The 55,787-nt window shown below is 68.6% G+C and carries 52 protein-coding genes and 1 pseudogene (2 of these 53 cut by a window edge); 38 read left to right on the forward strand and 15 right to left on the reverse strand.

The features are described from left to right. The 4 genes from LGM71_RS28460 to LGM71_RS28475 form a co-directional block, all read right to left on the reverse strand. On the reverse strand, window positions 1–373 hold the 5' end (the start) of the coding sequence (locus LGM71_RS28460; RefSeq protein ID WP_226117682.1) for a type III pantothenate kinase. 416 nt of this gene lie to the left of the window's left edge; 373 of the gene's 789 nt are visible here — the first part of the coding sequence; the start codon lies at window positions 371–373; the stop codon falls past the left edge of the window. After that, window positions 370–1,290, reverse strand: coding sequence for a biotin--[acetyl-CoA-carboxylase] ligase (locus tag LGM71_RS28465; RefSeq protein ID WP_175815870.1), 921 nt, complete (start codon window positions 1,288–1,290; stop codon window positions 370–372). Before LGM71_RS28465 ends, LGM71_RS28460 begins: the two co-directional genes overlap by 4 nt. A 103-nt stretch (window positions 1,291–1,393) precedes the next feature. Beyond that, on the reverse strand, window positions 1,394–2,239 hold the full coding sequence (locus LGM71_RS28470; RefSeq protein WP_226117684.1) for a tetratricopeptide repeat protein: 846 nt from the start codon (window positions 2,237–2,239) through the stop codon (window positions 1,394–1,396). A 14-nt stretch (window positions 2,240–2,253) separates the two neighbouring features. Continuing rightward, window positions 2,254–4,317, reverse strand: a complete 2,064-nt coding sequence (locus LGM71_RS28475; RefSeq protein ID WP_226117686.1) for a bifunctional 2',3'-cyclic-nucleotide 2'-phosphodiesterase/3'-nucleotidase — start codon at window positions 4,315–4,317, stop codon at window positions 2,254–2,256. Window positions 4,318–4,636: 319 nt separating this feature from the next. Between LGM71_RS28475 and LGM71_RS28480 the strand changes: the two genes are divergently transcribed. The 10 genes from LGM71_RS28480 to LGM71_RS28525 all read left to right on the forward strand — a co-directional run bounded on the left by LGM71_RS28480 (window position 4,637) and on the right by LGM71_RS28525 (window position 13,776). Beyond that, entirely contained in the window at window positions 4,637–5,761 is a 1,125-nt protein-coding gene (locus LGM71_RS28480; protein WP_124626397.1) for an MlaE family ABC transporter permease, read from the forward strand. Beyond that, window positions 5,758–6,702, forward strand: coding sequence for an ABC transporter ATP-binding protein (locus LGM71_RS28485; RefSeq protein ID WP_226117688.1), 945 nt, complete (start codon window positions 5,758–5,760; stop codon window positions 6,700–6,702). The genes LGM71_RS28480 and LGM71_RS28485 overlap by 4 nt, the downstream gene beginning before the upstream one ends. 27 nt (window positions 6,703–6,729) lie before the next feature. After that, on the forward strand, window positions 6,730–7,665 hold the full coding sequence (locus LGM71_RS28490) for an MlaD family protein (protein ID WP_124901999.1): 936 nt from the start codon (window positions 6,730–6,732) through the stop codon (window positions 7,663–7,665). A gap of 96 nt (window positions 7,666–7,761) precedes the next feature. Then, window positions 7,762–8,385, forward strand: coding sequence for an ABC-type transport auxiliary lipoprotein family protein (locus LGM71_RS28495; RefSeq protein ID WP_226117689.1), 624 nt, complete (start codon window positions 7,762–7,764; stop codon window positions 8,383–8,385). Between the two features lie 19 nt (window positions 8,386–8,404). Further along, window positions 8,405–9,556, forward strand: a complete 1,152-nt coding sequence (locus LGM71_RS28500) for a VanZ family protein (RefSeq protein WP_226117690.1) — start codon at window positions 8,405–8,407, stop codon at window positions 9,554–9,556. Window positions 9,557–9,715: 159 nt separating this feature from the next. Beyond that, window positions 9,716–10,033: a (2Fe-2S) ferredoxin domain-containing protein gene (locus tag LGM71_RS28505; RefSeq protein WP_006485233.1), complete on the forward strand. Its 318-nt coding sequence runs from the start codon at window positions 9,716–9,718 to the stop codon at window positions 10,031–10,033. Window positions 10,034–10,046: 13 nt separating this feature from the next. Further along, window positions 10,047–10,691, forward strand: coding sequence for an alpha/beta hydrolase (locus LGM71_RS28510; protein ID WP_226117691.1), 645 nt, complete (start codon window positions 10,047–10,049; stop codon window positions 10,689–10,691). Window positions 10,692–11,176: 485 nt separating this feature from the next. Next, entirely contained in the window at window positions 11,177–12,493 is a 1,317-nt protein-coding gene (locus LGM71_RS28515) for a D-alanyl-D-alanine carboxypeptidase family protein (RefSeq protein ID WP_124626390.1), read from the forward strand. A 48-nt stretch (window positions 12,494–12,541) separates the two neighbouring features. After that, complete coding sequence (locus LGM71_RS28520; protein WP_226117692.1) at window positions 12,542–13,468, forward strand: D-amino acid aminotransferase; 927 nt, start codon at window positions 12,542–12,544, stop codon at window positions 13,466–13,468. Beyond that, complete coding sequence (locus LGM71_RS28525) at window positions 13,468–13,776, forward strand: YbeD family protein (RefSeq protein ID WP_057928637.1); 309 nt, start codon at window positions 13,468–13,470, stop codon at window positions 13,774–13,776. Before LGM71_RS28520 ends, LGM71_RS28525 begins: the two co-directional genes overlap by 1 nt. On the opposite strand, the gene LGM71_RS28530 is transcribed toward LGM71_RS28525, so the two are convergent. Next, window positions 13,760–14,749 (reverse strand): transcriptional regulator GcvA, encoded by a 990-nt coding sequence (locus tag LGM71_RS28530; protein WP_059600038.1) that lies wholly within the window; start codon window positions 14,747–14,749, stop codon window positions 13,760–13,762. The two genes, LGM71_RS28525 and LGM71_RS28530, sit on opposite strands and share 17 nt — an antisense overlap. Before the next feature lie 102 nt (window positions 14,750–14,851). Here LGM71_RS28530 and LGM71_RS28535 point away from each other — a divergent pair, with 102 nt between their 5' ends. The 6 genes from LGM71_RS28535 to LGM71_RS28560 all read left to right on the forward strand — a co-directional run bounded on the left by LGM71_RS28535 (window position 14,852) and on the right by LGM71_RS28560 (window position 20,072). Further along, window positions 14,852–15,178 (forward strand): DUF2917 domain-containing protein, encoded by a 327-nt coding sequence (locus LGM71_RS28535; protein WP_124626386.1) that lies wholly within the window; start codon window positions 14,852–14,854, stop codon window positions 15,176–15,178. Between the two features lie 83 nt (window positions 15,179–15,261). Then, window positions 15,262–16,017 (forward strand): lipoyl(octanoyl) transferase LipB, encoded by a 756-nt coding sequence (lipB, locus tag LGM71_RS28540; RefSeq protein ID WP_059600039.1) that lies wholly within the window; start codon window positions 15,262–15,264, stop codon window positions 16,015–16,017. Next, window positions 16,010–17,002, forward strand: coding sequence for a lipoyl synthase (gene lipA / locus LGM71_RS28545; protein WP_059600040.1), 993 nt, complete (start codon window positions 16,010–16,012; stop codon window positions 17,000–17,002). The genes lipB and lipA overlap by 8 nt, the downstream gene beginning before the upstream one ends. A 254-nt stretch (window positions 17,003–17,256) precedes the next feature. Next, window positions 17,257–18,273 carry a taurine ABC transporter substrate-binding protein gene (gene tauA / locus LGM71_RS28550; protein ID WP_151051279.1) on the forward strand — a complete coding sequence of 339 codons (1,017 nt, stop codon included), beginning with the start codon at window positions 17,257–17,259 and terminating at the stop codon, window positions 18,271–18,273. A 48-nt stretch (window positions 18,274–18,321) separates the two neighbouring features. Next, on the forward strand, window positions 18,322–19,119 hold the full coding sequence (locus LGM71_RS28555; RefSeq protein ID WP_226117693.1) for a taurine ABC transporter ATP-binding protein: 798 nt from the start codon (window positions 18,322–18,324) through the stop codon (window positions 19,117–19,119). Further along, the gene (locus tag LGM71_RS28560; RefSeq protein WP_124902044.1) at window positions 19,119–20,072 is read left to right on the forward strand and encodes an ABC transporter permease subunit; all 954 of its coding nucleotides are present in this window, start codon (window positions 19,119–19,121) and stop codon (window positions 20,070–20,072) included. Before LGM71_RS28555 ends, LGM71_RS28560 begins: the two co-directional genes overlap by 1 nt. 43 nt (window positions 20,073–20,115) lie before the next feature. Here LGM71_RS28560 and ggt read toward each other — a convergent pair whose 3' ends face one another. Both ggt and LGM71_RS28570 read right to left on the reverse strand, forming a co-directional pair. Then, on the reverse strand, window positions 20,116–22,008 hold the full coding sequence (gene ggt, locus LGM71_RS28565) for a gamma-glutamyltransferase (protein WP_226117694.1): 1,893 nt from the start codon (window positions 22,006–22,008) through the stop codon (window positions 20,116–20,118). Between the two features lie 70 nt (window positions 22,009–22,078). Further along, the gene (locus LGM71_RS28570; protein WP_124626378.1) at window positions 22,079–23,041 is read right to left on the reverse strand and encodes a LysR family transcriptional regulator; all 963 of its coding nucleotides are present in this window, start codon (window positions 23,039–23,041) and stop codon (window positions 22,079–22,081) included. Window positions 23,042–23,281: 240 nt separating this feature from the next. Here LGM71_RS28570 and LGM71_RS28575 point away from each other — a divergent pair, with 240 nt between their 5' ends. The 9 genes from LGM71_RS28575 (at window position 23,282) to LGM71_RS28615 (ending at window position 36,259) form a co-directional block, all read left to right on the forward strand. Further along, window positions 23,282–25,417 carry a 3-hydroxyacyl-CoA dehydrogenase NAD-binding domain-containing protein gene (locus LGM71_RS28575; protein ID WP_226117695.1) on the forward strand — a complete coding sequence of 712 codons (2,136 nt, stop codon included), beginning with the start codon at window positions 23,282–23,284 and terminating at the stop codon, window positions 25,415–25,417. Between the two features lie 29 nt (window positions 25,418–25,446). Next, window positions 25,447–26,643, forward strand: coding sequence for an acyl-CoA dehydrogenase family protein (locus tag LGM71_RS28580; protein ID WP_124626374.1), 1,197 nt, complete (start codon window positions 25,447–25,449; stop codon window positions 26,641–26,643). 14 nt (window positions 26,644–26,657) lie between these two features. Then, window positions 26,658–27,803, forward strand: coding sequence for an acyl-CoA dehydrogenase family protein (locus LGM71_RS28585; protein ID WP_226117697.1), 1,146 nt, complete (start codon window positions 26,658–26,660; stop codon window positions 27,801–27,803). 30 nt (window positions 27,804–27,833) lie between these two features. Beyond that, window positions 27,834–29,039, forward strand: a complete 1,206-nt coding sequence (locus LGM71_RS28590) for a CaiB/BaiF CoA transferase family protein (protein WP_226117699.1) — start codon at window positions 27,834–27,836, stop codon at window positions 29,037–29,039. Window positions 29,040–29,141: 102 nt separating this feature from the next. Beyond that, on the forward strand, window positions 29,142–29,447 hold the full coding sequence (locus tag LGM71_RS28595; RefSeq protein ID WP_059599844.1) for a DUF485 domain-containing protein: 306 nt from the start codon (window positions 29,142–29,144) through the stop codon (window positions 29,445–29,447). Between the two features lie 11 nt (window positions 29,448–29,458). Then, window positions 29,459–31,156, forward strand: coding sequence for a cation acetate symporter (locus LGM71_RS28600; protein WP_226117701.1), 1,698 nt, complete (start codon window positions 29,459–29,461; stop codon window positions 31,154–31,156). Window positions 31,157–31,508: 352 nt separating this feature from the next. Next, the gene (locus tag LGM71_RS28605; protein ID WP_226117703.1) at window positions 31,509–32,798 is read left to right on the forward strand and encodes a dicarboxylate/amino acid:cation symporter; all 1,290 of its coding nucleotides are present in this window, start codon (window positions 31,509–31,511) and stop codon (window positions 32,796–32,798) included. Window positions 32,799–32,802: 4 nt separating this feature from the next. Next, window positions 32,803–34,812 carry a sensor histidine kinase gene (locus LGM71_RS28610; RefSeq protein ID WP_226117705.1) on the forward strand — a complete coding sequence of 670 codons (2,010 nt, stop codon included), beginning with the start codon at window positions 32,803–32,805 and terminating at the stop codon, window positions 34,810–34,812. Between the two features lie 91 nt (window positions 34,813–34,903). Beyond that, the gene (locus LGM71_RS28615; RefSeq protein ID WP_226117754.1) at window positions 34,904–36,259 is read left to right on the forward strand and encodes a sigma-54-dependent transcriptional regulator; all 1,356 of its coding nucleotides are present in this window, start codon (window positions 34,904–34,906) and stop codon (window positions 36,257–36,259) included. 97 nt (window positions 36,260–36,356) lie between these two features. Here the strand turns inward: LGM71_RS28615 and LGM71_RS28620 are convergent, their stop codons facing one another. Further along, entirely contained in the window at window positions 36,357–36,893 is a 537-nt protein-coding gene (locus tag LGM71_RS28620; RefSeq protein ID WP_226117706.1) for a peroxiredoxin family protein, read from the reverse strand. Window positions 36,894–37,055: 162 nt separating this feature from the next. Here LGM71_RS28620 and LGM71_RS28625 point away from each other — a divergent pair, with 162 nt between their 5' ends. Next, window positions 37,056–37,628 carry a hypothetical protein gene (locus LGM71_RS28625; RefSeq protein ID WP_059599850.1) on the forward strand — a complete coding sequence of 191 codons (573 nt, stop codon included), beginning with the start codon at window positions 37,056–37,058 and terminating at the stop codon, window positions 37,626–37,628. A 333-nt stretch (window positions 37,629–37,961) separates the two neighbouring features. Here the strand turns inward: LGM71_RS28625 and LGM71_RS28630 are convergent, their stop codons facing one another. After that, window positions 37,962–39,596, reverse strand: coding sequence for a YifB family Mg chelatase-like AAA ATPase (locus tag LGM71_RS28630; protein ID WP_226117707.1), 1,635 nt, complete (start codon window positions 39,594–39,596; stop codon window positions 37,962–37,964). A gap of 240 nt (window positions 39,597–39,836) precedes the next feature. Then, window positions 39,837–40,088 (reverse strand): accessory factor UbiK family protein, encoded by a 252-nt coding sequence (locus LGM71_RS28635; protein ID WP_059599852.1) that lies wholly within the window; start codon window positions 40,086–40,088, stop codon window positions 39,837–39,839. A 355-nt stretch (window positions 40,089–40,443) separates the two neighbouring features. Here LGM71_RS28635 and LGM71_RS28640 point away from each other — a divergent pair, with 355 nt between their 5' ends. The 7 genes and pseudogenes from LGM71_RS28640 to ptsP all read left to right on the forward strand — a co-directional run bounded on the left by LGM71_RS28640 (window position 40,444) and on the right by ptsP (window position 47,868). Further along, window positions 40,444–40,782, forward strand: coding sequence for a P-II family nitrogen regulator (locus tag LGM71_RS28640; RefSeq protein ID WP_006398175.1), 339 nt, complete (start codon window positions 40,444–40,446; stop codon window positions 40,780–40,782). Window positions 40,783–40,815: 33 nt separating this feature from the next. Next, window positions 40,816–42,327, forward strand: a complete 1,512-nt coding sequence (locus LGM71_RS28645; protein WP_124626356.1) for an ammonium transporter — start codon at window positions 40,816–40,818, stop codon at window positions 42,325–42,327. A 243-nt stretch (window positions 42,328–42,570) separates the two neighbouring features. Continuing rightward, a complete protein-coding gene (gene gshA / locus LGM71_RS28650) occupies window positions 42,571–43,860 on the forward strand; it encodes a glutamate--cysteine ligase (RefSeq protein WP_059599854.1) in 1,290 nt (429 codons plus the stop codon). Between the two features lie 25 nt (window positions 43,861–43,885). Beyond that, window positions 43,886–44,842, forward strand: a complete 957-nt coding sequence (gene gshB / locus LGM71_RS28655; protein ID WP_059599855.1) for a glutathione synthase — start codon at window positions 43,886–43,888, stop codon at window positions 44,840–44,842. A 232-nt stretch (window positions 44,843–45,074) separates the two neighbouring features. After that, the gene (locus tag LGM71_RS28660; protein ID WP_059599856.1) at window positions 45,075–45,545 is read left to right on the forward strand and encodes a PTS sugar transporter subunit IIA; all 471 of its coding nucleotides are present in this window, start codon (window positions 45,075–45,077) and stop codon (window positions 45,543–45,545) included. Window positions 45,546–45,619: 74 nt separating this feature from the next. Continuing rightward, complete coding sequence (locus LGM71_RS28665) at window positions 45,620–45,889, forward strand: HPr family phosphocarrier protein (protein ID WP_226117708.1); 270 nt, start codon at window positions 45,620–45,622, stop codon at window positions 45,887–45,889. Window positions 45,890–46,090: 201 nt separating this feature from the next. Next, a pseudogene (gene ptsP, locus LGM71_RS28670) lies at window positions 46,091–47,868 on the forward strand (phosphoenolpyruvate--protein phosphotransferase). Between the two features lie 83 nt (window positions 47,869–47,951). Here ptsP and LGM71_RS28675 read toward each other — a convergent pair. From LGM71_RS28675 to gpmA, 3 genes are all read right to left on the reverse strand, one after another. Continuing rightward, the gene (locus LGM71_RS28675) at window positions 47,952–48,704 is read right to left on the reverse strand and encodes a HesA/MoeB/ThiF family protein (protein WP_226117709.1); all 753 of its coding nucleotides are present in this window, start codon (window positions 48,702–48,704) and stop codon (window positions 47,952–47,954) included. A 112-nt stretch (window positions 48,705–48,816) separates the two neighbouring features. Further along, window positions 48,817–50,358, reverse strand: coding sequence for a S41 family peptidase (locus LGM71_RS28680; RefSeq protein ID WP_124626348.1), 1,542 nt, complete (start codon window positions 50,356–50,358; stop codon window positions 48,817–48,819). Between the two features lie 250 nt (window positions 50,359–50,608). Beyond that, a complete protein-coding gene (gpmA, locus tag LGM71_RS28685; protein ID WP_059599860.1) occupies window positions 50,609–51,355 on the reverse strand; it encodes a 2,3-diphosphoglycerate-dependent phosphoglycerate mutase in 747 nt (248 codons plus the stop codon). Between the two features lie 134 nt (window positions 51,356–51,489). Here gpmA and LGM71_RS28690 point away from each other — a divergent pair, with 134 nt between their 5' ends. The 5 genes from LGM71_RS28690 to LGM71_RS28710 all read left to right on the forward strand — a co-directional run bounded on the left by LGM71_RS28690 (window position 51,490) and on the right by LGM71_RS28710 (window position 54,414). Beyond that, window positions 51,490–51,912, forward strand: coding sequence for a rhodanese-like domain-containing protein (locus LGM71_RS28690; RefSeq protein ID WP_059599861.1), 423 nt, complete (start codon window positions 51,490–51,492; stop codon window positions 51,910–51,912). Next, entirely contained in the window at window positions 51,909–52,169 is a 261-nt protein-coding gene (grxC, locus tag LGM71_RS28695) for a glutaredoxin 3 (protein WP_012364773.1), read from the forward strand. Before LGM71_RS28690 ends, grxC begins: the two co-directional genes overlap by 4 nt. A gap of 107 nt (window positions 52,170–52,276) precedes the next feature. Then, the gene (secB, locus tag LGM71_RS28700) at window positions 52,277–52,759 is read left to right on the forward strand and encodes a protein-export chaperone SecB (protein WP_014895954.1); all 483 of its coding nucleotides are present in this window, start codon (window positions 52,277–52,279) and stop codon (window positions 52,757–52,759) included. 26 nt (window positions 52,760–52,785) lie between these two features. Continuing rightward, entirely contained in the window at window positions 52,786–53,784 is a 999-nt protein-coding gene (locus LGM71_RS28705; protein ID WP_059526231.1) for an NAD(P)H-dependent glycerol-3-phosphate dehydrogenase, read from the forward strand. A 105-nt stretch (window positions 53,785–53,889) separates the two neighbouring features. Beyond that, entirely contained in the window at window positions 53,890–54,414 is a 525-nt protein-coding gene (locus tag LGM71_RS28710; protein ID WP_151051243.1) for an O-acetyl-ADP-ribose deacetylase, read from the forward strand. Between the two features lie 40 nt (window positions 54,415–54,454). Here LGM71_RS28710 and trmL read toward each other — a convergent pair whose 3' ends face one another. Then, window positions 54,455–54,925 carry a tRNA (uridine(34)/cytosine(34)/5-carboxymethylaminomethyluridine(34)-2'-O)-methyltransferase TrmL gene (gene trmL, locus LGM71_RS28715; protein WP_059599864.1) on the reverse strand — a complete coding sequence of 157 codons (471 nt, stop codon included), beginning with the start codon at window positions 54,923–54,925 and terminating at the stop codon, window positions 54,455–54,457. Between the two features lie 107 nt (window positions 54,926–55,032). Continuing rightward, window positions 55,033–55,787 carry the 3' portion of a ComF family protein gene (locus LGM71_RS28720; protein ID WP_226117710.1) on the reverse strand. It continues 58 nt past the right edge of the window, so only the last 755 of its 813 coding nucleotides appear in the window; its start codon lies beyond the right edge, outside the window — the gene reads right to left on this strand; the stop codon is at window positions 55,033–55,035.

The raw sequence follows: 55,787 nt of genomic DNA on the forward strand, positions 1-55,787 counted from the left end.
CGATCAGCAGATGCTCGCCCGGAAACGCCGCCCGTGCACCGATCAGGCCGGCCCAGCGATCGCTGCCAAGCTGCTCGGGCGTCGTATAGCCGTTCGTCACGCCGCATTGCGCGGGCCGCGAGCGGATCGTCGTGCGCGCCAGGCCCGGCCAGCGGGCGTCGAGCAGCGCGTCGAGCCGCGCGGCCACGTCGGCGCCCGCGACGTTCGAGATCCATGCGCCATGCGGACGCGGCAGGGACGACCAGTCGGGATCGGCACCGCCGTCGCGCGTATGGCCGAATGCGCCGGTCTCGACGAGCGTGCGCTGCGCGTCGGCGAGCGCCCACTTGATCCGGCTGTTGCCGGCGTCGATCAGCAGATGCGGTTCGTTCATTGCGCTTCGCGCAGCGATATGTCGCCGGCCGCGATCGCCTTGATGCCGTCGGGCGTGTCGAGCAGCAGTTGGCCGGTCGCGTCGATGCCCGTCGCGATGCCGCGCACGCGTTCGACGCCCTGTTCGAGCAGCACGACTTCGCGTCCCGCGTACGCGTGCAGCGCGTGCCAGCGCGGCAAGAACGGCGCGAGCCCGTCGGTGCCGAACTGCGCGAGTGCGGGCGTGAGCGCGTTCAGCGCCGCGGCGAGCGTATCGGTGAGGTTCGCCGATGCGCATGCGGCCGACAACGCGGCCGGCGGCAGCCCGCTCGCGAGCGACGCTTCGCGCGCACGCAGCGCATCGACCTGCGCGGCGACGGCCTCCGCGCCGCGCACGTTGATACCGAAGCCGATCACGACGGCGGTCGCGTCGGCGGTGGTCCAGACGGTTTCGATCAGGATCCCGGCAAGCTTGCCGACGATGCGCGACGTGCCGTCGTCGGTGGTCGTCAGCAGCAGGTCGTTCGGCCACTTGAGCGCGACGCGCGAGTGGGCGTCGAGCGGCAGCGTGGCGAGCCCTTCCGCGAGCGCGACGCCGATCGCGATGCTGAGGCCGCCGAGCGCATCGACGGGGCGCGGCACGATGCAGCCGACCGAGCACAGCAGTGCGTTGCCAGGCTGCGCGAACCAGGGACGGCCTTGCCGGCCGCGGCCCGCCGTCTGCTCGAACGCGACGCGCACGAGCGGCGCGGGCAGCGCGTTCGCGGTGCGCGGCAGCGCCTTGAGGCGCGTCGCGACGTCGGCGTTGGTCGAGCCGGTGGCGGCGACGATGTCGAGCGGCCACGCGCGCGGCGCGGCGTCCAGGTGCGCCTCGAGCCGGTTGCGCGCGATGTGCGCGTCGCCGGAATCGGGCGTGTCGGAGGAGGTGGGGGCGTTCATGGCGCCTATTGTAGCGACAGGGGGCAGTGCGTGACGGGCGGCGCGCCAGGTCATGCCCGTCGCGCCGCCGCCGCGCGTTCGCGCCCGCGCCGCCGACGCACCGCTACGGCGCGACGACCGGATGCTTCAACGCATGCGCGGTCTCGATCCACTGCGCGTGGAACGCGTCCGCGTCGGGTCGCAGCCCCAGCTCGCCGTTGCGATAGGCCATCGCGAGCGTCTGCACGGCTTCCGGCAGCTCGTGCTCCGCCGCACGGCGATACAGCGCGAGCGCGCGCGCTTCGTCGCGCGGCACGCCGCTGCCTTCGCGGTACGCGTTCGCAAGCATGAAATCCGCGGCCGGGATGTCCGCGCGCGACGCGATCTCGAACCAGTGCGCGGCCTGCACCGGATCGGCTGCGACGCCATAGCCGCTGCGATAGATCAGCCCGAGGTAATACGCGGCGGCGGGATCGCCCTGGCCGGCCGCTTCGCCGAGCAGCGTGCGGGCGCGTGCGTAGTCCTTCGGGATGTCGCCGCTGCCGAGCAGCAGCGCCTTGCCGAGTGCCAGCTGCGCACGCCGCGCGGCCGGCGTGTCGGCTTTCGTGTCCGCCTGCGCGGCGGTTTCGAGCCAGCCGCGTCCCTCGTCGCGCAGCCCCGGCTCGCGCGCATCGACGAGCGCGATGCCTAGCGCCGCCTGCGCGTCGCCCGAGCCGCGCCGCGCGAGGGTGCGCAACTGCGCGAGCGCGTGCGGCTCGACGGCCTGCGCGACCATCGCCTGCCATTCGTCGAGCTGCGCGGCGCTCGGCGCGGGGCCGGCGGCGCGCCAGCCGGTCGCAGCGACCACGGCCGCAACGGTGATGGCCGCCGCCGCGAGCAACGCGGCCGGCGGGAGTTTCGCGCGCAGCAGGCGCCGCGCGGCGGTGGTGAAGCCGGCCTCGGTAGGCCGCATCGTCCGGATCGGTTGCATCGCGGGTCTCGTGGTCATTGCGTGAGGTCGATCTCGTAGATGGCGAGGTTCTTGCCCGAGCCGTCGTCGGCCGCGACCTGCGTGAGGCCGGTCAGGCCGGCTGCCGCCGCGTCGCCGAGCCGGTTCGGCGCGGACGTGAACTGCACGTGCGCGACCGAGCTCGCCAGCTTCGTGAAGCGCCAGCTGCGCTGCGCGCCGTCCGCCGCGCGCGTGATCGCGCCGCGCTTCTTGATGAACGCGATCAGCACGTCGCGGTTCGCGTCGGGCGATGCGAAGATCGTCTTGCTGCCGTCGAGGCCCGGGAAGTTGCCGCCACCGCTCGCGCGGTAGTTGTTGGTCGCGACGATGAACTGCGCGTTCGGGTCGATCGGCGCGCCCTTGTACGTCAGGTTCCTGATCCGGCTGCCGACCGGCTGCGTGACGTCGATCTCGTAAGCGAGATCCGCGGACGTGAACATGTCGAAGTTGTAGCCGGGGAAGCTGCTGACGAGCGGTTGCACCGTCGCCTTGGTCGGATCGATCGTGTTGAAGCGCTTCGCGGCCGTCTCGAGCCAGTTCTTCACGTCGCTGCCGCTCACCTTTACCGCGTACACGGTGTTCGGATACAGATACAGGTCGGCCGCGTTGTTGATCGCAAGTGCGCCGGGCGCGACGTCGGTGTAGTCGCTGCCGCCGCCGAAGCCGCTCTTGAACGGCGCGCTGACCGACAGCACCGGCAGCGATGCGTATTGCGGCAGGTTCGCCTGCACGTAGGTCTTCACGTAATCGGCCTGCGCCTCGTTGACGATCTGGATCGCGCCCGGATCGCCGACGTCCGCGAAGTACGAGTTCATCCGGTAGTCGGTCGAGCCGATCGGCGTCTTCACGTAGTCGATCGTCGCCTGGTGTTCGGCGGCGATCGCGGCGGACACCGACGGATCGGCGGCGACGTAGCTCTTGTCCGCGTTCTGGATCGGCCGCGCCTCGACGGTCGTCTGCGACTTGTCGACGCTCCACGTCTTGCCGTCGAACGTCAGGCCGAGCTTGATCACGCCGAGATGCTTGCCCCAGTAGTTGGCCATCACGGTCGGCACGCCGTTGACGGTGCCCTTCGCCTTGTCGACGCCCGGCAGGTTGAACTGCGCCACGGTGCTGTTCGCGTCCGGGAACACCTGGTGCGAGTGGCCGATCAGCATCGCGTCGATGCCGGGCACCTTCGACAGCCACCAGCTGCCGTTCTCCATGGTCGGCGAATACGCGGTGTTGTCGAGGCCGCCGTGCGAGATCGCGACGACGAGATCGGCGCCCTTCGCGCGCATCTCCGGGATGTACTTCTCGGCCGCTTCCTTCAGGCCGGTCGTGTAGACCTTGCCGTCGAGCCAGCGCTTGTCCCAGCTCATGATCGCGGGCGGCGTGAAGCCGATGATGCCGATCTTCACCGGCGCGCTGATGGTCTTGCCGTCGGGCGCGACGGCCGTCACCGTGCGGGTCAGGATCGTGTACGGCGTGAACAGCGGCGCGTTTGTCTTCGCGCTGATCACGTTCGCGAGCACCTGCGGGAAGTTCGGACCCGCACACTTCTTCTGCTGCGCGGGGGCCGGCAGCCCGTCGACGTCGAACGTGTTGCCGGTCACCTGCGACAGGTACGGCAGCCCGTAGTTGAACTCGTGGTTGCCGATCCCGCCGCCGTCGAACTTCGCCGCGTTCATCACCTTGTAGATCGCGAGCGTCTGGTCGCAGCCGATTGGGTTCACGAGCGCCTGGTAGTCCGACAGCGCGGTGCCCTGGATCGTGTCGCCGTTGTCGAGCAGCAGCGTGTTCGGGTACTGCGCGCGCGCCTGCGCGATCAGCGTCGACACGCGCTCGAAGCCGAGCGACTTGTCGGCGGCGAGCTTGAAATAGTCGTACGACAGCACGTTGGTGTGCAGGTCGGTCGTTTCGAGCAGCGCGAGCGTGGCCGTCGTGCCGGCGGGCGCCTGCGTCTGCGACGACGGCGGGGCGGTGACGTCGTCGCCGCCGCAACCGGCGAGGGCGAAGGCGAGGCTGGCGAGCGCGGCGGCGGCGGTCACGCGGCGGCGGGAAAGCGGGGGGAGACGCATCGATTGTCCTGTTCTGTGTTCTGTTCTATGAATCGCGAGGAGCGCAGCGAAATGGCGGCGCGGGCGCCGACGGCCTGACGTGCGGCGCGTGAGAGTATCGAAAGGAAACGTGACGGAAGAATGAAAGGTCGCGTGCCCGGCACGCCGTTCCGGCGGCGAACCCCGTGCCGTGGCGGGGCGGGCATCCGCAAAGAGGCGCCTCTCGCCCGGCATCTCCGCCGGACGCCGCCGGCTGCGTGCCCCGACGGAAATCCTCACGTCGCGGCGCCGGACGGTTCGCTACAATGGCCGCTGTCATCCTTTTGCAAACAACCCGCCCTTGGACTTCGAGACACCTCCCGGCCTGTTGGTCGACGCCGGCGGCCAGGGCCAGACGGTGCGCCTGACCGGCCAGTGGACCGCGCTCGCGCTCGCACGCAATCGCGGCGAGGTCGCGCGCCGCATCGCGGGCATCGCGTCCGGACGCGTGAACGAATGGGACCTGTCCGGCATCGAGCGGCTCGACCACGTCGGCGGCCAGGCGCTGTGGCGCGTATGGGGCCGCAAGCTGCCGGCGGGCGTCGAGCTGACCGACACGCAGCGCACGATCTTCGAGCGGATCGAACGTCTCGACAGCCAGCGCGAGGCACCCGAGCGCGTCGTGCGCTTCGATCCCGTCACGCGCCTCGGCCAGGCGATCTTCGCGTTCGGCGAACACCTGCAGGGCGGTATCGCGATGTTCGGCCTCGTGATCCTCGACGCGCTGTCGGTGCTGCGCCGTCCGCAGACGATGCCGTGGAAGGAGACCTCGGCGAACATCTATAGCGCCGGCGCGCAGGCGCTGCCGATCACCGCGCTGGTCGCATTCCTGATCGGCATCGTGCTCAGCTATCTGTCCGCGCAGCAGCTGCAGATGTTCGGCGCGAACCGCTACATCGTGAACATCCTCGGGCTGTCGGTGATTCGCGAACTCGGGCCCGTGCTTTCGGCGATCCTCGTCGCGGGCCGCTCGGGCTCGGCGATCACCGCGCAGATCGGCGTGATGCGCGTGACCGAGGAGCTCGACGCGATGCGCGTGATGGGCATTCCGCACGGGCTGCGGCTGATCCTGCCGCGCGTGCTCGCGCTCGGCGTCGCGATGCCGCTGCTCGTGATGTGGACCAACATCGTCGCGCTGACGGGCGGCGCGCTTGCCGCGAAGTTCGTGCTCGGGATCGACGTCAACTATTTCGTGCGCTCGCTGCCGGGCGTCGTGCCGATCGCGAACCTGTACATCGGCCTCGGCAAGGGCGTCGTGTTCGGCATGCTGATCGCGCTGGTCGCATGTCATTTCGGTTTCCGGATCAAGGCGAACTCGCAAAGCCTCGGCGAAGGCACGACGACGTCGGTCGTGTCATCGATCACGGTCGTGATCCTCGCCGACGCGGTGTTCGCGATCCTGTTCCAGAACGTGGGGCTCGGATGAACGCGTCGAATGAATCGCCGGCCGGTGCCGCGCCGGCCGATGGCGCCAGCGCACATGCCACGGCAGTCGGCGCGGGCACGGCCGGCATGCCGCCGGCGGCGGCCGCGCATGGCGGCGACCTCGTGATCGAGGTGCGCAACCTGACCAAGCGCTACGGGCGCAACATCATTCACCAGAAGCTCGATTTCGACGTGCGGCGCGGCGAGATCGTCGCGATCGTCGGCGGCTCGGGATCGGGCAAGACGACGCTCGTGCGGCAGATCCTCGGCCTCGAGCGGCCGACGTCGGGCACGATCAAGGTGTTCGGCGAAGACACGTCGAAGATCGACGACGCGACCGCGCGGCTGATGCGCACGCGTTCGGGGATGCTGTTCCAGCAGGGCGCGCTGTTTTCGTCGATGACGGTGTTCGACAACGTCGCGCAGCCGCTGCGCGAGCTCGGCCGCGTGCCGTCGGACCTGCTGCACGACATCGTGATGCTGAAGCTCGAGATGGTCGGGCTGCCGTGCAAGCACGCGTCGAAGATGCCGGCCGCGCTGTCGGGCGGGATGGTGAAGCGGGTCGGCATCGCGCGCGCGATCGCGCTCGAGCCCGAGCTGCTGTTCCTCGACGAGCCGACCGCAGGCCTCGACCCGCAGGCGTCCGACGAATTCGTCGAGCTGATCGCGACGCTGCACCGCACGCTCGGGCTGACCGTCGTGATGGTGACGCACGATCTCGACACGATGGTCGCGCTGTCGACGCGCGTCGCGGTACTGGCCGATCGCAAGGTGCTGGTCGCGGCGCCGGTCGAGGAGGCCGCGAACGTCGACCATCCGTTCATCCACGAATATTTCCTGGGGCTGCGCGGGCGCCGCGCACTGCAGGCGCTGCCGCCCGAGCGGCGCGCGAAGCTGCCGAAGGCGGCCCTCGAGCCGGCGCTGTCGAGCGTCGAATTGTAGGAAAGGCAAGAAGCAAGGAACCCGCGAATGGAAAACAAATCACATGCGTTCTGGGCCGGCCTGTTCACGATCGCGCTGACGCTGGCGATCGCGGGCACCGTGTTCTGGTTCAACGTCGACCGGACCGTGCGCGTGCCGTACGACCTGCTCGCGCGCACCAACGTGACGGGCCTGTTCCCGGACGCGGCCGTGCGCTTTCGCGGCCTCGACGTCGGCAAGGTGCAGTCGATCGGCTTCGACCGCACGCACCCGGGCCAGATCCGGATCCGGATTCTCGTCGACCACGATGCGCCGATCACGCAGTCGACCTACGGCAGCCTCGGCTTCCAGGGCGTGACGGGCATCGCGTTCGTGCAGCTCGAGGATACGGGCCGCGACCTGGCGCCGCTGCCGTCGTCGCCGAAGGCGATCGCGCAGATCCCGATGCGGCCGAGCCTGTTCGACCAGATCCAGGAGCGCGGCGACGTGCTGCTGCGGCAGCTCGAACTGGCCGCGAAAAGCGCGAACGCGCTGATGTCGCCCGAGATGCGCGAGCAGTTGCGCGCGACGGCCGAAAGCCTGCAGCACGCGGCCGATGGCGCGACGACGCTGTCGAAGCAGCTCGCGCCGGCGGTGGCCGCGCTGCCGGAAACGATGCACCAGGTCGATCGCGCGATGGCGTCGGCGAACACGCTGCTGCAGCCGAACGGGCCGCTCGTGTCGAACCTGAACAAGGCCGGCTCGGCTGCCGAGCAGGTCGGCGTCGCGCTGAACGACCTGAACGCGCGGGTCCAGTACGACACGCTGCCGCGCTTCAACGCGCTGGCCGGCAGCGTCGGCGATGCGTCGCGGCAATTGAAGGACGTCGCCGGTGAACTCGGCCGCAATCCGAGCAGTCTGTTGTTCGGTTCGCCCGGCTCCGCGCCCGGCCCCGGCGAGGCGGGCTTCGTCTGGCCGGGGGCAGGGGCCGCGGCCGGGAAATGAAGCAGATCGACTGCCCATCGACGTTGATCGGCCGGCCCGGCGCGAGACCGGGCCACGACGCCATCGAAACCGGAAACATCATGCAGGAACATTGCCATGCCACGAATCCCTGATCGCGGGCTGCGTCCCGCCGCGTCCGCGCTCGCGATGCTGACGCTCGTGTTCGCCGCCGGCTGCGCCGGCAACAGTGCGGCGCTGTCGAACGTCCGCTACGACCTCGGGCCGGCCGCATCGGCCGTCACGGCCGGCACGGGCCCCGCGCTGAAGGTGCTCGACGTCGCCGCGCCCGACGCGCTCGACACGGACAAGTTCGTCTACCGGCTCGCGTATGCGGATGCGCAGCGCATGGCCGTCTATCGCGACAGCCGCTGGATCGCGCCGCCCGCGCAACTGCTCACGCAGCGGCTGCGCGGCGCGTTGTCGTCGCGCGGCGCGGTGCTCGAGGGTTCCGACGGCGTGCGCGCGCCGACGCTCAAGGTCGACCTGAACGAATTCGAGCAGGTGTTCGACGGGGAGTCGAAGAGCCACGGCGCGGTCACCGCGCGCGCGACGCTGGTGCAGGGCGGCAAGGTGCTCGGCCAGCGCACGTTCGTCGCGCGCGCGCCGTCGAGCACGCCCGATGCGGCTGGCGGCGCGCGGGCGCTCGCGGCCGCGAGCGACGAGCTCGTGTCGCAGATCGCCGCGTGGGTCGGCGTGCAGGCGTACGCGGGCAACCCGTGACGCCGCACGCGCAGTCGCGATGAGCGCGCCGGGCACGTCGCGCGCGTCGTCGCTGGCGCGGCAGGCGTTCGCCGCGTATGCGGCGCTCATCGTCTATGCATCGCTGTATCCGTTCGGCGGCTGGGTATCGCTCGGCATCGGGCCGTTCGATTATTTGTTCGCTCCGATGCAGCGTTATGTGACCGCGTTCGACGTGGTCACCAACGTGCTCGGCTACATGCCGTTCGGCGCACTCGGCGTTCTCGCGCTGCATCCGCGCTGGCGCGGCGTGGCCGCGACGCTGATCGTGGGCGGCCTCGGCGTGCTGCTGTCGGGATCGATGGAGGCGCTGCAGACCTACCTGCCGACGCGCGTCGCGTCGAATCTCGACCTCGCGGCCAACGCGCTCGGCGCGCTGCTCGGCGCGGCGCTCGCGGCACCGGCCACTGGCGCGCTGCTCGACCGCGGCGCATTGCGCCGGCTGCGCTTCGCGTGGTTCGAGACCGACGGCGCGACGCCGCTGCTGCTCGCCGCGCTGTGGCCGATCGCGATCCTGTTTCCGTCGCCGTTCCTGTTCGGCATCGGCGACTGGCCGGCCGCGCTGTGGGAGCGCGCCGACGGCTCGATGCAGGACGCGCTGCTCGCATGGCTGCCGGCCGCGTGGCGCGTGAGCGAATGGCCCGAGCGCGTCGACGGCTGGCTGTCCGACTCCGCGTGGGAAGCCGCGCTCGGCGGGTTGATGCTGTTCGCTGCGCTGGCGATCGCGTCGCTGGCGATGCGTGCCGGCGCGCCGCGCGTGCGGCTCCTGATCGCGTTCGTCGGCGCGACGCTCGCGCTGAAGGCGGCCGCGACCTTCATGCAGTCGAGCACCGGCCTCGTCGTCGTGTGGGCGACGCCCGGCGCGCGGCTCGGCATCGAGCTCGGCTTCGCGGCGGCGCTGCTCGCGTTGCGCGTGCCGGCCGCGTGGCGCGCGCTGCTCGCGGCGCTCGCGCTGCTGGCCGGTGTGGTGCTCGTCAACCTGCTGCCCGTCAACCCGTTCTTCGATTTCACGCTGTCGGGCTGGCGGCAGGGCCGCTACGTGCACTTCAACAGCATCGCGCGCTGGCTTGCGTGGATCTGGCCCTACGCGGCGCTGATCTGGCTCGGTCAGCGGGTCGAGCACGCGTGGCTGCCGGCCGCGCGGCGGCGCTGACGCCGCAGGAGCGGCAACGGGGCCGCGCGGCCGCGCCGCGCGGCGATCGCGGGCAGCCGTGCGCGCCGGTCGCTATAATCGACCGCACATCCGTTGCCGCGCGCAACGGCAATCGCCCTTCTTTCCGCCCGGCACCGCACCGGGCCGCTCGTCACCATCATGGATTCCTACTACCAGCACCACGTCTTTTTCTGCCTGAATCAGCGCGATCCGGGCGCCGAGCGTCCGAGCTGCGCGCAATGCGATGCGCAGACCATGCAGGAGTACGCGAAAAAGCGCGTGAAGGAACTTGGCCTCGCGGGGCCCGGCAAGGTGCGCATCAACAAGGCCGGCTGCCTCGACCGCTGCGAGGAAGGGCCGGTGATGGTCGTGTATCCGGAAGGCACGTGGTACACGTACGTCGATCAGGCCGACATCGACGAGATCGTCGAATCGCACCTGCGCGACGGCAAGGTCGTCGACCGCCTGAAGATCTGAGCGGGCCGGCCGAATGAACGTTCATACGCAGAAGTCGCTGATCCCCGGCCCGGTCGGGCAGATCGAAATCGCGGTCGACCTGCCCGACGCCGTGCGCGAAGGCGGCGCCGCGCCGCGCGGCATCGCGCTCGTCGCGCATCCGCATCCGCTGTTCGGCGGCACGATGGACAACAAGGTCGCGCAAACGCTCGCGCGCACGCTGGTCCAGCTCGACTACGTGGTGTACCGGTCGAACTTCCGCGGCGTCGGCGCGACCGAGGGCGTGCACGACAACGGCATCGGCGAGGCCGACGACCTGCTCGCCGTGCTCGCGCACATGCGCGCGCAGCCCGCCTATGCGGACCTGCCGCTCGTGCTCGCGGGCTTCTCGTTCGGCACTTTCGTGCTGTCGCACGTCGCGAAGCGGTTGCGCGACGCGGGCGAGACGGTCGAGCGGATGGTGTTCGTCGGCACGGCCGCGAGCCGCTGGCAGGTCGCCGACGTGCCGGAGAACACGCTCGTGATCCATGGCGAAACCGATGACACGGTGCCGATCGGATCGGTCTACGACTGGGCGCGGCCGCAGGAACTGCCGGTCGTCGTGATCCCCGGCGCCGAGCATTTCCTGCATCGCAAGCTGCACGTGCTGAAGCGCATCATCGTCGACGCGTGGCGTTGATCCGCTGAACCCGGCGTGCGGCGCCGCCGCCGCACGACCGCGATGCCGCCGCGCGCGCGACATCGCGCCGCGCCGTGTCACGACACGATCGCACATGCCCGCTCCAGCGCGGCGCAACCCGGCTTGCACGGCGCCTGCGCACGCCTTTCGCGCGGCTTCGCGCACGATTCTCCGCAGCGAAGCCGCGCTATCCTCCCGAAGCCTGGGTGTGGCCACCTGAGCCATGGTTCGCGAAAACGCCGTTCGCGGCCACGTATAATGGCCGCATTTCGCGTCGCCCGCGGCCCGGCCGGGCCCATGCGGCGCTCGTTTCGCCGCCTGTCCGCCCGCTCGCGACGGCCGCGAACCGAACGCGTCCGCACGAGTCCAACCGGCGCGTTTCGCGCCGTCCGACGCAGTCGGACGAACGCCGGAACGCTCGCCGCCTTGCCGTTCAACCCCTGCGCGTTTCGCGCCGCACTTTCTGCCACCAGCCTGAATCGATCATGCGTCTGTCTCCCCAAGGCCTCAAGTCCCTCGCTTCTTCCATCGCCTTCGGCACCGCCGCGCGCAACGTCGCGCTGGGCGTGATGCTGCCCGTCGCACTCGCGTCGACGATCGTCGTCGCCGAGGCGAAGCCGGCCGCCAAGGCAAAGGCCGCGCATGCCGCGCCGGCCGCCGCCACCGAGCAGTTCACCGGCGCGCCCGCGACGTTCATGCCGGGCGCGGTGCCGCCGCCGGGCGTGAACGCGCGCTCGTGGGTGCTCGTCGATGCGACGAGCAACACCGTGCTCGCATCGGGCAACGCCGACGAACGCGTCGAGCCCGCGTCGCTGACGAAGCTGATGACGGCCTACCTGGTGTTCGAGGCGCTCGACAAGAAGAAGATCTCGATGGAGCAGATCGTCACGCCGAGCGAAGCGGTGCGCCGCGTCGGCCGCGACGAGTCGCGCATGTTCATCGAGGCGAACAAGCCGGTGTCGGTGCACGATCTCGTGTACGGGATGATCATCCAGTCGGGCAACGACGCCGCGATCGCGCTGGCCGAGCTTGTCGGCGGCAGCGAAGGGCAGTTCGTCACGATGATGAACGACGAGGCGGCGCGCCTCGGCATGAAGGGCACGCACTTCGCCGACGTGAACGGCATGCCCGACCCGAACCACTACACGACGGCCGGCGACCTCGCGAAGCTGTCCGCGCACCTGATCCGCGATTTTCCGCAGTACTACAGCATCTTCTCGGAGAAGGAATTCAAGTACAACAACATCCGCCAGGGCAACCGCAACCGCCTGCTGTGGCTGGATCCGACGGTCGACGGCCTGAAGACGGGCCATACGCAAGCGGCCGGCTATTGCCTGATCGCGTCGGCCAAGCGCGCGATCCCGGGTGTCGACAGCCAGCGCCGTCTCGTGTCGGTGATGATGGGCGAGCAGAAGGAAGGCGAGCGCACGCAGGACAGCATGAAGATGCTGAACTACGGCTATAGCGCGTTCGACGCGGTGCGCCTGTTCAAGGGCGGCCAGGCGATGTCGACGCCGCGCATCTACAAGGGCAAGGAAAACACCGTGCAGGTCGGCGTGAAGGGCGACCAGTGGGTGACCGTGCCGCGCGGCCTGGGTGACAAGGTCAAGCCGGAAGTCGAGGTCAACGCGCCGCTGATCGCGCCGCTCGCGGAAGGCCAGCAGGTCGGTACCGTGAAGATCGTCGCCGACGGCAAGACGCTGTCGGAGTTCCCGGTCGTCGCGCTGCAGGCGGTGCCGGAAGCGGGTATCTTCGGTCGTATCTGGGACTCGATCCTGCTGATGTTCAGCAAGAAGAAGTAAGCACGACGGGCCTTTGTTTTCACGACTTCATCCCCATCTGTCATAGCCATGAGCCAAGCCGAATTCGAACCGATCGTCTACCTCAGCGTGTCGTCGCAGGAGGAGCTGGTGCCGCTGTCGCAAGCCCGGGTGCCGGTGCTCGACCGCGGGTTCATCTTCGGCGATGGCGTGTATGAAGTCGTCCCCGTTTATGCGCACGACGGCGCGCACGTGCCGTTCCGGATCGAACAGCATCTGGAGCGGCTCGCGCGCAGCCTGAAGAAGATCGGCATCGACGATCCGCATGACGCGGCCGGCTGGCGCGCGTTGATCGAGCGCGTGGTCGCCGCGAACGCGGAAGGCCTCGGCGACGGCCATGCGCTCGTCTACCTGCAGGTGACGCGCGGCGTCGCGAAGCGCGGCCATGCGTTCCCGGCGAATGTGGTGCCGACGGTGTTCGTCATGACGAACCCGCTGCGGCTGCCGTCGGAAGAGGAACGCGCGCGGGGCGTGCGCTGCGTGACGGCGGAGGATCGCCGTTGGCTGCATTGCGACATCAAGTCGATTTCGCTGCTCGGCAACGTGCTGATGGCGCAGCATGCGGCCGAACGCGACGCGTTCGAGACGATCCAGCTGCGCGACGACAACGTGACCGAAGGTTCGTCGTCGAACGTATGGATCGTGAAGAACGGCGAGCTGATGGCGCCGCCGCGCAGCAACAGAATCCTTGAAGGGATCCGCTACGCGCTCGTCGAGCAGTTGGCCGAGGAGTGCGGCATTCGGTTCGTCGCGCGCGAGATCAGCGAGGTCGAGTTGCGTTCGGCGGACGAGATCATGATCACGTCGGCCACGAAGGAAATTTTGCCCGTCACGTCGCTCGACGATCTGCCCGTGCAGGGCGGCAAACCGGGCCCCGTGTTCGCGGCGTTGTACGACGCATACCAGCGTGCGAAGGCACGCGAGTTTGAACAGTTTGACCTAACCCGGAGAAAATGATGAGCGAACCGACCAAAACCATCGAGGTCACCGGCGCGATCGATACCCGGAAGGAGTCGCTGCTGGAGTTTCCGTGCGATTTCCCGATCAAGATCATGGGCAAGGCGCACCCGGAATTCAAGGACACGATCTTCAAGGTCGTGGCCGTCCACGACAACGAGATCGACGTCGAGAAAATCGAGGAGCGTGCATCGAGCGGCGGCAACTACACCGGCCTCACGATCACCGTGCGCGCGACCAGCCAGCAACAGCTCGACGACATCTACCGCGCACTGACCGGCCATCCGATGGTCAAGGTCGTGCTCTGAGCGCCGCTTTCCACCCGCCTTCCTGCGCGCACTCGGCGGGGGTCTTCCCCGCCGCGCGCCGCGCGTCCAGCTCGTCGCACAGCAGCTTGTATTCGGCGACTTCCTGAAGCAGCCAGGTCCTGAACGCCTGCACGCGCGGCGTGTTCAGGAGCGGCGGCGGACACACGAAAAAATAGTGCCACGGGCTCTGCCCGTCGATGTCGAACAGGCGCACGAGGCGCCCGTCCAGCAGGTCGTGCACCGCGAGCGAGCGGCGCACCAGCGCGATGCCCTGGCCGTCGATCGCGGCCAGCAACAGATTCGACGAATCCTGGTACAGAATCCCCCGTTTCGGCTCGGTCAGCGTATCGAGCCCGGCCGCGTCGAACCACGGCCGCCACAGCTCGTCGTCCGAGCGCAGCAGCTTGTAGTGCACGAGATCGGCGGGCGTCTGCGGCAGCTTGCCGCCGTTCAGCGTCGGCGAGCACGCCGGAAAGAACACCTCCTCGAACAGCGGCTCGACATGCAGCCCCGGATAGCTGCCCGAGCCGAACCGGATCGCGAGGTCGACGTCGTCGCGCGCGAAATCGGTGAGCGAGTTGGTCGACTGCAGCTCGACGTCGATTTCCGGATGCCGCTCGATGAACGTGCCGATGCGCGGCGTGATGAAGCGTGCGGCGAACGACGACAGCATCGACACCACCAGCCGTCGGCTGCGGTCGCTTGCGCGCACCTCGCGCGTCGCATCGGCGATCACCATCAGCGCGCTACGGACCTGCTGCGCGTAGCGCATGCCGGCGTCGGTCAGGCACAGCCGCTTGCCGTTGCGCGTGAACAGCTGCACGCCGAGCTCCTCCTCGAGCGCGCGAACCTGGTGACTGACCGCGCCGTGCGTGACATACAGCTCGTCGGCGGCGCGGGAGAAATTCTCGTGGCGGGCGGCGGCTTCGAACGCGCGAATCGCGTTCAGCGCAGGCAGCTGGCGGAGGTCCATTTGCTAATTTTCCTCACATCGACGTGAAAATTGGTCGTTTGGTCGAGTGCCTTCAAATGACTACGATTGTAGCCATCGAAGCATTTATTGGCGGAGTCGATCATGCAAGAAATTTCTTCAAGCATCACCTTCGAAATTCCCGCGGGCGAAACCGTGCCGATGAAGGTGCAGCGCAGCACCCGCCTGACGGTGCAGTGCGGGCCGGTATGGGCGACGCGCAGCAATGACGTCGAAGACTACTTCCTGGTCGACGGCGAGACGCTCCGGCTGCATCGCGGCGAGCGGCTGTGGCTCAGTGCGGAAGGCCGGCAGGGCGCGCATGTCGCGTTCTCGGTGTCGCGGCCGGCAGGGGAAGTCGCGCGCGGCGCGCTCGCGCGGCTGCGCAATCGCGTGAATGCGCTGCTCCACGACGGCTGGCGCACCGTCTGACGGGACTTTCCTCCGACGGATACTCGCGATCCGTCCCCTTCCAGAGCCGGCGAGACGCATGGGTTTTCGGTAAACTACCGGCCATGTCCGTCTCGCCGGTTGCCATCGTGTCCACGCCTGTCGCTGTTTCCGAATCGCCCGCCGGGTCTCCGGTTCAGCCCGTCGCGCCGGTCACCGTGCGCTGGCGGGGCAGCGAGGCCTACGAGACGAGCTTCGACGCGATGCGCGCGTTCACCGACACGCGCACGGCCGACACCGGCGACGAAATCTGGGTCGTCGAGCATCCGCCCGTCTACACGCTCGGCCAGGCCGGCGACCCGGCCCACCTGCTGGTGGCCGACAGCGGCGTGCCGCTCGTGAAGGTCGACCGCGGCGGGCAAATCACCTACCACGGCCCCGGCCAGATCGTCGTCTACCTGCTGCTGGACCTGCGCCGGCGCAAGCTGATGGTGCGCACGCTCGTGACGAAGATCGAGGAGGCCGTGATCGAAACCCTCGCGGCGTATAATCTCGCTTCGGTCCGCAAGGCGGGCGCGCCGGGAATCTACGTGGCATCCGGCGTGCACGAGGGCGCGAAGATCGCGGCCCTCGGCCTGAAGATCCGCAACGGCTGCAGCTATCACGGGCTGAGCCTGAACGTGAAGATGGATCTGCGCCCGTTTCTCGCGATCAACCCGTGCGGCTATGCCGGACTGGAAACCGTCGACATGGCGAGCCTCGAGGTTGCCGCCGACTGGAACGACGTCGCCCACACGCTGGTGGGGCGTCTGATCGCCAACCTCGACGGCGAATCCGCGGCCGCCGACAAGCCGCAGGCACTGGAACAATCGAATGACTGACGTTACCGCTTCCCCCGCACCGGCCGATTCGGCCGCGACCCCTGCCTACGATCCGACCGCCAAGCAGAAGGCGCAGGCGAAGACGGCGCGCATCCCGATCAAGGTCATTCCGATCGAGAAGCTGAAGAAGCCGGAATGGATCCGCGTGAAGGCGGCCACCGGCAGTTCGCGCTTCAACGAGATCAAGACGATCCTGCGCGAGCACAACCTGCACACCGTGTGCGAGGAAGCGAGCTGCCCGAACATCGGCGAATGCTTCGGCAAGGGCACCGCGACGTTCATGATCATGGGCGACAAGTGCACGCGCCGCTGCCCGTTCTGCGACGTCGGCCACGGCCGTCCCGATCCGCTCGACGCGGATGAACCGAAGAACCTGGCCCGCACGATCGCCGCGCTGAAGCTCAAGTACGTGGTGATCACGAGCGTCGACCGCGACGACCTGCGCGACGGCGGCGCCGCCCACTTCGTCGAGTGCATCCGCGAAACGCGCGCGCAGTCGCCGGAAACGCGCATCGAGATCCTGACGCCGGACTTCCGCGGCCGTCTCGACCGCGCGATCTCGATCCTGAACGCAGCACCGCCCGACGTGATGAACCACAACCTCGAGACGGTGCCGCGCCTGTACAAGGAAGCGCGCCCGGGTTCGGACTACGCGCACTCGCTGAAGCTCCTGAAGGACTTCAAGGCACAGCATCCGGACGTCGCGACGAAGTCGGGCCTGATGGTCGGCCTCGGCGAGACCGAAGAGGAAATCCTGCAGGTGATGCGCGACCTGCGCGCGCACGACGTCGACATGCTGACGATCGGCCAGTACCTGCAGCCGTCCGAGCACCACCTGCCGGTGCGTGCATACGTGCATCCCGACACGTTCAAGATGTACGAGGAAGAGGCGTACAAGATGGGCTTCACGCACGCGGCCGTCGGCGCGATGGTGCGGTCGAGCTATCACGCCGATCTGCAGGCGCACGGGGCCGGGGTGGTCTGAGCGCCATTGGCCTGTTCCGCAGAAGTCATGCAGTCGAAAAAAGCCCGCAGCGATGCGGGCTTTTTCGTTGGTGCGGCTGCCGCCCGCGCGTTCGCACGACAATCGCCACCCGACCGGATGCCCGATCCGGTCGAACGTGGAAAGCAAAGCTGAAACGGCATCGATAGCTTCGCAGGATAAGTTCGCTCCCGCCGCGCGCAAAGCTCGTAAAGTCGGCTCTCCCGCAGCAATGCCCGCATTCGAAGGAGAGCCGCATGTCCCGTTTCAGCTTCATCCGCCGCGCCGCCGTCGCGCTGACCGCCTTTGCCGCGCTGGGCGCGGCGCACGCCGAATCGCGCGAAGTCGTGATCGCGTACCAGGACATGGTCGTGCCGTGGCGCTACGCGCAGGCAAGCGGTGAAGTCGAAAAGGCGACCGGCTACAAGGTCACGTTCCGCAAGCTCGACAGCGGCGCCGACGTGATCCGCGCGCTCGCGTCGGGCTCCGTGCAGCTCGGCGAGGCCGGGTCGAGCCCGATCGCGGCCGGCCTGTCGCAGGGGCTCGATATCTCGCTGTTCTGGGTGCTCGACAACATCAACGACGCCGAGGCGCTCGTCGCGCGCAACGGCTCGGGCGTCACGAGCATCGCGGCGCTGAAGGGCAAGAAGATCGGCGTGCCGTTCGTGTCGACGTCGCATTTCCATACGCTCGTCGCGCTGCAGGCCGCCGGCGTGAATCCGAACGACGTGAAGATCGTCAACCTGCGTCCGCCCGAAGTCGCGGCCGCGTGGGCGCGCGGCGACATCGACGCGACCTATATCTGGGATCCCGTGCTCGCGAAGGTCAAGCAGTCGGGCACCGTGCTGACGACGTCCGGTCAGGTTGCGAAAGAAAGTGGCAAGGCGACGTTCGACGGCTTCGTCGTGAGCCGCAAGTTCGCGCGCGAGAACCCCGAGTTCGTCACGCGCTTCGTGAAGGTGCTCGCGTCCGCCGACGCCGATTACCGCGCGCACGCGGCCGCGTGGAAGGCCGGTTCGCCGCAGGTCGCGGCGGTCGCGAAGGTGTCGGGCGCGAACGTGCAGGACGTGCCCGCGAGCCTCGCGCTCTACGCGTTCCCGACGCCGGCCGAGCAGGCGTCGCCGACCTGGCTCGGCGGCGGTGCGCAGTCGGGCGCCGCGAAGTCGCTCGCGGCCACCGCCACCTTCCTCAAATCGCAAGGCACGATCCAGACGGTGCTCGCCGACTACTCGGTCGGCGTCGATCCGCAGTTCGTGCAGAAGGCCGCGCGCTGAGCGCGGCGCATCAGGCGACTCAGGCCACTCATCGCGGAGCCCTCGATCATGAGCACGCTGGAAGTCCGTCAGGTATCGGTCGCCTATCCGGGCGCACGCGGTCGGACGACGACGCAGGCGCTCGCGCGCGTCGACCTGCGCATCGATTCCGGTGAATTCGTCGTCGCGCTCGGCGCGTCAGGGTGCGGGAAGACGACGCTGCTGAACTGCATGGCCGGCTTCGTCGCGCCGACGACGGGCGACGTGCGCGTCGACGGCGTACCGGTCGCGGGCCCCGGCGCCGATCGCGGTGTCGTATTCCAGAAATACGCGTTGCTGCCATGGCTCGACGTGCTCGACAACGTCGCGCTCGGGCTGCGCTTCGCACGCGTGTCGAAGGCCGAACGCCAAGCGCGTGCGACGGAGATGCTCGCGCTCGTCGGCCTCGAGCGCCATGCGCATGCGCGCGTGTACGAACTGTCCGGCGGGATGCAGCAGCGCGTCGGCATCGCGCGTGCGCTCGCGAGCGATCCGCGCGTGCTGCTGATGGACGAGCCGATGGGCGCGCTCGACGCGATGACGCGCGGCACGATGCAGGCGCTCGTCCTCGACGTATGGGCGCGCACGGGCAAGACGGTGTTCTTCATCACGCACGACGTCGAGGAGGCGCTGTTCCTCGCGACGCGTCTCGTCGTGATGACGCCCGGCCCCGGCCGCATCGCGGAAACCTTCGAGCTGCCGTTCGCGCGGCGCTACGTCGAATCGCGCGATGCGCGCGCGGTGAAGTCGTCGCCGGAATTCATCGCATGGCGCGAGCGGCTGATCGCGTATCTGCATCGCGACGAGGCGGTCGGGGAGACCGCGTGATGCACGAGTTCGCGCGGCAGGGCGCGTCCGTCGGGCGCGGCCGGATCAGTACTTTGCACAGGCAGGACGACATGAGCACGCAGGATTCCTGGGTGGCCGATCGAGCGGCCGGGAGGTTCGAGCAGGACGAGCGCACGACGCGGCGCAAGGCGGCGCGGCCGTCGCGCCGCTACCGGTTGCCGGGCCAGGGAAAAACCGCAGGGCTCAGCGCGGCGACGGTCGCGGCGCTGGCCGTGCTGTGGTGGGTCGCGACGCATCGGCAGTGGTTGCCGCCGCTGTTCCTGCCCGCGCCGGAAGCGGTGTGGGCGGCATTCGTCGACGCGTGGCACGGCCGCATCCAGGGTGGCCTGCCGCTGTCCGAGCATCTGCTGTGGAGTGCCGCGCGCGTGTTCGGGGCGTTCCTGCTCGCCACCGTGGCCGGCGTGCCGGCCGGCGTCCTGATGGGCGTGAGCCGTGTTGCGCGCGGCGTGCTCGATCCGCTGCTGGAGTTCTACCGGCCGCTGCCGCCGCTCGCGTACCTGCCGCTCGTCGTGATCTGGTTCGGCATCGACGAGACGGCGAAGCTGGTCGTGATCTTCCTCGCGTGCTTCGCGCCGATCGCGATGGCCGCCCGTGCGGGCGTGCGTGCGGCGACGGTCGAGCAGATCAACGCCGCATATTCGCTCGGCGGCAGCTTCGCGCAGGTCGTGCGCCACGTCGTGCTGCCGGCCGCGCTGCCGGAAATCCTCACCGGCCTGCGGATCGCGATCGGGTTCGGCTGGACGACGCTCGTCGCAGCCGAGATGGTCGCCGCGACGGCCGGGCTCGGGCAGATGGTGCTCAATGCGTCGAGCTTCCTGCGCACGGATATCGTCGTGATGGGCATCCTGATCATCGGCGCGATCGCGTGGCTGTTCGATCTCGCGATGCGATGGGTCGAGCGGCGGATCGTGCCGTGGAAAGGGCGCGGATGACACGCAGCAGGCGGCGCATGCGCGCCGCCTCGGCCGGCTGCCCTCAATCCCCCATCGCGATCCCTTCGCGCCGCGGGTCAGCGCCGCCGAACCACACCGTCTGCCCCTGCACGTTCAGCCGCTGGATCCCCTGCAGTCCCGAATTCATCTCGACGACCTGCACGTCGTGCCCGCGCCCCTTCAGCCCGTCGACGAGCGCGTCCGACACGCGGCCGCGCTCGAGTTGTGTCGGCCCGTTCATCGACCCGACGTTCGGCAGCGCAATCGCCTGCTGCATCGTCATCCCCCAGTCCATCACGCCGATCAGCGTCTTCGCGACGTGGTTGATGATCGCGGGGCCGCCGGCCGAACCGACGATCATCGTCACCTGCTTCGTCTTCTTGTCGAACACGAGTTCCGGCGACATCGACGAGCGCGGTCGCTTGCCCGGCTGCACGCGGTTCGCGACGGGCCGGCCGTTCTCGCTCGCCACGAACGAGAAATCGGTGAGCTGGTTGTTCAGCATGAAACCGCGCACCATCAGCCGCGAGCCGAATGCGTCCTCGACGCTGGTCGTCATCGACAGCGCCTGGCCGTAGCGGTCGACGATGGCGATGTCGGACGTCGACGGCATGTCGGGGCTGCGGTCGTCGGCCAGTGCGAGTGTCGCGCCCTGCGGCGTGCCGGCCTGCGCGACGCCCATGCTCGTGTCGCCGATCAGGCGCGCGCGCTGCGCGAGATAGGTCTTGTCGGTGAGGCTTGCCCAGTTGCCGCCCGGCAGCGGCGCGAAATCGGGATCGGCGACATAGCGCGCGCGGTCCGCATACGCGAGGCGTCCGGCCTCGCTGAACAGGTGCGCGGCGAACGGCGTCGGCTCGTAGCCCAGCTCGGTCCGCACCGGCTTCTGCGCGCCGATCTGCTGCCAGTCGGGCATCGCCTCGAGGATGCCGAGCATCTGCGCGACCGCGAGGCCGCCCGACGACGGCGGCGGCATCCCGCACACCACCGAGCGCCGGTAGTCGGCGCACAGCGGCGCGCGCACCTTCGCCTTGTAGTGCGCGAGATCCTGCAGCGACAGCAGGCCCGGGTTGGTCGGGTGCTTGCGCACCTTCGCGACGATGTCGCGCGCGATCGCGCCGGTGTAGAACGCGTTCGCGCCGCGGTCGGCGATCTGGCGCAGCACGGTCGCGAGCGCGGGGTTCTTCAGCACCGTGCCGGCCGTCTTCGGCGTGCCGTCCTTGTTGTAGAAGTACGCACGCGCGGCCGGGTCGTTCTTCAGGTACCGGTCGTTCGCGATCAGCATCGCCAGGCGCGGGCTGATCGTGAAGCCGTGCTCGGCGAGCCGGATCGCGGGCTGGAACAGCCGGCGCCACGGCAGCTTGCCGTGCGCGCGGTGCGCGGCGTCGAGCATGCGCAGCACGCCCGGGGTGCCGACCGAGCGACCGCCGACGACGCCTTCGTAGAAGCCCATCGGCTGGCCGGTCGGCCCGTAGAACAGGCGGTCGGTCGCGGCGGCCGGCGCGGTTTCGCGGCCGTCGTACGCCTGCGTCGCACGGCCGTCGAAGTACAGCATGAACGCGCCGCCGCCGATTCCCGACGATTGCGGCTCGACGAGCGCGAGCACCATCTGCGTCGCGATCGCGGCGTCGATCGCGGTGCCGCCGGCCTTCAGCATCTCGTAGCCGGCCTGCGTCGCGAGCGGGTTCGCGGCCGCGATCATGAAGTGCTGCGAGGTCCAGCCCGGCTTGTCGGTCCAGCCGGACGACTGTTCCGGCGCGTGCACGCCGGGCAGCGGCACCGCGGCGCCCGACGCGGCGGCGACCGGGACGACGGCGCCCGACGGCGCGGACGGGGACGTGCAGCCGGCGCTGAACGTGACGAGCGCGGCGAGCGTGACGTGCGCGAGCGCGGCAACGGGCGTCCAGGGACGCGAATGCGGACGAATCCGGTCGAACATTGAACCCTCGGCAACAGTGAATTCGAAGGAGGCAGCGTGTGCGCGGCACGCGCTCCGCACGGGCGGCGCGCTATTGTCGCCGCGCGGCCGGCGGGTTGTCACCCGACAGGAAACCCTGACGCATCCCGTCCGGCCCGCCCCGGCCGGTCTTTCCGGCCTGTTCGAGGATGAACTCTATGAACGTCGCGGTCGCGCGCGTGTGGTGCCGGTTCGGCATGTAGAGCATGTACATGTGCGTGCCGAAGATGCTGAGCCGGTACGCGTCGAGCGACGTGACGACGATGCCGCGCCGCATGTCGTCCTGCATCACGTAGTCGGGCACGATGCCGACGCCGATCCCGGCGAGGATCGCCTGGCGCAGGAACAGGAAGTTCTCCGAAATCAGCGTGGGTTCGAGCAGCACCTCGTGGCGCTCGTCGCCGAGATACGCGGCGATCCGCAGCTGCCGCCCCAGCACCGTCGCGGTGACGACCGGCGCGGCGGCCAGCGCCTCGAGGCTCGCGGGCATCCCGTGCGCGGCCGCGAACGCGGGCGACGCGCACGCGACGTAGCGCACCGCGCCCATGTCGCGCGCGACGAGGTTCTGAGGCGGCTCGGACATCACGCGGATCGCGATGTCGACTTCGTCGCGCATCAGGTCCTCCACGCGATTCTCGAACACCACGTCGAGCACGATGCCCGGATGCAGGCGCTTGAACGCGAGCAGCCACTCCGACATCACCATCTGCCCGTAGCCGCTCGGCACCGACAGCCGCACGCGGCCCTGCAGGTCCTGGCCGAGCGTCGTCACCGATTCCTGCGCGGCGAGCAGTTCGTTGCGGATGCGCCGGCCGTGCTCGTACAGCTTCAGCCCGATCTCGGTCGGCTCGATGCGGCGCGTCGTGCGACGCACGAGCTGCTGGCCGATCGAGCGTTCGAGCTGGTTCAGCCGGTAGCTGACGTTCGCGCGGCTCATCTTGAGCCGCTGCGCGGCCTTGCTCAGATTGCCCGCGTCGAGGATCTCGACGAGCAGCGTCAGCGCGTTCAGGTCCATGCGCGGTGTCTCCCGATCCGGCCCGTTTAACGGTCCGAAAACATTCAATGTCAAGTCAGACTTGACAGCTTGTAAAGGCGCGCGGGAATTGTCAATAAATCTCGATCAATCGAGAATCGAGTCATGCCCGGCAAACACGCCGGATCGTTTCCCGCCGCGCGGCACCCGGCTCGGGAGCCGGCACCGCTCGCCGGCCCGACGACCGGTTCCGCCCGCGCGGCGCACCGCACTGGAGACACGATGAATTCACCCGCTTCCACCGAACCATCCCGAGCCGGCACCGTCACGCGCGAACGGCGCGACAAGGTGCTCGTCGTCACGATCGACCATCCGCCCGTCAACGCGCTGTCCGCCGACGTGCGGCGCGGTCTCGCCGACGCGCTCGACGCCGCGCAGGCCGACGACGCGATCCGTGCGGTGCTGATCGTCGGCGCCGGCCGCAACTTCATCGCGGGCGCCGACATCCGCGAGTTCGGCAAGCCGCCGGTGCCGCCGTCGCTGCCAGACGTGTGCGAGCGGATCGAGTCGAGCGCGAAGCCGGTCGTGGTGGCGCTGCACGGCGCGACGCTCGGCGGCGGCCTCGAGGTCGCGCTCGCCGCGCATTACCGGCTGGCGGTGCCCGGCGCGAAGCTCGGCCTTCCCGAAGTCACGCTCGGCCTGCTGCCCGGCGCGGGCGGCACGCAGCGCACGCCGCGCCTGATCGGCGCGAAGGCCGCGCTCGACCTGATGCTGACGGGGCGTCACGCAAGCGCCGACGAAGCGCTCGCGCTCGGCCTCGTCGATCGCGTCGCGCACAGCGACGACACGCTCGCCGAAGGTCTCGCCTATGCGCAGGAACTCGTGTCGCTCGGCGCGCCGGCGCGGCGCACGCGCGATGCGCAGGGGCTTGCCGATCGCGCGGCCGCGCAGGCCGCGATCGACGCGGCGCGCGCCGACCTGCCGAAGAAGTCGCGCGGCCTGTTCTCGCCGGCGAAGATCGTCGATGCGGTCGAGGCCGCGCTCACGCTGTCGTTCGACGCGGGGATGAAGCTCGAACGCGGCCTGTTCCTGCAATGCGTCGACAGCCCGCAGCGCGCGGGCCTCGTGCATGCATTCTTCGCGGAACGCGAGGCGGCCAAGGCACCCGAGGCGCGCCGCGCGAGCGCGCGTCCGGTCGAGCGGATCGGCGTGGTCGGTGGCGGCACGATGGGCGCGGGCATCGCGGTCGCGGCGCTCGATGCCGGGCTGCCCGTGACGATGATCGAGCGCGACGAAGCGTCGCTCGCGCGCGGCCGCGCGCATGTCGAGAAGGTGTACGACGGCCTCGTCGCGAAGGGGCGGATGACGCCGGCCGCGCACGCGGCGCGGCTCGCGCGCTTCAAGGGCAGCACGTCGTATGACGCGCTCGCGCAGGCCGACGTGGTCATCGAAGCCGTGTTCGAGGACATGGGCGTGAAGAAGGCGGTGTTCGCGGAACTTTCGCGCGTGTGCAAGCCGGGCGCGGTGCTCGCGACCAACACGTCGTATCTCGACATCGACGAGCTGGCCGCCAGCGTCGACCGCCCGTCCGACGTGATCGGCCTGCATTTCTTCTCGCCGGCCAACGTGATGAAGCTGCTCGAGATCGTCGTGCCGGCGCGCGTGAGTGCGGATGTCGTCGCGACCGTGTTCGCGCTGGCCAAACAGCTCAAGAAGACGCCGGTGCGCGCCGGCGTGTGCGACGGCTTCATCGGCAACCGGATCCTCGCGGTCTACCGCACCGCCGCCGACTACCTGATGGAAGATGGCGCGTCGCCGTATCAGATCGATCGCGCGGTGCGTGAATTCGGCTTCCCGATGGGGCCGTTCCAGGTCGTCGACCTCGCGGGCGGCGACATCGGCTGGGCGACCCGCAAGCGCCGCGCGGCGACGCGCGACCCGCGCGCGCGCTACGTGGAGATTTCCGACCGGCTGTGCGAGCGCGGCTGGTTCGGGCAGAAGACCGCGCGCGGCTACTACCTGTATGCGGACGGCGCGCGCGTCGGCACGCCGGACCCGGAAGTCGAGGCGATCGTCGCCGACGAGCGCGCGAAGAGGGGCATCGCGCCGCGCACGTTCACCGACGACGAGATCATGCGCCGCTACCTCGCCGCGATGATCAACGAAGGCGCGAACGTCGTGCACGAGAAGATCGCGCTGCGCCCGCTCGACGTCGACGCGGTGTTCCTGTACGGCTACGGCTTCCCGCGCTATCGCGGCGGCCCGATGCACTACGCGGACACGGTCGGCCTCGCGAACGTGCTCGCCGACATCCGCGCGTTCGCGAAGGAGGATCCGCTGTTCTGGAAGCCTTCGCCGCTGATCGTCGAGCTGGTCGAGCGCGGCGCGGATTTCGCGAGCCTGAACCATATCGACTGAACGCCCACCGCATTCGCAACGGACTCACGATGGACCTCAATTTCACTCCCGAAGAGGAAGCGTTCCGCACCGAAGTGCAGCGCTTTCTCGCCGCCGAACTGCCCGCGCGCACCGCGCGCAAGGTGAAGGGCGGCCTGCATCTGACGCGCGACGACATGCGCGAATGGCACGCAATCCTGAATGCCCGCGGCTGGCTCGCGAGCCACTGGCCGCGCGAGTATGGCGGCCCCGGCTGGAGCGTCGCGCAGAAATTTCTGTTCGACAACGAATGCGCGCTCGCCGGCGCGCCGCGCATCGTCCCGTTCGGCGTCAACATGCTCGGGCCCGTGCTGATCAAGTACGGCGACGAAGCGCAGAAGCGCCACTGGCTGCCGCGCATTCTCGACGGCACCGACTGGTGGTGCCAGGGCTATTCGGAGCCGGGCGCCGGTTCCGATCTCGCGTCGGTGAAGACGAGCGCGGTGCGCGACGGCAACCACTACGTCGTGAACGGCCAGAAGACGTGGACCACGCTCGGCCACTACGCGAACATGATCTTCTGCCTCGTGCGCACCGCGACCGACGTGCGCAAGCAGGAAGGCATCAGCTTCCTGCTGATCGACATGAACACGCCGGGCGTCGAAGTGCGTCCGATCATCACGCTCGACGGCGAGCATGAAGTGAACGAGGTGTTCTTCACCGACGTGCGCGTGCCTGTGGAGAACCTCGTCGGCGAAGAGAACCGCGGCTGGACCTACGCGAAATACCTGCTCACGTACGAGCGCACCAACATCGCCGGAATCGGCTTCTCGACGGCCGCGCTCGACCGCCTGCGCGCGGTGGCCGCGAAGGTGACGAAGAATGGCCGGCCGCTCGCGGACGATCCGTTCTTCGCGGCGCGCGTCGCGCGCGTCGAGATCGAGCTCGAGAACATGCGCACGACCAACCTGCGCGTGCTGGCCGCGGTCGCGGGCGGCGGCGTGCCGGGCGCGGAAAGCTCGATGCTGAAGATCCGCGGCACGCAGATCCGCCAGGAGATCACGTCGCTGATGCGCCGCGCGATGGGGCCATACGCGCAGCCGTTCGTCGAGGAGGCGCTCGACGCCGATCACGACGGCGAGCCGGTCGGCCCGGACGGCGCCGCGAGCGCCGCGCAGCAGTACTTCAACAACCGCAAGCTGTCGATCTTCGGCGGCTCGAACGAGATCCAGAAGAACATCATCGCGAAGATGATGCTCGGGCTGTAACGAGGAACGCGACGATGGATTTCCAGCACACAGCAGACCGCCGGATGCTGGCGGACACGTTGAACCGCTTCATCGCCGAACAGTATGCGTTCCCGGTGCGCGACCGCATCGCGCAGTTGGCCGACGGCTTCGATCGCGCGATGTGGCAGCGCTTCGCCGAACTCGGCGCGGTCGGCGCGCTGTTTCCCGAAGCCGACGGCGGCTTTGGCGGCGCGGGCTTCGACATCGCCGTGGTGTTCGAATGCCTCGGGCGCGGGCTCGTCGTCGAGCCGTTCCTCGGCGCGCTGCTCGCGGGCCGCGCGTTGTCGCTCGCCGGCGGCCACGCGCATCGTGAACGGCTTGCCGCGCTGATCGACGGCCGCGCGAGCGCCGCGTTCGCGCACGACGAGCCGGGCTCGCACTACGAACTGACGACCGTGCGCACGCGCGCCGATCGTGCCGGCGACGGCTGGGTGCTGACGGGCGCGAAGGGCGTCGTCGACCAGGCCGCGCAGGCGGCGTTCTTCGTCGTCAGCGCGCGCGTGTCGGGACGCGACGACGACGCGGCGGGCATCGGCCTGTTCGTCGTGCCGGCCGACGCGCCGGGCGTGTCGCTGCGCGACTACCGGAAGATCGACGGCGGCCGCGCGGCCGAAGTGCGCTTCGAGCGTGTCGCGCTGCCGGCCGATGCCGCGCTCGGCGCGCCGGATGCGCTCGACGGCGAAACGGGCGCGGCACTACTCGAACGCGTGCTCGGCTACGGGCTGCTCGCGCTGTCGGCGGAGGCGCTCGGCGCGATGGACGTCGCGAAGGACGCGACGCTCGACTACCTGCGCACGCGCAAGCAGTTCGGGCTGCCGATCGGCAGCTTCCAGGCGCTGCAGCACCGGATGGCCGATCTGCTGCTCGAAGTCGAGCAGGCGCGCTCGGCGGTGATCAATGCGGCCGCGCAGCTCGATGCGCCGCGTGTGGTGCGCGAGCGCGCGCTCGCAGCGGCGAAATACAGCATCGGCCGGATCGGCACGCTGGTCGCCGAGGAAAGCATTCAGCTGCACGGCGGGATCGGGATGACGTGGGAGCTGCCGCTGTCGCATTACGCGAAGCGGCTCGTGATGATCGATCACCAGCTCGGCGACGAGGATCACCATCTCGCGCGCTACATCGCGCTGTCGAAACAGTAAAGGCATACGACGCGAATGGAGGAGACAAGGATGACGAACGACCCACGCGCATTGCCGCTGGCCGGCGTGAAGGTGCTCGATTTCTCGCGCGTGCTCGCGGGCCCGTGGAGCGCGATGGTGCTCGCCGATTTCGGCGCGGACGTGATCAAGGTCGAGCATCCGGTGCGCGGCGACGACACGCGCGACTGGGGGCTGCGGATCGGCGAGACCGAGACGACCTACTTCAACAGCGTGAACCGGAGCAAGCGGTCGATCTGCGTCGACCTGCAGACCGAAGAAGGGCAGCGCATCGCGCGCGAGCTGGCCGCGCAGGCCGACGTGCTGATCCACAACTTCAAGTTCGGCGGCGCGGAGAAGCTCGGCCTCGGCTACGACGCGCTGGCCGAATTGAATCCGCGGCTCGTGCATTGCGCGATTTCCGGCTACGACCGCTCGGGCCCGGAGGCCGCGCGGCCCGGCTACGACCTCGTCGTGCAGGGCGAGGCGGGGCTGATGGCGCTGAACGGCGAGGCCGGCCAGCCGCCGCTGAAATTCGGCGTCGCGGCGGTCGACCTGTTCACCGGCATGTATTCGGCGCAGGCGATCCTCGCCGCGCTGTACGAGCGCCACGCGACGGGGCGCGGGCGGCGCATCGAGATGGCGCTGTTCGACTGCGGGCTGATGATCACCGCGTACTACGGACTCGACGCGCTGCTGATGGGCGAGGATCCGCCGCGCTACGGCAACGCGCATCCGTCGATCGTGCCGTACGGCGTGTTCGACGCGGCCGACGGTCCGCTCGTGATCACGGTCGGCAACAACACGCAGTTCGCGCGTTTTTGCGACGCGATCGAGCGGCCCGACCTCGCCGCGGACGACCGCTACAGGACCAACCTCGGCCGCTCGGAGAACCGCGCCGCGCTGCTGCCGGAGATTCGCGGCGAGCTCGCGCGGCGGCCGCGCGCGATGCTGCTCGCGGCACTCGCCGATGCGGGCATTCCGTGCGGCGAGGTGCTCGGGCTGCACGACGCGCTGACGTCGGAGCGCGCGACCCGCGCGGGGCTCGTCACGCGGCAGCCGCATCCGGTCGCGGGCGGCGTCGACGTGCTCGCGCCGCCGTATCGCTTCGACGGCGCGCGCCTGCCGGTGCGCGGTGCGCCGCCCGTGCTCGGCGCCGATACGGACGACGTGCTCGGCAGCTGGCTCGGGCTGTCGCCGGACGACCTGGCGCGGCTGCATGCGGATCGCGTCGTGTAGCGCGTTTCATGTATTGCCGCCGCGGCGCGGGCGGAGCAGTCGACGCGCGCCGACCATCCATAAGACACGCCTCGCGAACGACGAGGGGACATTGGAGACACCATGCAGCATTCCTTCATCGAATCGGTCACGGCGCGCCGTGACTACCAGCAGCTCGTGCGTGCGCGACGCCGCTTCAGCTTCACGCTGACGGCGCTGATGATCGCCACCTACTACGGCTTCATCCTGCTCGTCGCGCTCGCGCCGCACGTGCTGGCCGCGCCGCTGTACCGCGGCGCGACGACCACGGTCGGGATCGTCGCGGGCGTCGCGATCATCCTGGTCGCGATCGGACTGACCGCGTGCTACGTGCTGCGCGCGAACCGTGCGTTCGACCGCCGCGTCGACGCGATCCTGCAACGTTCGTGACGGAGGCCGACATGCGACGCATCTCGAGCGCGCTCGGCGCGCTGGCCGTTCTCGTTTTCTCCACCTCCACCTCCACCGCGCACGCGAGCGCCGTCGCGGGGCCGATGCCCGACAAGGTCGAGCTGAACCCGGTCGCGATCGCGATGTTCTTCGCGTTCGTGTTCGCAACGCTCGCGCTCACGCGCTGGGCCGCGCGCCGCACGCGCTCGACGCGCGACTTCTACACGGCCGGCGGCGGCATCACCGGGCTGCAGAACGGCCTCGCGATCGCGGGCGACTACATGTCGGCCGCGTCGTTCCTCGGACTGTCGGGGATGGTGTTCATGTTCGGCTTCGACGGACTGATCTACTCGATCGGCTTCCTGGTCGGCTGGCCGTTCGTGATGTTCCTGATCGCCGAGCCGCTGCGCAACCTCGGCAAGTTCACGTTCGTCGACGTCGTCGCGTACCGCTTCGCGCAGCGGCCGATCCGGCTGCTGACATCCGCGAACGCGCTGACGATCGTCGTGCTGTACCTGGTCGTGCAGATGGTCGGCGCGGGCAAGCTGATCCAGTTGCTGTTCGGGCTGTCGTACGGCACGGCCGAGCTGATCGTCGGCGTGCTGATGGTGGTCTATGTGTTCTTCGGCGGGATGACCGCGACCACCTGGGTGCAGGTGATCAAGGCCGTGCTGCTGCTGTGCGGTGCGACGCTGCTCGTATTGCTCGCGCTCGCCGAATTCGGCTTCAGCATCGACGAGATGTTCCGCCGTGCGGTGGCCGTACATCCGGGCGCGCTCGGCATCATGGGGCCCGGCAAGCTGATCCGCGATCCGGCCAATGCGCTGTCGCTCGGCATCGCGCTGATGTTCGGCACGGCCGGCTTCCCGCACATCCTGATGCGCTTCTTCACGGTGCCGAACGCGAAGGAGGCGCGCAAGTCGGTGCTCTACGCGACCGGCTTCATCGGCTACTTCTACCTGCTCACGTTCGTGATCGGCTTCTCGGCGATCGTGCTGCTCGCGCAGCATCCCGAGTTCTTCAAGCTCGGAGCGAACGGCACCTTCAACCTGACGCACGACCTGCTCGGCGGCTCCAACATGGTCGCGGTGAAGCTCGCGCAGGCGGTCGGCGGCAACTGGTTCTACGGCTTCATCGCGGCCGTCACGTTCGCGACGATCCTCGCGGTGGTCGCCGGGCTGACGCTCGCCGGCGCGACCACGATCTCGCATGACCTGTACGCGCAGATGTGGGCGCGCGGCAAGCCCGACGAGCGGCTGGAAATGCGCATCTCGCGCGCGGCGACGATCGGGCTGTCCGCGGTCGCGATCGCGCTGTCGATCCTGTTCGAGCACGTGAACGTCGCGTTCATGGTCGGCCTCGTCGCCGCGGTGGCCGCCAGCGCCAATTTCCCGGTGCTCGCGATGTCGATCTTCTGGCGCGGGATGACGACGCGCGGCGCGGTGCTCGGCGGCAGCCTCGGCCTCGCGTCGGCGGTGGCGCTCACGGTGCTGTCGAAGTCGGTGTGGGTCGACGTGCTGCACCACGCGCATGCGCCGGTGTTCCTCGACAACCCGGCGCTCGTGTCGGTGCCGCTCGCGTTCGTCGGGATCATCGTCGGCTCGCTCGCGGACCGCGGCGAGCGCGCGCGGCGCGAGCGCGAGGCCTTCGCGCGGCAGGAGTTCTACGCGCAGACGGGCGTGCTGGCCGGTGAAGCCGTGCAGCACTGATTCGTCCGATGAAACGCCCCATCCGTCCGGATCGCCGGACGGATGTTTTCCGGAAATCCGGAATCCCGGATTTCCTTGCCTGCCGCATTATGAGAAATACAATGAAAACAACGGCTTGAGGGGTTCCGGACACCTGGCATCGACCTTGCGATATGAAAAGCACGGCCATCCCCCCGGCCGACTATTAAACCAAGGAGACAATCGATGACCACTGCCTTCCACTCCCTCCGGACGTCCTGAGGCATCGCTTGTTGCGGCACGGCAGCCGCGCGGGCGAATGGCTCTTCCCCAGACATTCGTCCGCGCGCGTGACGCCGTTTCCACCGGCTCATCTACTTCAGCAGGAACCATCGTGAAGAAGAAACCCTTCTACAAAGTGCTCTACGTGCAGGTGATCTTCGCCATCATCGTCGGCGTGATCCTCGGCCACTTCTACCCGGCGCTCGCCACCGACATGAAACCGCTCGGCGACGGCTTCATCAAGCTGATCAAGATGGTGATCGGACCGATCATCTTCTGTACGGTCGTCACCGGCATCGCCGGCATGGAGGACATGAAGAAGGTCGGCCGCGTCGGCGGCAAGGCGCTGCTGTACTTCGAGATCGTGTCGACTTTCGCGCTGCTGCTCGGCCTCGCGGCCACGCACATCCTGCGTCCGGGCGTCGGCTTCAACATCGATCCGGCGACGCTCGACGGCAAGGCCGTTGCGTCGTACGCGGCGAAGGCGCACGGGCAGTCGACGGTCGACTTCCTGATGCACATCATCCCGAACACGATGGTCGATGCGTTCGCGCAGGGCGAAATCCTGCAGATCCTGCTGATCGCGCTGCTGTTCGGCAGCGTGCTCGCGCACCTCGGCGAGCGCGGCAAGGTCGTGACCGACTTCATCGACGGCCTCACGCGCGTGCTGTTCGGCATCGTGCACATCGTCACGAAGCTGGCGCCGATCGGTGCGTTCGGTGCGATGGCGTTCACGATCGGCAAGTACGGCGTCGGCTCGCTGGTGCCGCTGCTCAAGCTGATCGGCACGTTCTACCTGACCTCGGTCGTGTTCGTGCTGGTCGTGCTCGGCGCGATCGCACGCGCCACGGGCTTCTCGATCATCCGCTTCGTGTCGTACATCAAGGAAGAGCTGCTGATCGTGCTCGGCACGAGCTCGTCGGAAGCCGCGCTGCCGCAGCTGATGGAAAAGCTGGAGAAGGCCGGCTGCTCGCGCTCGGTGGTTGGCCTCGTCGTGCCGACCGGCTACTCGTTCAACCTCGACGGCACCAACATCTACATGACGATGGCCGTGCTGTTCATCGCGCAGGCGACCAACATCGAGCTGACGTGGATGCAGCAGCTCACGCTGCTCGCGGTCGCGATGCTGACGTCGAAGGGCGCGAGCGGTGTCACGGGCGCGGGCTTCATCACGCTCGCCGCGACGCTCGCCGTCGTGCCGACGATCCCGCTGTCGGGCATGGTGCTGATCCTCGGCATCGATCGCTTCATGAGCGAATGCCGCGCGCTGACCAACATCGTCGGCAACGGCGTGGCGACGGTCGTCGTGTCGGCCTGGGAAAAGGAGCTCGACCGCAACAAGCTGCGCCAGGCGCTGAAGGGCGGCGGCGAGGTCACGGCGACCGAGACGGCCGGCGTCTGACGTCATGAATGAGCAGGCGGCGGCACCGCCCGCGGGCGGAGCGCCGCGCGGCGGCCCGGGCGGCGATATGGAGCCCTATGACACAATAGGCGATCCGCATCGCCAGGAAGTCACGTCCGTGAAGCGCCGCCTGCTCATCCTCGTCATGCTTGCCGCCGCGCTCGCGGCGGCGTGCGCGCTGACGTGGACCATCACGTGGCGGCGCGGCGTCGCCGAGCTGCAGCGCAACGCCGCGGTGCGGGTCGACCGCACCACCAACGCGCTCAAGAGCACGCTCGACCGTTACGAGTCGCTGCCTTATCTGCTCGGCAGCCACCCGTACGTCCTGGACCTGCTCGCCGAGCCGAAGCGCGCCGATTTCACCGCGCGCGCGAACCGCTATCTCGAAGACCTCAACGAACACGCGCACGCGACCGTCACCTACGTGATCGGCGCGGACGGCCTGTGCGTCGCCGCCAGCAACTGGCGCGCGCCCGACAGCTTCGTCGGGACCGGATACCAGTTTCGTCCGTATTTCATCGATGCGATGGGCGGCCAGGTCGGCCGCTTCTTCGGGATCGGCACGATCTCGCGCGATCCCGGCTACTACATCTCGCAGCCGGTGTGGCGCGACGGCAGGATCGCGGGCGTCGTCGTCGTGAAGCTCAATCTCGAATGGTTCCAGGGCGCCGACGCGTCCGAGCCGCTCGTCGTCGCGGACGATCACGGCGTCGTGTTCCTGTCGTCCGTGCCCGCGTGGAAATACCACACGCTGCATCCGTTGACGGGGCCCGTCGCCGCGTCGATCTACGAGACGCGCCAGTACGCGCAGCAACCCGTCACGCCGCTGCCTCTGCGCGTCGAGCAGGTGCTCGACGCCGACGCGGAGATCGTGCGTCTCGGTCCCGGCCTGCGCGCGCCGCGCTTCCTCGCCAGCAAGCGGCGGATCGGCGAACCCGACTGGCTGCTGGTGACGCTCGCGCCGATCGCGCCCATCGACGCCGACGCGCGCAACGCGACGATCGTCACCGGCTTCGGCTTCGTGTCGGTCGCCTTGCTCGCGTTCTACTGGCGCATGCGCCGCGCACGCGTGCGCGAGATGATCCGCGGCCGCGCACTGCTGCAGCAGGCGTATGCCGAGCTGAACCGGCGCGTCGAGGAGCGCACGGCCGACCTGTCGGAGGCGAACGAGCAGTTGCAGAAGGAAGTCGGCGACCGGATCCGCGCGGAACAGGAATTGCGCGCCGCGCACGACGAACTGATCCAGGCGAGCAAGCTCGCCGCGCTCGGCCAGATGGCGGCCGGCATCACGCATGAACTGAACCAGCCGCTCGCGGCGCTGCGCAGCTTCTCGGACAACACGCGCGTGCTGCTCGATCGAGGCGAGCAGGCGGCCGCGCGCGAGAACCTCGAGGCGATCGCCGCGCTGACCGAGCGGATGGGCAAGATCACCAACCAGCTGAAGCTGTTCGTCGGCCGCGCGAAGCCGCGCAACGAACGGGCGCTCGTCGTGCGCGCGCTGCGCAGCGTGCTGTCGCTGCTCGGCGACCGGCTGCGCGGCGTCGCGCTCACGCTGACGCTGCAGGATGCGACCGTATCGCCCGCGCAGGATGCGCCGCTCGACCTCGCGTGCGACTATCCGGAACTCGTCGCCCGCTGCGAGGACTTGCGTCTCGAACAGGTGCTGATCAACCTGCTCGGCAACGCGCTCGACGCGGTCGCGGGCGTCGCGGCACCGGCAATCGAAGTGACGATCGCGGTGTCGGTCGCGACGCTCGCGATCGAGGTACGCGACAACGGCTCCGGCATCGCGCCCGACTTGCTGCCACGCTTGTTCGAGCCGTTCTTCACGACCAAGGAAATGGGGCGCGGGCTCGGGCTGGGCCTCGCGATCTCGTCGTCGATCGCGAGCGACGCGGGCGGCGCGCTGACCGCGCGCAATGCACCGTCCGGCGGCGCGCTGTTCGTCTTGACGCTGCGGCGCGCGCGCACGCATCATCCGGACTCGGTGTCCGAGCCGGCGGGCTCGCACTAGGACCCGCCGCAAACCCGTTCGCCGCACGACCGGCATCAACGAGAGCCGCGCGCACCCGCGCCGCGCGGCCTGTCAGGAGCAAGTGACCAAGATGGCCAACCGGCTGCAAGTGATCTATATCGAAGACGATGCGCTCGTTCGCCGGGCGAGTGTGCAGAGCCTCCAGCTCGCGGGGTTCGACGTCGTCGGGTTCGAATCGGCCGAGGCGGCCGACAAGGCGATCGTCGCGGAAGCCGCCGGCGCGATCGTCAGCGACATCCGGCTGCCCGGCGCAAGCGGGCTCGACCTGCTCGCGCAGTGCCGCGAGCGCGTGCCCGACGTGCCGGTGATCCTCGTCACAGGCCACGGTGACATCTCGATGGCCGTGCAGGCGATGCGCGACGGCGCGTACGACTTCATCGAGAAGCCGTTCGCGGCCGAGCGGCTGATCGAGACCGTGCGCCGCGCGCTCGAGCGGCGCGAGCTCGTGCTCGAGAACCATGCGCTGCGGCGCGAGCTGGCCGGGCAGAACATCGTCGCGCCGCGCATCATCGGCCGCAGCCCGGCGATCGAACAAGTGCGCAAGCTGATCGCGAACGTCGCGCCGACCGACGCATCGGTGTTGATCAACGGCGACACGGGCGCCGGCAAGGAGCTGATCGCGCGCAGCCTGCACGAGCTGTCGCCGCGTCGCGACAAGCCGTTCATCGCGGTGAACTGCGGCGCGCTGCCCGAGCCGATGTTCGAGTCGGAGATGTTCGGCTACGAGCCCGGCGCGTTCACCGGCGCCGCGAAACGCCGCGTCGGCAAGCTCGAATACGCATCCGGCGGCACGCTGTTCCTCGACGAAATCGAAAGCATGCCGCTCGCGCTGCAGGTGAAGCTCTTGCGCGTGTTGCAGGACGGCGTGCTGGAGCGGCTCGGCTCGAACCAGCCGATCCGCGTGAACTGCCGCGTCGTCGCGGCCGCGAAAGGCGACATGAGCGAACTCGTCGCGGCCGGCACGTTCCGGCGCGACCTGCTGTACCGGCTCAACGTCGTGACGATCGCGCTGCCGCCGCTCGCCGAGCGCCGCGAGGACATCGTGCCGCTGTTCGAGCACTTCATGCTCGACGCGGCCGTGCGCTACGGGCGGCCGGCCCCCGTGCTGACCGACCGGCAGCGCGCGAGCCTGATGCAGCGCGACTGGCCCGGCAACGTGCGCGAGCTGCGCAACGCGGCCGACCGCTTCGTGCTCGGCGTCGCCGACATGCCGCAGGAAGCCGGTGCGGGCGACGACGATGCGCAGAGCGACCAGACGCTGAAGGAGCGCATCGAGCAGTTCGAGCGCGCGGTGATCGCCGAGGCGCTGAACCAGACGGGCGGCGCGGTCGCGGCGACGGCCGATCGGCTGCATGTCGGCAAGGCGACGCTGTACGAGAAGATGAAGCGCTACGGGCTGTCGGCGAAAGGCGAAACCGAGCGCTGAAAAAGAGACGGACCGCGGAACCGGGCTGGCCGGTCGGGCGGTCCGTGGTGCGGAGCAGGGCGCAGTGGGCGCCCCCGCGAGTCCTGTCGTGCGGCGCTCAGGCCGCGCTGCCGTCGAGCGCCTTCTTGAGCAGCGCGTCGAGTTCCGCGAATTGCGGGGCGCCGACGTAGCGCTTCAGGATCTTGCCGTCCTTGTCGACGACGAAGGTCGTTGGCGTGAGCTGCACGTTGCCGAACTGCTTCGCGACGCTGCCGTCGTCGAGCGCGACCTTGAACGGCAGCTGGCGCGTCTGCGCGTAGTTCGCGACGTACATCGGCGGATCGTAGTTCATCGCGACCGCGACGAATTCCAGCCCCTGGCCCTTGAAGCGATTGTAGGTATCGACCATCTGCGGCATTTCCTGCATGCAGGTCGCGCAGCTCGTCGCCCAGAAATTCACGAGGTAGACCTTGCCTTTCAGGTCGCCGGCCGTCGACACCTTCTGGCCCGACAGCAGCGTGAACGTGGCGTCCGGCACGGTGGACTTGCCGTTGAACGCGAAGAAGCCGGCAATGGCGATGGCCGCGACGACGACGGCCGCGACGATATAGCGGGCGGGGCCGGTGCGGCGCTGGGCGGGAGGCGTGGTGTTCATCTGCGGTGCTCTCGGAGTCGGTCGATGACGCGGATCGATGCAAAGGACGTCGAAATTCGGCGCTCATTTTAGCGCGAATGCGGCGCATGCACCGGCGGCCGCCACGCATACCGGGCGTCGGCTTCGGCGGATAATGGCATTTTGCCTGTCCCCATCACTGCCATGCCGAAGGAAGTTCTCCATTCGTTGCGCCCCCTTTTTCGCCCCCTGCGACACTTCGCCGCGCTCGCGTGCGTGAGCGCGGCGCTGGCCGCGTGCTCGCCGTCATATGACTGGCGTACGCTGCACAACGACGCCGGCTACACGATCGACCTGCCGGCGAAGCCGACCGTCGAGGATCAGCCGGTGGCGGTCGGCGGTGCGTCGATGCCGATGCGGATGCAGGCCGCGCACGTCGACGGCGCGGTGTTCGCGGTCGGCACGCTGACGCTGCCCGACGATCGCGACGATACGCGCCGCGCGGCGCTCGAGTTCCTGCGGGCCGGGTTGTCGCGCAATCTCGAAGGCGTGCCAGAGACGGCCTCGGTGCCGGTGCCGCTCGCGGCCGGCGGTGCGGTAAACGGACTCGAACTGCGCGTCGCGGGCGCGGCCAGCGGCGGCGACCATTCCCACAAGACAATCGTGGCGCGGCTCGTGGCGCGGGGCCGGCACGCGTACCAGGCCGTCGCGATCGCCGACCGGCCGCTCGCGCAGGAACAGATCGACCAGTTTTTCGGCTCGTTCAAACTCGACTGACAGCGGCCGGCGAGGGCGCCTCCGACTCCCGTGACAATTGAAAGTTCATTCGCAGCTTTCGACGCTAATCGCCGGATTTTGCGGGGATTTTTCGGCTATCCACAGCGCATGTGGATAACTTTGTTGAAAAGTTGACCGAATCTCCCGCAAAGCCGCGCCGGACGGCCCTCCGGCGCATTTGACAGCTCACGCTCCCCTTGGGAAAAATCAATAAAAACAAAGGGATATGAATTTCTCGATGAAAGGGTGGCCGTGCAGGGTGATCTGGGGCCGGGTTCGTGAAATTGTGCATAAGTCAAGTCTTGACAGCCGTATTTTGTCCTCCGACGGCGCTCACAGCGCCGTGAGCGCACGCCGGTAGCGGATCGCTTCGGCGATCTGCGCGGCCGTCGGCAACGGGTCGCCGGCCAGGTCGGCGATCGTGCGCGCGACCTTCAGCACGCGGAAATACGCGCGCGCCGACCAGCCGAAGCGCTCGCCGGCCTCGCGCAGCAGCCGCTCGCCGTCGTCGGTCGGCCGGCACAGGTCGTCGGTCTCGCGGCCGCTCAGCATGTGATTGGTCTTGCCCTGCCGCTCGAGCTGCAACGCACGCGCCTGGGCGACCCGCGCGGCGACCGCCGCGCTCGGCTCGCCCGGTGCCGTCGCGCGCGACGCGAGTTCGGCCGGCGACAGCGCTGGCAGGTCGATCTGGATGTCGATCCGGTCGAGCAACGGGCCCGACAGCTTGCGCAGGTAGCGCGTGGCGACATCCGGCGTGCAGCGGCAGCGCCCGGACGGATCGCCGTGCCACCCGCACGGGCACGGATTCATCGCGGCGATCAGCTGGCATGCGGCGGGGAAGTCGGCCTGCTGGGCCGCGCGCGAGATCGTGATGCGGCCCGCTTCCAGCGGTTCGCGCAGCATTTCCAGCACATGCCGGTCGAATTCGGGCAACTCGTCGAGAAACAGCACGCCGAGGTGCGCGAGCGTGATCTCGCCCGGCTGAGGCGGGTTGCGGCCGCCGACCAGCGCGGCGGCGCTCGACGAATGGTGCGGCGAGCGGAACGGGCGCCGCCGCCACTGCGGGGGCGAGAAGCCGATGCGACTCGCGGAAAGGAGCGCGGCCGACGTCAGCGCCTCGTCGTCGGTCAGCGGCGGCAGGAGGCCGGGCAGCCGCGCGGCGAGCATCGACTTGCCGGCGCCGGGCGGCCCGATCATCAGCATGTGGTGCCCGCCAGCGGCGGCGACTTCGAGCGCGCGCCGGGCGCCGCGTTGGCCGACGACGTCCGCGAGATCGGGCGCGGCCGGCGCCGGCACGCCATCGAGGCAGGGCGCCGCGACCGGCGCGAGCCGGGCATCCGGCGCACCGGCCAGGTGCGCGCACAGCGCGGGGAGGTCGGGGGCGCCGAACACGGTGACGCCCAGCACCAGCGCGGCCTCGGCCGCGCTGTCGAGCGGCAGGTACAGCTCGGGCGGGCGCGACGGGGCTGTCTCGCCGGATATCGCGGCGCAATCGACGCCGGCATGGCCGCTGGAATCGAAACTGAAACGGGCGCCGGAATCGAGTTGCGCTTCGGCATGACCCGCGCGCCAGTCGCGCGCGGCGCCGCACGCCATCGCGAACGCGCCGCGCATCGGCCGCAGCGCGCCGGTCAGCGACAGTTCGCCCGCGAATTCGCGGCCGGCCAGCGCGTCGGCCGGGAGCTGGCCGTTCGCGGCGAGGATGCCGAGCGCGATCGGCAGGTCGAAGCGGCCCGACTCCTTCGGCAGGTCGGCCGGCGCGAGATTGACGGTGATACGCCTGACGGGGAAGTCGAATCCGCAGTTCTGCAGCGCGGCGCGCACGCGCTCGCGGCTTTCGCGGACTTCGAGATCAGGCAGGCCGACGATCGAGAACGACGGCAACCCGTTGGCAAGATGAACTTCGACGGTGACGTCCGGCGCGCGGCCGGCCGCCGGCGCGCGACTGCGCACCACGGCGAGCGACATGGCGAGGCTCCTGTAGATGAATCGGACGGGCGACGGCCGTTCAGGGCCGCATGCCGCGGGAATCGGAGGAATCGTTGCGCGCTGCCGGCGTGGCGCGGAAAAGAACGAGGAACGACGAACTGCGAAGAGCGAGGAACAGCGAAGAACGACGGAACGGCTTGCCGACTGGCTGATTTCCGGGTGGCAGGCGCGGGCCGCGCGAGGCGGCCCGCGCCCGGACCAGTCGGTCGGGTGGGGGCGTCAGGCCTGGGGCGCTGCGAGCTTCTGCTCGAGTTCCGCGACGCGCTTCTCGAGTTCCTCGAGACGCACGCGAGTGCGGGCGAGCACATGTGCCTGCGTGTCGAACTCCTCGCGCGTGACGAGATCGAGCTTCGAGAAGCCTTGCGACAACATGGCCTTCACGTTGCGCTCGACATCCTTGGCCGGCGAGTTTTTTAGCAGGTCGCTGACGCGCGACTGCAGGTCGTTGAAAACATCGCTGGGTTGCTTCATGAGATTTCCCTTCCTTGCACAAAAAATGTGCATCTTCAGTTGCATACGTGCCCATGATGCACGCATGACCGGAAATGGTGCGCCCGCGGCGCGATTTCCGGGCATGGCGCCCGCATGGGTGAATGGCCCGGTAAGCCGGGACGTGCGTGCACTCTAGCAACGATCCTTTCGGCGCGCCAGCGAACCGGGCCATGTTGGCCATTCGGCCGGGCTTCCGCACCTTTCAGCATCAGATACGACCCTGTTTAAGAGCCGTTCGAGGCGGTGTTCGCACGAACATGGCATGCGAGTTGCTGAGGAGAGACCGTTACACCATTCCAACCAATTCGACGGGACCACCCAGCGAGAGGACTTCATGAAACTCATTACCGCAATCATCAAGCCGTTCAAGCTCGATGAGACGCGCGAAGCGCTCTCAGCGCTCGGCGTCTCCGGCATCACGGTCACGGAGGTGAAAGGGTTCGGGCGCCAGAAGGGGCACACGGAGCTGTACCGGGGCGCCGAATACGTGGTCGACTTCCTGCCGAAGATGAAGATCGAGGCGGCCGTGTCCGACGATCTGGTCGACCAGGCGGTCGAGGCGATCGAGCGGGCCGCCCGCACCGGCAAGATCGGCGACGGGAAGATCTTCGTCACGCCGATCGAGCAAGTGATCCGGATCCGGACCGGGGAGACCGGCGCAGACGCGCTGTAACAGACAAAGACAAGCGACAAGAGGAAATCCAAGATGCGCAAACTTCTGATGTCCCTGCTGATGGCCGGCTCGCTGATCGCGGCCGGTGTCGGCCCCGCGCTCGCCGACGACGCGGCGTCCGCCGCGGCTGCGTCCGCGCCCGCCGCAACGGCTTCCGACGCATCGGCTGCCGCGGCACCCGCCGCGACGGCGAGCGCCGCGCCTGACGCATCCGCCGCTGCCGCCGCACCCGCTTCGGGCGCCGCCTCCGACGCATCGGCTGCCGCCGCCGCGTCCGCGCCGGCCGCACCCGCCGCGCCGACCGAGCCGTTCTCCGTCGATTCGTCGAAGATCAACTCGGGCGACACCGCGTGGATGCTGACGTCCACCGCGCTCGTGCTGTTCATGACGGTCCCCGGCCTCGCGCTGTTCTACGCGGGCATGGTCCGCAAGAAGAACGTGCTCGCGACCGTGATGCAGAGCTTCGCGATCACCGCACTGATCACGGTGCTGTGGACGGTGGTCGGCTACAGCCTCGCGTTCACACCGGGCAACGGCTTCATCGGCGGCCTGTCGCGCGCGTTCCTGCACGGGATGACCTACGTGAAGGGCGACAAGGCGACCACGCTGACCGTCAGCCACCTGGCGACGACGATTCCGGAATCGGTCTACTTCGTCTACCAGATGACGTTCGCGATCATCACGCCGGCACTGATCTGCGGCGCGTTCGCCGACCGGATGAAGTTCTCGGCGATGCTCGTGTTCATGACGCTCTGGTCGCTGATCGTCTATGTGCCGATCGCGCACATGGTGTGGGAGCCGACCGGCTGGCTGTCGGCCGACGGCGTGCTCGACTTCGCGGGCGGCACGGTGGTGCACATCAACGCCGGTATCGCGGGCCTGATGTCGTGCCTCGTGCTCGGCAAGCGCGTCGGCTACGGTCGCGAATCGATGGCGCCGCACAACCTCGTGCTGACGATGATCGGCGGCTCGATGCTGTGGGTCGGCTGGTTCGGTTTCAACGCGGGTTCGGCGGTCGCGGCTGACGGCCGTGCCGGCTTCGCGATGCTGACCACGCAAGTGGCGACGGCCTGCGCGGCGCTCGGCTGGATGTTTGCCGAATGGGTCGCGAAGGGCAAGCCGTCGGTGCTCGGCATCGTGTCGGGCGCGGTCGCGGGTCTCGTGGCGATCACCCCGGCTGCCGGCTTCGTCGGCGTGGCGGGTGCGCTCGTGATCGGCATCGCGGCGGGCGTGGTCTGCTTCTGGTCGGCGACGTGGCTCAAGTCGAAGCTCGGCTACGACGATTCGCTCGATGCGTTCGGCGTGCACGGCGTGGGCGGGATTCTCGGCGCGCTGCTGACGGGCGTGTTCGCGGTCAAGGACATCGGCGGCGCCGACGGCAGCCTGCTGCTGCAGGCGAAGGGCGTGCTGATCACGCTGGTCTACAGCGGCGTGCTGAGCTTCGTGCTGCTCAAGCTGATCGACCTGACGATTGGTTTGCGCGTGTCCGAAGAGGAAGAGCGCGAAGGCCTCGACGTGATCCTGCACGGCGAGCACGTCGAATAAGTCGTACGGATGACGGCGGGCCGCCGCGCAGACGGCACCCGCCACGAATGAGCGCAGCGACTTCGGCCCGCCCGCACGGCGGGCTTTTTTTTCTCCTGCCGCGCGCTGCCGTAGCGCATAACCCTTCACGCTATCGGGTCAATAGCCGAAAACTTCCTCCAAACCCTTGCGAAGCCGGGAACAATCCCCAAATGGACAGGGCAATTGCTCTACAATCTTCATTCTCCCGCTCGCGAGTGATTCATGGTTCCCCACCTCGTTACCGCGTTGAACGGTCCGCTGCTCGAGCTCGAGCAGAAGATCCTCGACGCGACGCCTGCGATCGAACGCTGGTTCAGGCTCGAATGGCAGGAACACACCCCGCCGTTCTATTGTTCGGTGGACCTGCGCAACGCCGGTTTCAAGCTGGCGCCCGTCGACGCGAACCTGTTCCCCGGCGCGTTCAATAATCTGCCGTCCGAAGTGCTGCCGCTCGCCGTCCAGGCCGCGATGGCCGCGATCGAGAAGATCTGCCCGGACGCGAAGAACCTGCTCGTGATTCCCGAGCTGCCGACCCGCAACGCGTTCTATCTGGAAAACGTCGCGCGGCTCGCGACGATCATGCGCCAGGCCGGCCTGAACGTGCGCTTCGGCTCGCTCGACCCGAGCATCACCGACATGACACCGATCACGCTGGCCGACGGCCAGAAGATCGTGCTCGAACCGCTCGAGCGTTCGCAGCGCCGCCTCGGCCTGAAGAATTTCGATCCGTGCTCGATCCTGCTGAACAACGACCTGTCGGCCGGCATTCCCGCCGTGCTGGAAAACCTGCACGAGCAGTACCTCCTGCCGCCGCTGCACGCGGGCTGGGCCGTGCGCAGCAAGTCGACGCACTTCTCGTGCTACGACGACGTCGCGAAGAAGTTCGCGAAGATGGTCGGCGTCGATCCCTGGATGGTGAATCCGTATTTCGCACACGTCGAAGGCGTCGACTGGCAGGGCCATGAAGGCGAGCAGGCGCTCGCCGACGCGATCGACGGCGTGCTGAAGAAGATCGCGCGCAAGTATCGCGAATACGGGATCAGCGAAAAGCCGTACGTCGTCGTGAAGGCCGACGCGGGCACCGCCGGGCGCGGCGTGATGACCGTGCACGACGCGGCCGAGATCGGCCGCATGTCGAAGGCCGAGCGCGCGCAGATGGCCGAGTCGAAGGCCGGCCTCGCGGTGCGCGACGTGATCGTGCAGGAAGGCGTCTATACGTTCGAGCGCGTCGGCGACGAAGTCGCTGAGCCGGTCGTGTACATGATCGACCGCTACGTGGTCGGCGGTTTCTACCGCACGCACGGCGGCCGCGAGCGCGACCAGAACCTGAACGCGCCCGGCATGCACTACGTGCCGCTCGGCTTCGAGCACACCGCGCTGCCGGATGCCGGCGCGAAGCCGGGCGCCGCGCCGCCGAACCGTTTCTACATGTACGGCGTCGTCGCGCGGCTGTCGCTGATCGCGTCGTCGATCGAACTGGAAAAGACCGATCCCGAAGCCATCCAGGTGTAACGGCTTCGCTACGTACAGGACCCGCATGGACATTCTCTTTATCGCCGACCCGCTCGAGCGCTTCAAGATCTACAAGGATTCGACCTACGCGATGATGGCGGAGGCCGCGCGGCGCGGGCACGCGATCTACACGTGCGAGCCGCACCAGCTTGCGTGGACGGGGTCGGGCGTCGAGGCGGACGTGCAGCGCGTGACGATCGTCGGCGATACGGCCGACCTGCATCGCCATCCGTGGTACGAGGCGGCCGCGCATCAATCGCGTCTGCTGACGTCGTTCGGCGCGGTGCTGATGCGCAAGGATCCGCCGTTCGACATGGAGTACGTGACGGCCACCTGGATGCTCGAACTCGCCGAGCGCGCGGGCGCGCGCGTGTTCAACAAGCCGCAGTCGATCCGCGACCATTCGGAGAAGCTGGCGATCGGCGAGTTTCCGCAATTCGTCGCGCCGACGCTGGTCACGCGCGATGCCGCACGATTGCGCGCGTTCCATGCCGAGCACGGCGACGTGATCGTGAAGCCGCTCGACGGCATGGGCGGGATGGGCGTGTTTCGCGTGAAGGCCGACGGGATGAATCTCGGCGCGATCATCGAGATGCTCGGCCACGACGGCACGCGCTCGCTGATGATCCAGAAATTCATCCCCGAGATCACGGCGGGCGACAAACGCATTCTGCTGATCGCGGGCGAGCCGGTGCCGTATTCGCTCGCGCGCATTCCGCAGGGCAGCGAAGTGCGCGGCAATCTCGCCGCGGGCGGGCTCGGCGTCGCACAGCCGCTGACTGCCCGCGATCGCGAGATCGCGGAGACGCTCGGGCCGGTGCTCGCGTCGCGCGGGCTGCTGCTGGTCGGGCTCGACGCGATCGGCGACTGGCTGACCGAGGTGAACGTGACGAGCCCGACGTGCTTCCGCGAGATCATGGAGCAGACGGGCTTCGACGTCGCCGCGATGTTCATCGACGCGCTGGAGCGTGCGGCCGCGTAGGCCGTCTTCCCGCGCAACCCCGGCGGCGGCCGCGCAGGTCCCCCGTCGCCGGAGCAGCTTGACTGGCCTGCTACAATGCCCGCTTGCCCGGTGCCGCGACCAGCGCGCCGAAGGCCCGGCGGTCGGGCCGAAACCGTTGCAAGGCTGAACATGAAACGATTCCCTTACTCGCTATGCTCGTTGCCCCGCTGCGGGGCGTCGGCCCGCCAGGGGCGGCCGGGGGCAGTCTGACATGGCCGGGATTCTGATCATCGCGCACGCACCGCTCGCCACTGCGCTGCGGGACTGCATCGCGCACATCTACGGCGGCGTGCCCGCGCGCATCGGCTGCATCGACGTGCTGGCCGACAGCGATCCCACCCAGGTGATGGCGTTCGCGCACGCGGAGCTCGCGCGGCTCAGGGAAGAAAATGGCGTCGTCGTGCTGACCGACATGTACGGCGCGACGCCCGCGAACATCGCGGGCCAGCTCGCGAAGCTCGACAACGTGCGCGTGTTGGCCGGCGTGAACCTGCCGATGCTGGTGCGGGCCGTCTGCTACCGTTCCGTGCCGCTCGACAAGCTCGTCGACAAGGCGCTGTCCGGCGGCGCGAAGGGCGTCCACGAAGTGGCGGCCGGTACACCGCCGCCGCCGACCGAAGTCGGCTGCGGCCAGTGCGCGCCGATTCCGCCCGAGCCGCAACCGCGCACCGAATCGCACTGACCGTCCCGTTTTTCGTTTTAGACCGACCCGCCGACGCACGTCGCCGGCGGCCGCGACCGACCCGACCGAGAATCATGCTTCAACAAGAAACCACCATCGTCAACAAATTGGGGCTCCATGCGCGCGCATCGGCCAAGCTTACGCAACTGGCCGGCAACTTCCAGTCCGAAGTCTGGATGACGCGTAACGGACGCAAGATCAACGCGAAAAGCATCATGGACGTGATGATGCTCGCGGCGGGCATCGGCAGCACCGTGTCGATCGAGACCGACGGTCCCGACGAACGCGAGGCGATGGATGCACTGCTCAAGCTGATCGCGGACAAGTTCGGCGAAGGTCAGTGATCCCCGCGCGGGATCGTTGTCGTTTCGAAGCAGAATGCCGCGTTTGCCGCGGCATTTTTTTCGTCCGCGGCGTTGATGCGGAAATGGTAATGCTGCGCTGCACGCAGTCAGCATGGAGGTACGGAATTTATAATCACTAACCGGGGTCATAAGCGCATCGCAGCAGTGTGCCGCGGCTTTACATGTACAGAGGAGGTGCGCGTGTCCTTCACGCTGCATGGCATTCCCGTCTCACGTGGTATCGCGATCGGGCGAGCGTATCTGATCGCGCCGGCGGCGCTCGACGTCGCCCATTACCTGGTCGAGGCGAACCAGATCGACGCCGAGGTCGAGCGTTTCCGCACGGCGCTTGAAGTCGTGCATCGCGAACTCGACGCGTTGCGCGCCGACCTGACCGACGACACCCCGAGCGAAGTGGGCGCATTCATTGACGTCCACATGATGATCCTGAGCGACGCGATGCTCGTGCAGGAAACCATCGACCTGATCCGCACGCGCCGCTACAACGTCGAGTGGGCGCTGACCGAGCAGCTCGAATTGCTCACGCGCCACTTCGACGACATCGAGGACGAATACTTGCGCGAGCGCAAGGCCGACATCGAACAGGTGGTCGAGCGCGTGCTGAAGGCACTCGCCGGTGCGCCGTCCGCGTCGCAGGCACTCGACCGCGCGGCCGCGAACGGCACGAACGAGATGATCGTCGTCGCGCACGACATCGCGCCGGCCGACATGATGCAGTTCAAGTCGCAGTCGTTCCAGGCGTTCGTCACCGATCTCGGCGGCCGCACGTCGCACACGGCGATCGTCGCGCGCAGCCTCGGCATTCCCGCCGCGGTCGGCGTCCAGCATGCGAGCTCGCTGATCCGGCAGGACGACCTGATCATCGTCGACGGCGACCAGGGGATCGTGATCGTCGATCCCGCGCCGATCGTCCTCGAGGAATATTCGTACCGCCAGTCCGAGAAGCTGCTCGAGCAACGCAAGCTGCAGCGCCTGAAGTTCTCGCCGACGCAAACGCTGTGCGGCACGAAGATCGAGCTGTACGCGAACATCGAGCTGCCCGACGACGCGAAGGCCGCGGTCGAGGCTGGCGCGGTCGGCGTCGGGCTGTTCCGCTCCGAGTTCCTGTTCATGCATCAGAAGGAGATGCCCGAGGAGGAGGAGCAGTTCGCCGCGTACAAGCGCGCGGTCGAGTGGATGAAGGGCATGCCGGTGACGATCCGCACGATCGACGTCGGCGCGGACAAGCCGCTCGAGGCGCTCGACGAGGGCTACGAGACGGCGCCGAACCCGGCGCTCGGCCTGCGTGCGATCCGCTGGAGCCTGTCCGAGCCGCAGATGTTCCTCACGCAGTTGCGCGCGATCCTGCGCGCGTCCGCGTTCGGGCAGGTGAAGATCCTGATCCCGATGCTCGCGCACGCGCAGGAGATCGACCAGACGCTCGACCTGATTCGCGAGGCGAAGCGCCAGCTCGACGATGCGGGGCTCGCGTACGATCCGAACGTGCGCATCGGCGCGATGATCGAGATTCCGGCCGCGGCGATCGCGCTGCCGCTGTTCCTGAAGCGGTTCGATTTCCTGTCGATCGGCACGAACGACCTGATCCAGTACACGCTCGCGATCGACCGCGCGGACAACGCGGTCGCGCACCTGTACGACCCGCTGCATCCGGCCGTGCTGCACCTGATCTCCTATACGCTGCGCGAAGCGAAGCGAAGCGGGCGGGCGTGTCGGTGTCGGTGTGCGGGGAGATGGCGGGCGATCCGGCGCTCACGCGCCTGTTGCTCGGGATGGGGCTCACCGAGTTCTCGATGCACCCGAGCCAGTTGCTGGTCGTGAAGCAGGAGATCCTGCGCGCGCATCTGAAGGCGCTCGAGAAGCCCACGGCCGATGTGCTGGCCGCGTTCGAGCCGGAGGAAGTGCAGGCGGCGCTCAAGCGCCTGTCGGTCGCGGAACCGCGCGCGGACGCGGCCGCCTAGGCGGCACGCGCCGCGCCGCGGAACCGTCGCGAAGGTTGCGAAACGTCACGCATGCGCCGCCCGGCGCATGCATCCCGCGCGCGTCAGTGCCGGCCCTGGCACACGGGGCAGTCGGCCTGGCGCGCGATCTTCATCGTCGTCCATTCCATCCGCAGCGAATCGAGCATCATCAGCCGGCCGTTGAGCGTCGTGCCGATATCGCCGATCACGCGCAGCGCCTCGGCGGCCTGCATCGCACCGATGATGCCGACCGTCGGCGCGAACACGCCCATCGTCGCGCACGCGACTTCCTCGAACGGCTGGTCTTCCGGAAACACGCACGCGTAGCAGGGCGCACCTGGGTCGCGGAAGTCGAACGTGCTGATCTGGCCGTCGAAGCGCAGCGCGGCGCCCGACACGAGCGGCACGCCGTGCGCGACGCACGCGCGGTTGATCGCATGGCGCGTCGCGAAGTTGTCGGTGCAGTCGAGCACGACGGTTGCCCGCGGCACGTGTTCGTCGAGCCACGCATCGTCGACGCGCGCCGCGACCGCATGCACGGTCACTTCCGGGTTCAGCTGCGCGAGCGCGTCGCGCCCCGATTCGACCTTGCTGCGGCCGACCGATGCGGTCACGTGGAGGATCTGCCGCTGCAGGTTCGTGAGGTCGACCGTGTCGGCATCGACGAGCGTGATCGTACCGACCCCGGACGCCGCGAGATACATCGCGGCCGGCGAGCCGAGACCGCCGGCGCCGACGACGATCGCATGCGCGTCGAGAAAGCGCTGCTGCGCCTCGATGCCGATTTCGTCGACGAGGATGTGGCGGGAGTAGCGGAGGAGTTGATCGTCGTTCATGGGACAGTCGTGAGCGGGGCGGAAGCGCCGGCGTATCGATTCATTCTAGGCGTACATGAAAAACGGGCCATCGCGGTCTTCCCGCGATGGCCCGTCGGATGCCGGCCGGCGCTTACTGCGGTGCCGACGCGGGCTTCGGTGCGGCCGCCTTCGCGCCCGACGCCTTCGTGGTGGACGCGGCCTTGCCGGCCGGGCTCTTCGCCGTGCTCTCGGCGAGCAGCGACTTCGATTCCTGCACCGGCTTGCCCTCCAGCTTGTTGAGCGCCTGCTGCATCATGAAGTCGTCGGTGCTGCCGAACTCGATCGGCTTGCGATCGCGGTCCTTCTGGCGCTGCTCCGGCGTCTTCTTGTCGTTCTGCTCCTCGAGGACGCGCAGCTGGTCCATTCGGCGCTGCTCGCGTTCTTCCTGTTCCTTCTTCTCGTTCGGATCCTGCGTGTTCGCGAGGTGGTTCGTGTAGTCGACCTCGCGCGTCACGAGCACGTCGTCCGGATCGCCGTCCGCGTACTGATCGACCGGCACGTCGGGCGTGATGCCCTTGTTCTGGATCGAACGGCCGCTCGGCGTGTAGTAGTAGGCCGTCGTCAGGCGCAGCGCGGTGTCGGCCGTCATCGGACGGACCGTCTGCACCGAGCCCTTGCCGAACGTCGTCTTGCCCATGATCTGCGCGCGCTTGGAATCCTGCAGCGCGCCGGCGACGATTTCCGACGCGGACGCCGAATACGCGTTTGTCAGCACGACCATCGGCACGGTCTTGAAGACCGGCGGCAGGCTCTTCAGCGGATCGCCGTCGAAGGACGGCAGGCGATAGTTGTCGTAGGTATCGCGGTAGACCTGCTTCGAATCCGGAATCTGGCCGTTGGTCGACACGACGACGGAGTCGGGCGGCAGGAACGCGCCGGCGACGCCGACCGCGCTTTGCAGCAGGCCGCCGCCGTTGTTGCGCAGGTCGAGGATCAGGCCCTTCAGATTCGGCTGCTGGCGTGCGATGTCCTGCAGCTTCGCGGCGAGATCGGGCGTCGTGCGCTCCTGGAAGCTCGTGATCCGGATGTATGCGTAGCCCGGGTCGAGCAGCTTCATCTTCACGCTCTGGACCCGGATGATCGCGCGCGTGACCGTGATCGGGAACGTGCGGTCGTCGCTCTTGCGGAAGATCGTCAGCGTGACCTTGGTGCCCGGCTCGCCGCGCATCTGCTTGACGGCCTTGTCGAGCGTCATGCCGCGCACGGGCTTGTCGTTGATGCGGGTGATCAGGTCGCCCGGACGGATGCCGGCGCGGAACGCGGGGGTATCTTCGATCGGGGAGATCACCTTGACGAGGCCGTCTTCCTGCGAGATCTCGATGCCGAGACCCGCGAAGCGCCCCTTGGTCTGCTCCTGCAGCTCGTCATAGTCGGTCTTGTCGAGGAACGACGAATGCGGGTCGAGGCTCGACACCATGCCCTTGATCGCCGCCGTCAGCAGCTTCTTGTCGTCGACCGGTTCGACGTACTCGCGCTTGATCTGGCCGAACACTTCCGCGAACAGGCGGAGCTGGTCGAGGGGAAGCGGCGCCGTGGCGGTCTGCTCGGCCGACGCCGAAACCTGCAGCGTGGCGAATACGCCCGTGGCGAGGCCCGCGGCAATCAGGCCGATGTTCTTCAATTTCATTCGCATAGAGAGTCTGGTGCGGTCGGGAAGCGCGTGGCGGTAGCGGGGATGTAGCGGACAAGTATAACTGTTCGTCCGATTGCTCAGTGCAACGGTGCGAAATGGCCCCGGAGCCCTGGTTCCCGGCGGGGTGCCGCCCCACGCGCAGCGGATTCGAAAGCGGATTCGACAGCACCGGGGCCGCGAAGGTTCGCGCCGCACGCCGGGGTGCGCCGGGCAGGCCGCGCGCGCGGCGGCATGCCCGGCATCGCGGGTATCAGCCCGCCTTGCCCTGCTTCGCGACGGCGGCCTGAGCCTTCGCGATCGCGTCCTGGTCGCCCAGGTAGTAGTGCTGGATCGGCTTCAGGTTCTCGTCGAGTTCATACACGAGCGGCACGCCGTTCGGGATGTTCAGGCCGACGATATCGCTGTCCGAGATGCCGTCGAGGTACTTGATCAGCGCGCGCAGCGAGTTGCCGTGCGCGGCGATCAGCACCTGCTTGCCCGCACGGACGGCCGGCGCGATCGATTCGTTCCACAGCGGCAGCACGCGCGCGACGGTGTCCTTCAGGCACTCGGTGAGCGGCAGTTGCTCGCGCGGCACCTTCGCGTAGCGCGGGTCGTCGAACGGCGCGCGCTCGTCGGTCGGTTCGAGCGCCGGCGGCGGCGTGTCGTAGCTGCGGCGCCACACGAGCACCTGGTCGTCGCCGAACTTGGCGGCCGTTTCCGCCTTGTTCAGGCCCGACAGCGCGCCGTAGTGGCGCTCGTTCAGGCGCCACGAGTGAACGACCGGCAGATACATCAGGTCCATCTTGTCCTGCACGTGCCACAGCGTGCGGATCGCGCGCTTGAGCACCGACGTGTACGCGATGTCGAACGTGTAGCCGGCTTCCTTGAGCAATTCGCCGGCCTGGTAGGCCTCGTTGCGACCCTGTTCGGTCAGGTCGACGTCGACCCAGCCGGTGAAGCGGTTTTCCTTGTTCCACGTCGATTCGCCGTGGCGGATGAGAACGAGTTTGTACATGGATCTTGCGGTCGGTAGTGAAGGAAGCGGGGCGCGTCGCGCGGTACCCGGTCCGGGTCCGCCATCGCGCAAGACGGTTATTTTATAATGGCGGGATTGTCCTTTTCCGATTTCTCTTTTTCCGGCGGCATTCCGTGACGTTCTTTACCAATTACACGAACCTGGCCCTTATCGCGATCCTGGTGGTTTCCGGCGGCCTGCTCGCATGGCCGGCCCTGCGCCGCGGCCGCGGCGGCCTGTCGGCCGCGGAGGCGACGCAGCTCATCAATCGCCGCAACGCTGTCGTGATCGACCTGCGTACCGCGTCCGACTTCGCCGCCGGCCATCTGCCGTCGGCGCGCCAGGTCGCCGCCGGCGAGATCGGCGCGAAGATCGCGCAGGTCGCGAAAAACAAGAGCACCCCCGTGCTGCTCGTCTGCCAGAACGGCCAGCAGTCGCAGAAGGCGGCGCGCGAGGTCGAGGCGGCGGGCTATGCCGAGGTGCACGTGCTCGAGGGCGGCGTCGCCGCCTGGCAGCAGGCCGGGATGCCGGTCGTCAAACAAGGAGTGGCGAAGTGAGCAAGGTTTTGATGTACAGCACGCAGGTGTGTCCGTATTGCATTCAGGCCGAGCGCCTGCTGAAGCTGCGCGGCGTCGAGCAGATCGAGAAGGTGCTGATCGACCGCGACCCGGCCCGCCGTGAGGAAATGATGACGCGCACGGGCCGTCGCACGGTGCCGCAGATCTACATCGGCGACACGCATGTCGGCGGTTACGACGATCTGTCGAAGCTCGACCGCGAAGGCGGGCTCTTGCCGCTTCTGCAAGCGGCCTGATTAGGGCAGAATGGCCGCCGGTCGCGCCGCGGCTCGAGCGCGCAGGATTCAACCGAGGCGGCCGGCGTGAAGCCGGGCCGCCCCGTCACCACTTTTAGGGAAACACCATGTCCGACGTCGAAAACCAACCGTTCTTCAACATCCAGCGCGTCTACCTGAAGGATATGTCGCTCGAGCAGCCGAATTCGCCGGCGATCTTCCTCGAGCAGGACATGCCGTCGGTTGAAGTCGAAGTCGACGTCAAGGCCGAACGCCTCGCGGAAAGCGTGTTCGAGGTCGTCGTGTCGGGTACCGTCACCGCGAAGGTGAAGGACAAGGTCGCGTTCCTGATCGAAGCGAAGCAGGCCGGCATTTTCGACATTCGCAACATTCCGGACGAACAGCTCGACCCGCTCGTCGGCATCGCGTGCCCGACGATCCTGTTCCCGTACCTGCGCTCGAACATCGCCGACGCGATCACGCGTGCGGGCTTCCCGCCGATCCACCTGGCGGAAATCAACTTCCAGGCGCTGTACGAGCAGCGTCTCGCGCAGCTTCAGCAGCAGCAGGCCGGTGCAGCAGGCGCGCCGAACGGCACGACGCTGAACTGACGTTTCACTCCGGACCGGTGCTGGGTATGAAAGTAGCCGTTCTCGGCGCCGGTGCCTGGGGCACCGCGCTCGCGGGCCATCTGGCCGCGCGGCACGATACGCTTCTCTGGGCGCGCGACGCTGCGCTGATCGCCGGGCTGCAGGCCCGGCACGAAAATTCCCGCTATCTGGACGGCATCGCGCTGCCCGATGCGCTGCGCTACGACGCCGATCTCGGTGCCGCGCTCGCGCACGGCGCCGCGGACGACGCGCTGTGCGTGATCGCCGCGCCCGTGGCCGGGCTGCGCACGCTGTTCGGCGCGATGCGCGACGCAGGCTGCGTGCCTGCGCACATCGTGTGGGTCTGCAAGGGCTTCGAGGCCGACACGCACCTGCTGCCGCATCAGGTGATCGCGGCCGAGCTGCCGGAGCAGCACAGCAACGGCGTGCTGTCGGGGCCGAGCTTCGCCCGCGAGGTGGGGCTCGCGCTGCCCGTCGCGCTGACGGTCGCAAGCACCTCCGCCGAATGTCGCGAGCGCACGCTCGCCGCGTTCCATCACGGCGCGATGCGGATCTACACGGGTGACGACGTGGTCGGCGTCGAGGTTGGCGGCGCGGTGAAGAACGTGCTGGCGATCGCGACCGGCATCTCCGACGGCCTCGGGCTCGGGCTGAACGCGCGCGCCGCGCTGGTCACGCGCGGCCTCGCCGAAATGTCGCGGCTCGGCGTCGCGCTCGGCGGCCGTGCTGAAACCTTCACGGGCCTCACGGGCCTCGGCGACCTGATCCTCACCGCGACGGGCGACCTGTCGCGCAATCGCACGGTCGGCCTGCAACTGGCGGCTGGCCGCTCGCTGAACGACATCCTCGGCGCGCTCGGCCATGTGGCCGAAGGCGTGCGCTGCGCGCAGGCCGTGCTCGCGCTCGCGCGCGCGCAAGCGATCGAAATGCCGATCACCGAAGCCGTGTGCGGCGTGCTGTTCGACGGCGTCGCACCGCGCGATGCGGTCAGCGGCCTGCTGCGGCGCGACGCGCGCGCCGAATAGCACGGACGAATCTCACCGATTATTGCGGCCGGGCGCGCTCGCGCAAAGCGGGCCGCGCCAAAGCGCACTACGCTTGAATAGTCTCCGGCGTTTCGGGAGGGTGTCATGCTGCAGATCGGTTCCACCACGTTCGACGCGCAACTCGTCGACATCACGACGCTCGACGTCGACGCGATCGTCAACGCCGCGAACGGTTCGCTGCTCGGCGGTGGCGGGGTCGACGGCGCGATCCATCGCGCGGCCGGCCCGGGCCTCCTGGCCGAGTGCCGCACGCTCGGCGGCTGTGACACCGGCGACGCGAAGCTCACGCGTGGCCACGGGTTGCCGGCGAAATATGTGATTCATGCAGTCGGCCCGGTGTGGCACGGCGGCGGGCGCGGCGAGCCCGAGCTGCTCGCGGCATGCTACCGGCGCGTGATAGAGCTGGCCGAGGAGGTGGCGGCGACCTCGATCGCCTTCCCGGCGATCAGCTGCGGCGTGTACCGCTATCCGGCCGAGGAGGCCGTCGAGATCGCCGTCGGCACGGTCGCCGAAATGCTGCCGCAGGCGCCGAACCTCGCACGCGTGATATTCGCGTGTTTTTCATCCGACATCTACGACCTGTATCGCGCGCGGCTCGCGCGCAGCTAGCGCTGCCCGGCCGCGCGGTGCGGTTCGGGCCGGGCGCGCGTCAGGCGCCGCCTTCGAAACCGGCCTGACGCCACGCCTCGAACACGACCACGGCCACCGTGTTCGACAGGTTCAGGCTGCGGTTGCCCGGCCGCATTGGCAGGCGTACGCGCTGTTCGTTCGGGAAGCGTTCGAGCAATTCGGCCGGCAGGCCGCGCGTCTCGGAGCCGAACACGAACCAGTCGCCCGGCACGAACGCATGGTCGTGGAAGCGGCCCGAGCCGCGCGTCGTGAACGCGAACATTCGCGCGGTATCGGGCGCTTCGGTGGCGACGAACGCGTCCCAGTCGCGGTGCACGCGCATTTCCGCGTACTCGTGATAGTCGAGGCCCGCGCGACGCATCTTCGCGTCGTCGAGCGGAAAGCCAAGCGGCTCGATCAGATGCAGACGCGCGCCGGTATTGGCGCACAGGCGGATCACGTTGCCGGTGTTCGGCGGAATTTCGGGGGCGACGAGGACGACGTTGAACATGGTTGGGTCTGGCTGGGCCGGCCGGGGCGGAGCAGCGTGCATTCCGTCCCGGCCGGCCGGTTCGTGACGGCCGTCGCCGCGTGCGGGCGGCCGGCCTCTCTAATTAATTAATCCCTGGCGGTGCGCAGCGCAACCAGATTCGTCACGCGCGCGGCACCCGCCGCCTTCAATGCATTCGCGGCTGCCGCGAGCGTCGCACCGGACGTCATCACGTCGTCGACGAGCGCCACGTGGCGGCCGGTGAGGTCGCCCGCCGCTGCGAACGCTGCCTGCACGTTGTCGCGCCGCGCACGCCGGTCGAGCCGCGACTGCGGCGCGGTTTCGGTCACGCGTGCAAGCAGCGCCGCGTCGGCACGCACGCCGAGCCGGCGCGCGAGCGGCCGCGCGATCGCCCACGCCTGGTTGTAGCCGCGCGCGACGAGCCGTCCGCGCGACAGGGGCACCGGTGCGACCACGTCGAAGCCGCCGGCGGCGCGCATCGCGTCCGTGTCTTCGATCCGCTCCGCGAGCCGGGCCGCGAATTCCGCACCCAGCGCGAGCCGCGCATGAAACTTCAGGCCGCGCGCGAGCCCGTTGAGCGGCGCGCGGTAATCGGCGAGTGCGAGCGTCGCATCGAACGGCGGCGGCGTCGCGCGGCAAGCGTCGCACCGGTACGCGGATGCGGAAGCGGCACCACCGTGCCGGCCGCGCGCTTCGCGCAGCCGCGGCTGCCCGACGCCAAGCGGCACCGCGCAGACGTCGCAGCGCAGCCGCGCTTCGTTCCAGTACGCTGCGTCGCAGGCGCTGCAAATCACCGTATGTGACAAATTGCCGCACAGTGCGCACCGATTCGGCAACGCGAGCGTGACGACGCGCACGGCTA

This window comes from Burkholderia sp. AU33545, from assembly GCF_020419685.1.
Lineage (GTDB): Bacteria > Pseudomonadota > Gammaproteobacteria > Burkholderiales > Burkholderiaceae > Burkholderia > Burkholderia diffusa.

Excerpts from the sequence above, each read along its gene's own strand:
- LGM71_RS28705 (WP_059526231.1), top strand. The coding sequence starts at position 52,786 with ATGAAAGTAGCCGTTCTCGGCGCCGGTGCCTGGGGCACCGCGCTCGCG.
- gshA (WP_059599854.1), top strand. The coding sequence starts at position 42,571 with ATGGTTCCCCACCTCGTTACCGCGTTGAACGGTCCGCTGCTCGAGCTC.
- LGM71_RS28520 (WP_226117692.1), top strand. The coding sequence starts at position 12,542 with ATGAGCCAAGCCGAATTCGAACCGATCGTCTACCTCAGCGTGTCGTCG.
- LGM71_RS28465 (WP_175815870.1), bottom strand. The coding sequence starts at position 1,290 with ATGAACGCCCCCACCTCCTCCGACACGCCCGATTCCGGCGACGCGCAC.
- LGM71_RS28515 (WP_124626390.1), top strand. The coding sequence starts at position 11,177 with ATGCGTCTGTCTCCCCAAGGCCTCAAGTCCCTCGCTTCTTCCATCGCC.
- LGM71_RS28625 (WP_059599850.1), top strand. The coding sequence starts at position 37,056 with ATGCCGAAGGAAGTTCTCCATTCGTTGCGCCCCCTTTTTCGCCCCCTG.
- LGM71_RS28680 (WP_124626348.1), bottom strand. The coding sequence starts at position 50,358 with ATGCGAATGAAATTGAAGAACATCGGCCTGATTGCCGCGGGCCTCGCC.
- LGM71_RS28560 (WP_124902044.1), top strand. The coding sequence starts at position 19,119 with ATGCACGAGTTCGCGCGGCAGGGCGCGTCCGTCGGGCGCGGCCGGATC.
- LGM71_RS28635 (WP_059599852.1), bottom strand. The coding sequence starts at position 40,088 with ATGAAGCAACCCAGCGATGTTTTCAACGACCTGCAGTCGCGCGTCAGC.
- LGM71_RS28620 (WP_226117706.1), bottom strand. The coding sequence starts at position 36,893 with ATGAACACCACGCCTCCCGCCCAGCGCCGCACCGGCCCCGCCCGCTAT.
- LGM71_RS28485 (WP_226117688.1), top strand. The coding sequence starts at position 5,758 with ATGAACGCGTCGAATGAATCGCCGGCCGGTGCCGCGCCGGCCGATGGC.
- LGM71_RS28555 (WP_226117693.1), top strand. The coding sequence starts at position 18,322 with ATGAGCACGCTGGAAGTCCGTCAGGTATCGGTCGCCTATCCGGGCGCA.
- LGM71_RS28570 (WP_124626378.1), bottom strand. The coding sequence starts at position 23,041 with ATGGACCTGAACGCGCTGACGCTGCTCGTCGAGATCCTCGACGCGGGC.
- LGM71_RS28585 (WP_226117697.1), top strand. The coding sequence starts at position 26,658 with ATGGATTTCCAGCACACAGCAGACCGCCGGATGCTGGCGGACACGTTG.
- LGM71_RS28510 (WP_226117691.1), top strand. The coding sequence starts at position 10,047 with ATGAACGTTCATACGCAGAAGTCGCTGATCCCCGGCCCGGTCGGGCAG.
- LGM71_RS28525 (WP_057928637.1), top strand. The coding sequence starts at position 13,468 with ATGAGCGAACCGACCAAAACCATCGAGGTCACCGGCGCGATCGATACC.
- LGM71_RS28500 (WP_226117690.1), top strand. The coding sequence starts at position 8,405 with ATGAGCGCGCCGGGCACGTCGCGCGCGTCGTCGCTGGCGCGGCAGGCG.
- ggt (WP_226117694.1), bottom strand. The coding sequence starts at position 22,008 with ATGTTCGACCGGATTCGTCCGCATTCGCGTCCCTGGACGCCCGTTGCC.
- gpmA (WP_059599860.1), bottom strand. The coding sequence starts at position 51,355 with ATGTACAAACTCGTTCTCATCCGCCACGGCGAATCGACGTGGAACAAG.
- lipA (WP_059600040.1), top strand. The coding sequence starts at position 16,010 with ATGACTGACGTTACCGCTTCCCCCGCACCGGCCGATTCGGCCGCGACC.
- LGM71_RS28475 (WP_226117686.1), bottom strand. The coding sequence starts at position 4,317 with ATGCGTCTCCCCCCGCTTTCCCGCCGCCGCGTGACCGCCGCCGCCGCG.
- LGM71_RS28590 (WP_226117699.1), top strand. The coding sequence starts at position 27,834 with ATGACGAACGACCCACGCGCATTGCCGCTGGCCGGCGTGAAGGTGCTC.
- LGM71_RS28505 (WP_006485233.1), top strand. The coding sequence starts at position 9,716 with ATGGATTCCTACTACCAGCACCACGTCTTTTTCTGCCTGAATCAGCGC.
- LGM71_RS28600 (WP_226117701.1), top strand. The coding sequence starts at position 29,459 with ATGCGACGCATCTCGAGCGCGCTCGGCGCGCTGGCCGTTCTCGTTTTC.
- LGM71_RS28575 (WP_226117695.1), top strand. The coding sequence starts at position 23,282 with ATGAATTCACCCGCTTCCACCGAACCATCCCGAGCCGGCACCGTCACG.
- LGM71_RS28495 (WP_226117689.1), top strand. The coding sequence starts at position 7,762 with ATGCCACGAATCCCTGATCGCGGGCTGCGTCCCGCCGCGTCCGCGCTC.
- gshB (WP_059599855.1), top strand. The coding sequence starts at position 43,886 with ATGGACATTCTCTTTATCGCCGACCCGCTCGAGCGCTTCAAGATCTAC.
- secB (WP_014895954.1), top strand. The coding sequence starts at position 52,277 with ATGTCCGACGTCGAAAACCAACCGTTCTTCAACATCCAGCGCGTCTAC.
- LGM71_RS28535 (WP_124626386.1), top strand. The coding sequence starts at position 14,852 with ATGCAAGAAATTTCTTCAAGCATCACCTTCGAAATTCCCGCGGGCGAA.
- LGM71_RS28710 (WP_151051243.1), top strand. The coding sequence starts at position 53,890 with ATGCTGCAGATCGGTTCCACCACGTTCGACGCGCAACTCGTCGACATC.
- LGM71_RS28490 (WP_124901999.1), top strand. The coding sequence starts at position 6,730 with ATGGAAAACAAATCACATGCGTTCTGGGCCGGCCTGTTCACGATCGCG.
- LGM71_RS28640 (WP_006398175.1), top strand. The coding sequence starts at position 40,444 with ATGAAACTCATTACCGCAATCATCAAGCCGTTCAAGCTCGATGAGACG.
- LGM71_RS28610 (WP_226117705.1), top strand. The coding sequence starts at position 32,803 with ATGAATGAGCAGGCGGCGGCACCGCCCGCGGGCGGAGCGCCGCGCGGC.
- LGM71_RS28665 (WP_226117708.1), top strand. The coding sequence starts at position 45,620 with ATGCTTCAACAAGAAACCACCATCGTCAACAAATTGGGGCTCCATGCG.
- LGM71_RS28530 (WP_059600038.1), bottom strand. The coding sequence starts at position 14,749 with ATGGACCTCCGCCAGCTGCCTGCGCTGAACGCGATTCGCGCGTTCGAA.
- lipB (WP_059600039.1), top strand. The coding sequence starts at position 15,262 with ATGTCCGTCTCGCCGGTTGCCATCGTGTCCACGCCTGTCGCTGTTTCC.
- LGM71_RS28580 (WP_124626374.1), top strand. The coding sequence starts at position 25,447 with ATGGACCTCAATTTCACTCCCGAAGAGGAAGCGTTCCGCACCGAAGTG.
- LGM71_RS28660 (WP_059599856.1), top strand. The coding sequence starts at position 45,075 with ATGGCCGGGATTCTGATCATCGCGCACGCACCGCTCGCCACTGCGCTG.
- LGM71_RS28595 (WP_059599844.1), top strand. The coding sequence starts at position 29,142 with ATGCAGCATTCCTTCATCGAATCGGTCACGGCGCGCCGTGACTACCAG.
- LGM71_RS28645 (WP_124626356.1), top strand. The coding sequence starts at position 40,816 with ATGCGCAAACTTCTGATGTCCCTGCTGATGGCCGGCTCGCTGATCGCG.
- LGM71_RS28470 (WP_226117684.1), bottom strand. The coding sequence starts at position 2,239 with ATGCAACCGATCCGGACGATGCGGCCTACCGAGGCCGGCTTCACCACC.
- LGM71_RS28675 (WP_226117709.1), bottom strand. The coding sequence starts at position 48,704 with ATGAACGACGATCAACTCCTCCGCTACTCCCGCCACATCCTCGTCGAC.
- LGM71_RS28630 (WP_226117707.1), bottom strand. The coding sequence starts at position 39,596 with ATGTCGCTCGCCGTGGTGCGCAGTCGCGCGCCGGCGGCCGGCCGCGCG.
- LGM71_RS28615 (WP_226117754.1), top strand. The coding sequence starts at position 34,904 with ATGGCCAACCGGCTGCAAGTGATCTATATCGAAGACGATGCGCTCGTT.
- tauA (WP_151051279.1), top strand. The coding sequence starts at position 17,257 with ATGTCCCGTTTCAGCTTCATCCGCCGCGCCGCCGTCGCGCTGACCGCC.
- trmL (WP_059599864.1), bottom strand. The coding sequence starts at position 54,925 with ATGTTCAACGTCGTCCTCGTCGCCCCCGAAATTCCGCCGAACACCGGC.